Origin of the sequence: Geodermatophilus sabuli (assembly GCF_900215145.1) — a bacterium.
Taxonomy (GTDB): domain Bacteria; phylum Actinomycetota; class Actinomycetes; order Mycobacteriales; family Geodermatophilaceae; genus Geodermatophilus; species Geodermatophilus sabuli.
Genome location: NZ_OBDO01000008.1, coordinates 111,946 through 169,616, shown reverse-complemented (window position 1 = coordinate 169,616; position 57,671 = coordinate 111,946). Strand labels below are relative to the sequence as shown.

The following is a 57,671-nucleotide window of genomic DNA, read 5'->3' as shown; positions in this document are numbered from 1 at the left end:
GCACCGGCTCGATGGCGCTGTCCCTGGTCGCGACGGTGACCGGCCGCTGGTTCGTCGCCCGCCGCGGGCTGGTGTCCGGGATCCTCACCGCCGGCGGCGCGACCGGTCAGCTGGTGTTCCTGCCGCTGGTGGCCTGGGCGGACCAGAACTGGGGCTGGCGCTCGGCGTCCCTGGGGACCACGGCCGCCGCGCTCGCCGTCGTCCCCCTGGTGGTGTGGCTGCTGCGCGACCGGCCGAGCGACCTCGGCGTCGCGCCCTACGGCGGGACGCCGGCCGACGAGGTGCCGCCGGTGCGGACCGGCGCGGCGCGCACGGCGGTGCGCGGCCTGACCGAGGCGGTGCGCTCGCGGCCGTTCTGGCTGCTCGCCGGCGGGTTCTTCATCTGCGGGCTGTCGACCAACGGGCTGGTGCAGCCGCACTTCATCCCCGCCGCCCACGACCACGGCATGCCGGTGACGACCGCGGCCGGGCTGCTGGCCGTCGTCGGCGTCTTCGACATCGCCGGGACGGTGTTCTCCGGCTGGCTCACCGACCGCGTCGACCCGCGGGTGCTGCTGCTGGCCTACTACGGGCTGCGTGGCTTCTCGCTGTTCCTGCTGCCGCCCCTCTTCGGGCCGGACCTGCACGTCAGCATGATCGCCTTCATCGTGTTCTACGGCCTGGACTGGGTGGCGACCGTGCCGCCGACGCTGGCGCTGTGCCGCGAGCACTTCGGAGCACGTGCGCCGGTGGTGTTCGGCTGGGTGTTCGCCTCCCACCAGGTCGGGTCGGCGTTCGCCGCGTATGGCGGTGGCGTGATCCGGGACGTGACCGGCTCCTACGACCTGGCCTGGTTCGCTGCCGGGGCGCTGTGCCTGCTGGCCGCGGTCCTGTCGATCTCGATCCGCCGCGCCCGCCCGGCGCCGGACGGTGAGGACGTCGGGCTGCCGCCGTCGCCGACGCAGGCCGCGGCCGGTCAGGCGCACGGCTGAGGCCACCCTTCCGGCCGCGCGATGATCAAGTCTCCTGACCCCGGCGGGCGCCGTCAGGGGGTTCGTTCGAGGGTGAGGCGCACGGTCTGCACCCGGATCGAGTTCCCGCTGAAGACGAAGGTGTCCACACCCTCGGCGCGGGCCTTCTCGGCGACCGCCGTCCACTCGACGAACAGGACGTCACCCTCGTAGACCTGGGTGGGCGCCGTCCACTGCGCGTCGGGCAGGTCGCCGAGCAGGGAGGTGAAGACCTGACGGATGCCGTCCCGGCCACGGGTCACGCCGTCCGGGGTGATGAGCACGGCGTCCTCGGCGTAGTCGGCGACGACCGCGTCGACGTCGCCGGCACCGATCGCGGTCACGTGGCTCTGGAAGATCTCCTGTGGGGTGCGGGCCATGGTTCCTCCTCGTCGCGGTTCCCCGTCGGGGGCGCCGAGCATCCTCCGCGGGCCTGGCGGCGCACAGCCCTTCCACTGCCCGGCTCTCGAGCCGGAGGTCAGGTGGCGCCGGCCGGCCTCGGGTCGCCGGTCAGCCGCGCCCACGACGTCGACGAGTTCACTCACCGGTGGCGACCGTGGACCAGTCCCATGACCCGCGCCAGGGTGTCCGCGGCGGCGGCCGGCCGCCGGAAGCTCATCAGGTCCACCGGCAACGGCAGGCGCTGGCGGGTGATCGCCTTGGCCCGGGTGAACTCCTTGAGCCCGTCCGCGCCGTGGATGCGGCCGAAGCCGCTCTCGCCCACGCCGCCGAAGGGCAGCGCCGGCACCGAGGCGAAGGTGAGCACCGAGTTCACCGACGTCATCCCGGTGCGCATCCGGCGGGCGAGGTCCATGGCGCGCGCCCTCGACCGGGAGAACACCGCGCCGGCCAGGCCGTGGGCGTTGGCGTTGGTGCGCTCCAGCGCCTCCTCGGCGTCGCGCACGCGGGTGATGGTGATCGTGGGTCCGAAGGTCTCCTCGCACACCGCGGCGGAGGTCTCGGGGACGTCGAGCAGGACGGTCGGTGTGACGTACCGGCCGTCCACGGTCCCGCCGGTGAGCACCCGTCCGCCCGCGGCGACGGCGTCGGCCACGTGCCGCCGCACCACGTCGGCCTGGGTGGGCATGGTCATCGGCCCGTAGGCGGCGGCGTCGTCCGAGCCCGGGCGCAGGTCCCGCACCTGCGCCTCCACCTGGGCGACGAACGCGTCGTACACGCGCTCGGTGGCGTAGACCCGCTCGATGCCGATGCAGGTCTGCCCGGCGTTGCTCATCGCGCCCCACACGGCGGCGTCCGCGGCGGCGGCCACGTCGGCGTCGTCGTCGACGATCATCGCGTCCTTGCCGCCGAGCTCCATGAGCACCGGGGTGAGGGTCTCGGCGCAGGCGGCCATGACCCTGCGGCCGGTGGGCGCGGAGCCGGTGAAGGCGAGCTTGCCGACCCCGGCCCGGCACAGCGCGGCCCCGGTCTCGCCGAACCCCGTGACCACCTGCACGACGTCGGCGACGTCCGGGACGGCCGCCCGCCACGCGGCGGCCAGCCAGGACCCGACGGCGGGGGTGTGCTCCGACGGCTTGAAGACGACCGCGTTGCCGGCGGCCAGCGCGTAGGCGATCGAGCCCATCGGGGTGAACACCGGGTAGTTCCACGGGCCGATGACCCCGACCACCCCGACCGGCTGGTACTCCACCGAGGCGGCGTGGTTGGCCGCCAGCAGACCGGGGCTGACCCGGCGCGGCCCGAGCACCTTCCGCGCGTGCGCGCCGGCCCAGGCCAGGTGGTCGACGGCGAGGGTGATCTCGAGGAGGGCGTCGGCGCGCGGCTTGCCGTTCTCCCGGTGCACCAGGTCGGCCAGCTCGTGCATCCTCCGGGCCAGGTGGCCGCGGTAGGCGGCCAGCCGTCGCCGGCGGCCGTCGAAGCCGAGGGCGGCCCACCGCGCGGCGGCCGTGCGGGCCCGCTCTACCGCGGCGCCCACCGCGGCGACGTCGTGGACGGGGAAGACGTCGACGACCGCACCCGTGGCGGGGTCGGTCGACTCGAACGTCGGGGCGGGCGGCGCGGGGTCGGCGTCCAGTGGCTGCGCGAGCGACATGGGAACGCAGGCTACCCACGGGTAACGCGGTCAGTCCTCGTTCAGCCCGCGTCCCCGGAGCGGCCGGCATCCGGTCATGACAGCCTGAGATGCAACCGACCTGTCGCCGTGAGGAGTTGCGTGTCCCTGGAGCGCTCGGCTGTGGAACTGGACCGGACCGTCCTCGAGTCGATCGAGTCGGCACTGCGGACCTGGGACCCGACTGAAAGCGGTCGTCTCGGGGAGACCGAGCAGCTCCGTGAGGACTTCACTCGTCGGTTCCACCTCGAGGCGTGGCCCACGCTCCCGATCGAGTCCTACGCCCTTGGACAGCAGACGCCGGGCGGAACCGTGTGCTGGTGGATGGAGTTCCACACCCGCTCGATCGCCAGCATGAGCGGTGGATCGTCCTACAAGCACCTGATCTTCCTGCGTTCCAGTGACCGACAGTGGCGGTTCCCTCGTGAGTACGACTCCGTGGGTGAGGCTTGGGAGGCGGTGCGCTCCGGCTTCGTGGAGGCCTTCCGACTGGCGTCCGCGGACCGCTTCGACGAGATCGATGACATCAGGGCACTGCGTGGAGCGCCGGCGCTGCTCTCGAAGTTGCTGTTCGTCTACTTCCCGGCGGAGCTGCTCCCCGTCTGCTCCAAGACCCACGTCGACCACTTCCTGAGGAGACTGGGCCAGCCGGCCTCCAATTGGTCGGCCATCCAGGCCAACCGGCAGCTCCTCGGCGTCCTCCGGGCAGTGCCTCAACTGCGTGGGCGGAGCACTCAGGAACTGGGTTTCTTCCTATACCACTGGGCCGATCCTCGGGCGGCCGTTGACGTCGTGAAGATCGCGCCGGGGGAGCGGGGCACGTACTGGCAGGAGTGCCTCGACGGCGGCTACATCTGCGTGGGCTGGGACGATGTCGGCGATCTGGCGCAGTACGAGTCCAAGGAAGCCTTCCGCGCCGCCTTCCGGGAGCACTACTCGTACGGCGGGAACGAGGCACAGGTGTCTCGCAAGTCGAACGAGCTGTGGACCCTGGTGCAGCTCCAGCCCGGCGACAAGGTCGTCGCCAACCGCGGCGTGTCCGAGGTCCTGGCCATCGGCACGGTGACCGAAGAGGGCTACTCGTGGCGGAAGGAGCGGCCGGAGTACCGGCACACGGTCGCCGTGGACTGGGACACGTCCTTTGCGCGGACCATCGAGCCAGTTCGCGGCTGGGCCACGACGACAGTGTCCAAGGTGTCCGCCGATCTGTTGCGACGGATCACCGCGGCGTCGCCCATCGCCGGCCCGAAGGCGGTGGCGGTCGACCCCCTGTACGTCGAGCTCGAGCAGGCGCTGCGCCGGCGGGGCCAGGTGGTCCTCTACGGGCCTCCGGGAACCGGTAAGACCTACACGGCCCGGCGAGCAGCGGTCTGGCTCCTGGAGGGAGGAACGGGTAGCGCAGCAGCGGAGGCAGTCCTCGTCGACGAGGCCCGCATGGCCGCTCGCGAGCGAGAGCTCGCGTCTGGCTCGCGTCCGGACCGGCAGGTCTGGGTCATGGTGGCCAACCCGGCACACGAGTGGTCCTGGAGCCGTCTGTTCGACGACGGAGTCGTGGAGTTCAGTGTGGGGCGGTTGAAGCGCAACTTCCCGCGAGTGCGAGCCGGAGACCTCGTCGTCGGCTACGAATCCACGCCGACCAAGGCGGTCGTGGCACTCGCCCGGGTGACCACCGAGTACGACCCGGACGCGCCGTGTGAGGCCGCCATCGCGCTGGAACCGGTCACCAGGATCGCCAGCGGACTCACCTACGAGGAGCTGCAGTCCGATCCGGTTCTCTCGGCGAGTGAGCCGGCGCGCTTCCGCTGCCAGGGCACGTTGTTCGAACTCACGCCCGTCGAGGCCGAGCGACTCCTCGGCCTGCTGGGGGAGCGTGACCCAGCGGTGGCGGTGCATGCCGGAGGAGGGGCGCGGCGACTGACCCGGGTGACCTTCCACCCCTCGTACGCGTACGAGGACTTCGTTGAGGGGTTCCGCCCTCGGGAATCGTCCGTGGCCGGCGCCCTGGACCTGACGCTGACCGACGGGATCTTCAAGGAGGTGTGCAGTACGGCGGCGGCGGACCCGTCCCGGCCCCACGTCCTCCTGATCGATGAGATCAACCGCGGCAACATCCCCAAGGTGTTCGGTGAGCTCATCACGCTCATCGAGAAGGACAAGCGGGGGCTGCCCGTCCGCCTGCCTCAGAGCGGTCAGGACTTCGCCGTCCCATCGAACCTCCACATCATCGGAACCATGAACACTGCCGACCGGAGCATTCATCTCCTCGACACGGCGCTGCGCCGGCGCTTCGCGTTCATCGAGCTGCTCCCCGACGCACAACTCCTCTCGGGTTCCACGGCGGGTGCGCTGGCGCTCGACCTGTTCCTCGAGAACCTGAACGAGCGTGTGAGGTCACGCCTCGGGCGCGAGAAGCAGGTCGGCCACGCACTGTTCTTCGACGGCCCCTCGGTGGTCGACAGCGCCGAGCAGTTCGCCGCGATCTTCAGGCACGAACTCCTGCCGCTCCTGCAGGAGTACCTCTACGAGGACTACGACGAGCTCGGGACAGTCCTGGGCTCGGTGATCGACGTGGCGGCACAGACGCCGTCGGCCGTCGTCGACGACCCCGAGGAGCTATGTGCTGCTCTGGCAGCGCACTTCAGCGCCCACGCCTCCGCATGACCGCGGCTGTGGTGCTCGAGTTGAGCGAGTACCAACGGGTCCTCGTCGGTCAGCAACCACGTCCCACCGACGCCGACCTGCGCCTGGCTGAACGCCTGACGCGCGGGGGAGAGCAGTCGGCTCGCCTCGACGTGCGCTGGCTGGCCAACGGCTCCGTCGAGGTCACGGCAAGCTCGTGGGTCGGCGTCGTTCGGTTCTCGTGTCTTGAGGTCGTCGTGGCACCCAAGCTCGCCGGGGGCACCCTCCGTGTCCTACGGATGTTCGAGTACGCACTGGGCATCCGGATGCTCAAGCGTCTGCCGACCGAGCGGACTCTCGCCCTCGACGGTTTGGACCTGTTGGACCTGCTCTGTCTGCTCCTGACCGAGGAGGCCGGTGCTCTGGTCAGGGACGGCTTGCTGCGGGACTACCAGGTGACGGATGGGGACCTGCCGGTCCTCCGGGGGCGGCTTCGCTACCGGGACCAGTACCTACGCCGCGCCGGCCGGGTGGACCGGCTGGAGTGCCACTTCGACGACTACCACGGTGACACCCCCGACAACCAACTGGTCGCTGCTGGGTTGTCCCTCGCGCGGCGACGAGCGAAGGACGCGGACATCCGCGCTGCCGCCTCCCGGCTCGGCAGCATCTACGCCGAGGTGTGCGAGCCCACGACGGTCGACGCTGGGTGGTTCGAACAGCGGATCCGTTACGACCGTCGGAATGCCCGGTACCGCCCGGCGCACGAACTCGCCAAGCTCGTCCTCCGCGGGCTGGCCTTCGACGACGCGACTACGCGGTCCAGCGTCAGCGTCGGGGCCTTCCTCGTCGACATGAACCGGGTCTTCGAGCGTTTCGTGATGCGGCTGGTCGATGAGGCATTGGCGAAGAGCAGCGCGTTGGCGGTCCTCCCGCGGCGGCGCTTTCCTGCGCTGATCCGCGACGAGGGAACCGGACGGACCTACACCGCGATCGAGCCGGACCTGATCGTGGAGGACCGGGCCAGCGGTCAGCGGGTTCCGGTCGACGTGAAGTACAAGCTGTACGAGGCGCGGAGGATCGCGGTCAGCGACATCTACCAGACCTTCTTGTACGCCTTTACGGTCGGATCGGCGGCCGAGGGGCGACGCGCCGGGATCGTCTTCCCCGCAGAGAGCTCGGTCCTGGGCCCGGCGCTCTCCATCGGGCCGACGAGCGGGCCGAGGGCAGCGACGATCGCCACGGCCGGCCTAGATGTGCCGGCGGCTCTGGACGCGCTGACTGGCGCTGGGCGTGAGGCCCTCATGGCGCAGGTGCGGGCTCTCGTCGAGCAGCTGACCGGCTTCCCGACATCGGTGGACGCGACCGTCGGCTGAGCCAGGGCTTGCGCCGTCACGTGCCGTCGCCCCAGAGCTGGGTCAGTCCTCGCCGCGCGCCACTCGCCCGGCCCAGCGCAGGTCGGCCTTGCCGGCGGGGGAGCGGTGCACCTCGTCGACGAAGACCACCTCCCGCGGCCGCTTGTAGTCGGCCAGCTCCGCCCCCACGGCGGCGCGCAGCTCCTCGACCGACAGCTCCCCGCCCGGCTCGAGCGCCACCACGGCGGTGATCCGCTGGCCGAAGCGCTCGTCGGGGACGCCCACGACGATCGCGTCCCGGACGGCGGGGTGGCGCAGGATGACCTGCTCCACCTCCTCCGGCTGCACCTTCTCGCCGCCGGTGTTCACCACCCGGCTGCCGCGGCCCTGGAAGACCAGCGAGCCGTCGCCCTCCAGGGTCGCCAGGTCGCCGGGCACGGAGTACCGGACGCCGTCGACGACGCGGAAGGTGCCGGTGCTGGCCGCGGTGTCGCCGGAGTAGTGGACCTCGGGCGGTGCCGGTGCGGCCAGCACCCCCACCTGACCGGAGCCGGGGACCACGTCGCGGCCGGAGTCGTCGAGCAGCCGGGCTCCGGGCGCGAAGACGAACCGCGACGTCGGGGTCACCTCGCCGCGGCGGGTCAGCGACATGGCGTAGGGACCGCCCTCGGAGGCCACGACGACGTCGGTGATGTCGACGTCGGCGTGCCGCAGCAGGGCCGCCTTGTTCTCGGCGCTGAACACCGCACCGACCGAGACCACGCGGCGCAGGCTGGACAGGTCGTACGGGCGCCCGGCGTCGGCGGCCGCGTCGAGGGCGGTGACCAGGGGCCTGGCGAAGACGTCGCCGACGAGGACGACGTCGGTGACCCGGTGCCGCGCGACGGCCGCCGCCAGCTCGTCCGGGTCGAAGGACCGCGACGCGGGGAAGATGATGCGGCCGCCGGCCACCAGCGTGCCCAGGGTCGTGTAGATCCCGGTGCCGTGCATCAGCGGCGTCGGCGTGTACGTGACCAGCCGGTCGGGCTCGGCGCGCGACTCGCGGGCGCGCCGGGCCAGCTCCTCGAGCGTCGTGGGCGCCGGGATGCCGAACTTCGCGAACCCGTTCGGCACGCAGCTGACGGAGAAGACGGTGGACTGCCGGGTCAGCACGCCCTTGGGCAGGCCGGTCGTCCCGCCGGTGTAGAGCAGCCAGTCGCCATCGGGCAGGACGGTGCGCGGCAGCGGGGCGGCGCCGGCGAGCAGCCGCTCGAGCTCCTCGCCCACCGGCTCGGCGCCCTCGGCGGCCGGGCCGATCCGGACCAGCGCGCCGACGCCGGTCGCCGCCTCGGCGACCACGGCCGCCATCGACCCGTCGAAGACCAGGGCGGCCGCGCCGGCGTCGGTGAGCACGTGCGCCAGCTCCGCGGCGCGGTAGCGGTAGTTGACGTTGAACGGGACGGCGCCGAGCTTGCAGGCGGCGAGGACCGCCTCGACGTACTCCGGGCTGCTCCACAGGGCGACGCCGACCCGGTCGCCGGCGGTCACGCCGCGGGCGACCAGCGCGGCGGCGAGCCGGGCGGCGCGGTCGTCGAGTTCGGCCCACGTCCGGACCCGGTCGCCCTGCACGACGGCGGCCGCATCCCCCAGCTCGTCGGCCACGGTCTCGAGGACAGCCGCCAGATTCTCCTCCACGAGAGGCAGACTACTGGCGATCGTCACGATCCTGCGTATGTTGTTTTTCCACCGTCGTGGAGGTGGGAGGTGGCCTGCCACCCTGCGGAAAGCGGGGTTGCCGCAGGCGTCGCCGCTCCTTCCGCGTCGATCGTCCCGCAACGGCAGGAGTGCACGATGAGGAGCGCGTCCGCACCGGCGCCGTGGAGCCCGGCGTCGTGCCGTCCGCACCCGGGGGGTCCGGCGTCGTGACCACCGTCGCGCACACCCCGTCCGGCGACGGCGGCCTGTCGCCCGATGACCTGGCACCGGACGAGCTCGCCCCCGACGCCGGCGAGGGCCTGCCGGCGGTGGGGGGCGGCGACCCGCTGGCCCCCGCCCCCGTGCGCCCGCAGACGCACGTCCTCATGTTCTGCGGCGTCCACCTCGAGAAGCCCGGGCTCGCCGTCCCGACCCCCGGCCTCATCGACGCCCTCGCCCGCGTGGGTGTCGGTGAGCACGCGGCACGGTCGACGGTCAGCCGCATGCTGCGCCGCGGCACGCTCGAGCGACACCGGCGAGGCAAGCGGATCTTCCTGTCGCCGACGCCGCGGGCCCGCGCCGAGCTGGCCGAGGGCGGCGAGCGGGCGTGGCGGTCGCCGGTCAACCGGACGTGGGACGGGCAGTGGACGCTGCTCGGGTTCTCCCTCCCGGAGAGTCGCCGCGCCGACCGCCACCTGCTGCGCTCCCGCCTGCAGTGGGCCGGGTTCGGCATGCTGCAGAACGGTCTGTGGGTCGCGCCGCGCGAGGTCGACGTGGAGGCGCTGGTGCGCAAGCTCGACGTCCTGGACCACCTCAAGGTGTTCCGCGCGTCGGTCGCCGCGCCGAGTCAGGTGCCCGACCTCATCGACGACGCCTGGGACGTCGCGACCATCGCCCGCGGCTACGAGCAGTTCCTCGCCCGGTGGGACCGGCCCGACCCCCTGCCCGACGCGCCCGACGACCTCGCCCGCCAGCTGTGGCTGCTGAGCGAGTGGACGCTGCTGGGCCGACACGACCCGGGGTTGCCGGTGGAGTACCTGCCGGCGGACTGGCCGGCGGTCCGTGCCGAGCACGTGGCATTGCGGCTGCGCACCCGCTACGACAGGGGCGCGGCGGCCATCGCCGTCGGGCTGGTGGAGCACCTCGGCGGCACCGAGGCCGACCGCGGCTGAGCGCCGCCGAGGGGGCGCCGGCGCCCCCCGGGCCACCCCGGGACGCCTTCCATCTCCTGCGACTGCGCGTTGACGTCCGCCACGAAAGTGAATAACTTGCCGGAGGCGGCAGGTACCGGGTGCGTGCCGCTCCGTACCCCGTGCGCCACCGTGCCACGCTCTCGAGAGGACTCCCATGCAGCTGAACGGCAAGGTCGCCGTTGTCACCGGGGCCGGTCGCGGCCTCGGCCAGGCCTACGCCAAGGCGCTCGCCGCGGCCGGCGCCGCCGTCGTGGTCAACGACCTCGACGTCGAGCTCGCCGAGGAGACGGTCCGGGCCATCCAGGACGCCGGCGGCTCCGCCGTCGCCGAGGGCTCGGCCATCGGCTCCACCGAGGCGGCCGACGCGCTCGTGGCCAAGGCGGTCGAGGAGTTCGGCCGGCTGGACGTCATGGTCACCAACGCCGGCGTCCTGCGGGACCGCACGCTGCTGAAGATGGCCGACGAGGACTTCGACCTCGTCGTCGAGACCCACCTGCGCGGCACCTTCACCTGTGGCCGGGCCGCCGGCAAGCAGTTCAAGGAGCAGGGCGGCAACGGCCGGCTCATCCTGATCGGCTCGCCGGCCGGCCAGCGCGCCAGCTTCGGCCAGACCGGCTACACCGCCTCCAAGGCCGGCATCGTCGGCCTGGTCCGCACCTGGGCCGCCGAGCTGGAGCGCAGCGGCACCACGGTCAACGCCGTCATCCCCGTCGCCCTGACCCGCATGGTCGCCACCATCCCCGGCATGGCCGAGCTGGTGGAGATGGCCGACCGCGGCGAGCAGCTGCCCGCCGACGTCCGGGCCAGCGGCCTGGGCACCCCCGACGACGTCGCCGGGCTCGTGGTCTTCCTCGCCTCCGACGAGGCCGCCGGGGTCACCGGGCAGGCCATCAGCGCCGGCGGCGACCGGATCGCGATCTGGTCGCACCCGACCGAGGTCGCCGTCGAGGTCCGCGAGGGCGGCTGGAGCGCCGACGCACTCGCCGAGGCGTTCCCGACCACCTTCGCGCCGCGCCTGCAGCCGTTCAAGCCGGACACCGTCCCCGGCCAGCCCGAGGGGAAGTGACCGGCATGGGGATCGACCTCGACGCGATCGTCGCCATCGACGTGCACACCCACGTGCACAAGTCGGTGAAGGGCACCGCGTACACCGCGGACGCCGAGGACATGGGCGAGTACTTCGGCATCGGCAAGATGCCGCAGTACTCGGTGCCGGAGGTGGCCGAGTACTACCGCGAGCGCAGGATGGCCGCGGTCGTCTTCGGCGTGGACAGCGTCTCGCAGACCGGCGAGGACCCGGTGCCCACCAACGAGGAGGTCGCCGAGCTCGCCGCCGAGCACAGCGACGTCCTCATCCCGTTCGGCAGCATCGACCCCGCCCGCGGCGCGGCCGGCGTCCGCGCGGCCCGGAAGCTGGTCACCGAGTACGGGGTGAAGGGCTTCAAGTTCCACCCGAACACCCAGGCGTTCTTCCCGAACGACCGGTCGGCGTACCCGCTCTACGAGGTCATCGCCGAGCACAACCTGGTGGCGCTGTTCCACACCGGCCAGACCGGGGTGGGCGCCGGCCAGCGCGCCGGCGGCGGCATCCGGTTGAAGTACTCCAACCCGATGCACGTCGACGACGTCGCCGTCGACTTCCCGGACATGAAGATCATCCTGGCGCACCCGTCCTTCCCGTGGCAGGACGAGGCGCTGTCGGTGGCGACCCACAAGCCGCAGGTCTACATCGACCTGTCGGGCTGGTCGCCGAAGTACTTCCCGCCGCAGCTGGTGCAGTACGCCAACTCGCTGCTGAAGAACAAGGTGCTCTTCGGCTCCGACTTCCCCGTCATCACGCCCGAGCGGTGGATGAAGGACTTCGACTCGATCTCCATCAAGGACGAGGTCCGGCCGAAGATCATGAAGGAGAACGCGGCTCGGTTGTTCGGACTCACCGGGAACGGGGCGTGAACGAGAGCTTCGCGACCGTCCTGGAGACGGTGGGAGACCTCCGGCGCGACCGGCTGGCGGTCAGCCACGGTGACCGGAGCCGCACCTGGGCCGAGCTGGACGAGCGCGCCGCCCGGCTCGCCGGGCACCTCGCCGCGCAGGGCATCGGCCCGGAGTCGCGGGTGGCGGTGGCGCTCTACAACGGCATCGAGTACCTGGAGAGCGTCTACGCGATCCTGAAGCTGCGCGCGGTGCCGCTGAACGTCAACTACCGGTACCGCCGCGACGAGATCGTCTCGCTGCTCGAAGACGCGCAGGCCGAGGCCGTCGTCTTCGACGCCTCCCTGGCCGAGCGCTTCGGCGAGGCCCTCCCGGCGCTGCCGCGGCTGCGCACCCTGGTGCAGGTCGGCGGCCCGGACGACGTCCCCGCGTGGGCCGCCGACTACGAGCAGGCGCTGGCTAGCACCGAGCCGGCGCCGCGCATCGAGCGCGGCAACGACCACTGGCTGATGTACACCGGCGGCACCACCGGCAGGCCCAAGGGCGTGCTGTCCCGGCACTCCGGGCTGTTCGCCACGTGCAGCGCCAACGGGCTGCTGCTGCTCGGGCAGTCGCTCCCGCAGACGCTCGAGGAGCTGCGGGCCACGCTGGAGCGGCTCGGTCTCGACCGGGACGCGATGGTGTGCCTGCCGGCGCCGCCGCTGATGCACGCGACCGGCATGTACACGACCTTCGGCGCCCTGCTGGCCGGCGGTCGGGTGGTCTATCTCCCGTCGAAGTCCTACGACCCCGACGAGCTCGCGGCCACGGTGCAGCGGGAGCAGGTGGACACCGTGTCGATCGTCGGCGACGTCTTCGCCCGGCCGCTGGCCGACGCGCTCGACGCCGCGGAGGCGGCCGGCCGTCCGTACGACCTGTCGAGCCTGCGCCTGATGATCAGCGTCGGCGTCACCTGGAGCGCCGACGTCAAGCAGCGGCTCCTCCGGCACGCCGACATGGTGTGCCGGGACCTCGTCGCCTCCTCGGAGGGCGGCCCGTACGCCGTCCAGGAGACCCGCCGGGGCGACCCGGCCGAGACCGCGCGCTTCCAGCTCTTCCCGGGCGCGCAGGTGGTCGACGACACCGGCCGGCCGATCCCGCCCGGCTCCGGTGAGATCGGGATGCTGGCCGCCCCGGTCGACGAGCACATCGCCTACCAGGGCGACGCCGAGGCGACCGCGGCGACCTTCCGCGAGTTCGGCGGGAAGCGGTGGGTCGTCCCCGGCGACATGGCCAGCATCGAGGCCGACGGCACCGTGGTCTTCCACGGCCGCGGCAGCCGGGTGATCAACACCGGCGGCGAGAAGGTCTACGCCGAGGAGGTCGAGCAGGTCCTGCTCACCCACCCGGCCGTCCGGGACGCCATGGTCGTCGGCGCCCCCGACCAGCGATGGGGGTCCCGGATCGTCGCCGTCGTCGCGCTGCGACCCGGCGCGCAGCTCACCGACCAGGAGGCGCGGTCCTACGTCGGCGAGCGGCTGGCCGACCACAAGCGCCCCCGCGAACTGGTCGTCGTCGACGAGCTCAAGCGCAGCCCGTCCGGCAAGGCCGACCTGTCCTGGGCTCGGCGCCTGGCCGAGTCCACCCAGTAGCAGTCCCCACCCAGCGAGGAGATCCCCATGACCACCCCCATCACCGCTGACGGCGTCGAGGGCGTCAAGAGCCTGGTCGGCCAGGAGGTCGGCCCCACCGACTGGGTCGAGGTCACCCAGGAGATGGTCAACCTCTTCGCCGACGCCACCGGTGACCACCAGTGGATCCACGTCGACGTCGAGCGCGCCAAGAAGGAGAGCCCCTTCGGCGGTCCGATCGCCCACGGCTTCCTCACCCTGTCGCTGATCCCGCGCTTCCTGCCGCAGCTGTACAGCTTCACCGGCTTCACCATGGGCGTGAACTACGGCCTGGAGAAGGTGCGCTTCCCCTCCCCGGTGCCGGTGGGCGCCAAGCTGCGCGCCAAGGCCGTCATCGACGAGGTCACCGACATCAAGGGCGGCATCCAGGTGCTGACCACGGTGACCTTCGAGGTCGAGGGCTCGCCGAAGCCCGCCTGCGTGGCGGCCAGCGTCGTGCGGCAGCTGGTCTGATGAGCGGCTCGCCGGCCGGGCCGGCCTCGCTGCTGGCCCGGCTGGCGGCCCTCGACACCTGCGCGCTGTCCGACGCCCTCGACGGCTACGGGCGCGCGGGGGTCCTCTCCGGGGTGCGGCCGCTGTGGCCGGTGCCCCGGGTGGTCGTCGGCCGGGTCCGCACGCTGCGGGTCGGCCCCAGGGAGCCCGGCTCCGGGCCCACGGTGCACCTGGGCACCCGGCTGATCGAGACCGCCGAGCCCGGGGATGTCGTCCTCGTCGACGCCGGCGGCCGCACCGACGTCTCCTCCTGGGGCGGCATCCTCAGCACCGCCGCCACCCAGGCGGGGATCACCGGCATCGTCATCGACGGCGCCTGCCGCGACATCGGGGAGAGCGAGCAGCTCGGCCTGCCCGTGTTCGGCCGGGCGGTCGTCCCCACCAGTGCCCGCGGTCGCATCGTGCAGCTCGGCATGGACGAGGAGATCACCGTCTGCGGCGTCCCGGCGCGCACCGGCGACCTGCTCGTCGCCGACGTCTGCGGGGCCGTGGTGGTCCCGGCCGACCTCGCCGAGCAGGTGGTCGAGCTCGCCGAGCGGATCGCCGCCCGCGAGCGGGACATGGTCGCCGCGGTGCGCTCCGGGCGCTCCGTCGTCGACGTCATGCACGACTCGCAGTTCCCCAGCCCCCACTGACCCGCCCCAGGAGCGCCCCACCCCATGAGCGAGCTGCTGCCCGCCTCCGAGTTCGCCGGGCTGCCCACCGCGGCGCTGTCCGACGCGATGGACCGCCTGGCCCTACCCGCCGCCTGCCAGGGCGTGAAGCCCCTCGCGGCCGGGCAGCGGCTGCTCGGCCGCGCGTTCACCGTCCGGTACGTGGCCACCGGTCGACCGCCGGGCACGGTCGGCGACTTCATCGACGACGTCCCGCCCGGCGACGTCGTGGTGATCGACAACGGCGGCCGCGAGGACTGCACCGTGTGGGGCGACATCCTCACCGCCGTCGCCTCCTCCCGCGGCGTGGCTGGCACGGTGATCGACGGCGTCTGCCGCGACGTGCACCGTGCCCGCGACATCGGTTACCCGGTCTACAGCCGCGGCTGGTTCATGCGCACCGGCAAGGACCGCGTGACCGTCTCCGACGTCGGGACGCCGGTCAGCGTGGCCGGCATCCGCGTGCGCGCCGGGGACCTGCTGGTCGGCGACGACGACGGCGTCGTGGTCGTCCCGGTCGAGTACGAGCAGGAGGTGCTCGCCATCGCCCGGGAGATCGAGGAGCGGGAGGGCGCCATCCTCGCCGCCGCGCTGTCCGGCAGCAGCCTGCGCGACGCTCGGGCGGCGCAGGGCTACCACGAGCTGCAGCGCGCGGGCGAGGGCCGGTGAGCGGCTGGAGCGCGGAGCTGGTCACCCGCGCCGCGCACCTGGGCGCGTCCACCGTGCACGAGGCCGCTGGCCGCATCGGCGCGCTGCCCTCGTCGATCAGCGCCCTGTACCGCGAGCAGCCCCCGATCGCCGGCCCGGCCGTGACGGTCCTGTGCCCCGACGGGGACAACCTCTGGCTGCACCGCGCCATCTACACCGCGGCCCCCGGCGACGTGCTGGTCGTCGAGGTCGGCACGGGGGAGGACTTCGGCTACTGGGGCGAGGTCATGGCGACCGCCGCCCAGGCGCGTGGCATCGCCGGCCTGGTGATCAGTGGCTGCGTCCGGGACGCGGTGCAGATGCAGGGGCTCGGCTTCCCGGTGTGGAGCACCGGCACCTGCATCCGCGGCACGGTGAAGGACCCGCTGCGCCCCGGCGCGATCGGCGGCCGGCTGCGGCTGGGCGACGTCCTGGTCGCACCCGGTGACCTCGTCGTCGCCGACGCCGACGGCGTGGTCGTCGTCCCCGCGGACGCCGCCGAGGCGGCCGTCGCGGCCGGCGAGGCGCGCGAGCGCAAGGAGGCCGGCGTGATGGAGCAGCTGCGCGCCGGCGCGACGACGCTGGAGCTGTTCGGCCTGCCCTCGGGAGTGGACCGGTGAGCGGACGACGGTCGATCGAGGTCGAGGGCCTGCACCACGGCGGCGTCCCGATCCCCATGGCGAGCCGGGTGGGGCCGCTGCTGGTCTCCAGCAGCATCCTCGGCCAGGACCCGGACACCGGGGAGCTGCCCGACGACGTCGCCGCCCAGGTGGCGCTGGTCTTCGCCAACGTGCGCCGCGTGCTGGAGGCCGGCGGTGCGCGGACCGACCACGTCGCCAAGCTGACCTTCCACGTGCGCGACCGCTCGGCGCGCGCCGCCATCGACGAGCACTGGCTCGCCATGTTCCCCGACCCGGCCGACCGACCGGCGCGGCACACCGTCCCCGGCGACCTGCCGCCGGCCTTCCACGTGCAGTGCGAGGTCATCGCCTACGTGACCGAGGAGATCCCGTGATCATCGACGCCCACGCCCACGTCGTCGCGCCCGAGGTGTTCTACGCCTACCGGGCCCAGCTGCTCGGCAGCGGCGGCTACCACCAGGACCCGCCGAAGACCACCGACGAGGCCCTCGCCGCGTCGGCGGCCGGCAACGTGGCGATCATGGACGGCGTCGGCACCGACGTGCAGTTCATCTCGCCGCGGCCCTTCCAGCAGATGCACTCGGCCAAGCCGGCCGAGATCGTGCACCGCTGGATCCGCGCCAACAACGACGTCATCGCCCGCTCGGTGGCGCTGCACCCCGACCGGCTGGCCGGGGTGGCCGGCCTGCCGCTGTGCGCCGGGGCGCCGGTGGAGTCCGTCTTCGACGAGCTGACCCGTGCCGTGGAGGACCTCGGCTTCATCGGGGTGAGCCTCAACCCGGACCCGTACGAGGGGACCGGCGGGCACACCCCGACCCTCGGCGACGAGTTCTGGTACCCGCTGTGGGAGAAGCTGGTCGAGCTCGACGTCCCGGCGCTGATCCACTCCGCGGGCTGCTACAACGGCCGCGAGGTCTACAGCGACCACTTCATCACCGAGGAGTCGATCGCCGTCCTCTCCCTGATGCGCTCCCGCACGCTCCTCGACTTCCCCGACCTGAAGATCATCGTCGGGCACGGCGGCGGGTCCATCCCGTACCAGATCGGCCGCTGGCAGTCCGCGCGTCTGGCGCCGGGGCTCGGCAAGGACGTCCTCGAGGAGCGGTTCGAGGTCTCCCTGCGGCGGCTGTGGTTCGACACCGTGCTCTACAACAAGGCGTCGCTGGCCTACCTGTTCGCCACCGTCGGCCCCGACCGCTGCCTGTTCGGCACCGAGCGGCCGGGCAGCGGCTCGGTGACCGACCCGGCCACCGGGCGGCCCTTCGACGACCTGAAGCCGGTCATCGAGGAGATCGACACGCTGACCGACGAGGACCGCACGGCCGTCTTCGAGCAGAACGCGCGGACGGTGTTCAGCCGCTGGAAGGGACCGCAGGGGGCATGACGGCGCTGGCCGTCGAGGAGCTCGCCGACCTGCGGGCCACGGTCGCCGGCGCGCTGCAGGCGGCCTGGGACGCCCCGCAGGTCGCGGGGCGCCCGGACGCCGGGGACGCCGCGCTGCGGGCCGCCTGGGAGGTCGCCGTCCGGCAGGGCTGGACCGAGCTGGGCGGCGAGGGGGCGCTCGACGCGCTGCTCGCGGTCACCGGTGAGCTCGGCCGGCTGGCCTGCCCGCTGCCCCTGGGCGACGTCTACGTCGCCACCCGGCTGCTGGACGGCCGGCTCGCGGCCGACGTCGCCGAGGGCCGGGTCCGCCCGGTGGTCGCGGCGGCCGAGTCGGCGGCGGGGACCGTCCGGTTCGTCGAGGCGGCCGCGGCCGCCACGCACGTCCTGCTCCTCCCCGCGGGGGACGGCGAGGCCCGGCTGGTGCCGATCGCCGCGGTCCGCCCCACCGGGGGGACGCCGGCGCCGGCCTGGTCCGACGTCGACCTGGCCGCCGGGGGCGGGGTGGTCGTGCCGGTCACCGCCGCGCACGCCGAGGAGGCCCGCGCGGTGCTGCGGCTCGCGCTGGCCACCCGCGCGTACGGCGCGGCCGGGCGGGCGGCGGAGCTGGCTCTGGCGCACGCGAGCCTGCGGCAGCAGTTCGGCAAGCCGATCGGCTCCTTCCAGGCGGTGTCGCACCGGTGTGTCGACGGCGCGATCGACGTCGCCGCCTTCGTCGCGCTGGCCGAGGAGGCGGCGCGGCTGGGTGTGGCGGGCGACCCCTCGTGGCTGCTGGCCGCCGAGCTCGCCGTCGCGCACGCCGCGGCCACCGCGGCCCGCGTGCAGTTCGGTGCCCACCACACCCTCGCCGCGATCGGCTACTTCGAGGAGCACGAGGCGCCCTGGCTGTTCCGCCGGGTCCACGCCGACGTCACCCGGCTCGCCGTCCTCCCGCCTCCCGCCGGGGAGCCGGCGGACGTCCTGCTGGAGACCGGGGCCGGGCTGCCGGCCCTGGACCTGGGTGAGCAGGCCGAGGCCGCCCGCGCCGAGGTGCGGGCCTTCCTCGCCGAGCGGGTGCCCGACGGGCTGACGGGGGAGGACCCGGCGCTGCTGGACCTGCTGGCCGACGCCGGCTACCTGGCCCCCGGCCTGCCCCGGGAGTTCGGCGGCCGCGCGGCCGGCCCGGCCGAGCAGGTGGCGATCGGCGAGGAGCTCACCCACGCCGGCCTGGCGCGGGGCGCGCGCGTGGCCGCGGCGATGCTCGGCCCGTCCATCGCCGCGCACGGGACGCCGGAGCAGAAGCAGCAGTTCCTGCCGCTGATCAGCCGCGGCCGGATGCCGTTCTACCTCGGCTACTCCGAGCCCGAGATCGGCTCCGACCTCGCCCACCTGCGCACCACCGCGCGCCGGGACGGCGACGACTGGGTCGTCAACGGTCAGAAGATGTGGGGGACCGGCGCCCACCGGGCCGAGTGGATCTGGCTGGCCGCGCGCACCGACCCCGAGGCGCGGGCCCACGCCGGGATCACCGTGTTCTGCTTCCCGGTCGGGCTGCCCGGCTGGAGCATCCAGGAGCACCGCTCGCTGGGCGGGGAGATCTCCTGCTCGTCGTTCTTCGACGACGTGCGGGTGCCGGACTCGGCCCGGGTCGGCGAGCCGGGCGGGGGCTGGCGGGTGCTCACCGAGGCGCTGGCGCACGAGCGGATCCACATCGCCTCGGGGACGGCCCGGCTGCTGCGGCTGTTCGACGACCTGCTCGGCGCCCTCCGGGCCGACCCCGCCGCGGCGGGGTCGCGGGGGTCGGCGGCCCGGGCCACCCTGACCGGGCTGGCCGTGCGGCTGCAGGCGGCGCGGGCGCTGGTGGCGTCCAGCACCCGCCGGGCGCTGCAGGCCGGCAGCGACCCCGCGGCCGCCGCCATGGCCAAGATCATCGGCAGCGAGCTCGAGGAGGACCTCGGCGAGGCCGTGCTCCGGCTGCTGGGCCCGGCCGCCGCGCTGGCCGACGGCCCGAACGCCGGGGCGCCGCAGACGTTCGAGGAGTCGCTGCGGCTGTCGATCATGATGGTCGTCTCCGGCGGGACCAACGACATCCAGCGGAACCTGGTGGCCCGCGCCCTCGGCCTGCCCCGCTGACCGGCCCCGGAGCGGCAGAAATGGCCATTTCTGCCCCTCCGGGTGCCGCGTCCCTCGCGGGGCGTCAGGCGGCGGAGTGCCCCGTGACGGTGGCGAGGAGCGCGTCGGCGTCGTCGCAGCGGTCCCCGGCCCAGGCGACGTACTGGTCGGGGCGGACCAGCACCAGGTCGGCGCCGTAGGCGGCACGGACGGCGTCGTCGACGTCCACGACCCGCAGCGGGACCGAGGCACGGGCCGCGGCCGCCACCAGCTCCTCGCCCGCCGTCCCGGAGCGGAGCAGGACGAACCCGCCGCCGGTCAGCTCGTCGAACAGGTCGACGCCGGTGCCCTCCGGCTGGGCCGCCAGGTGGTGCCCGGCCCGGGCCCGCGCCTCGTGCCGGCCGGAGGCGCTCGGGGTCCCCGACCCGCCGCCGGCGACCACGGGGGAGCCCTCGTAGTGCGGCTCGTACGCGTCGACCTCCGCGGGCGCGCCCGTCGCCCGCGCCGTCCAGGCGGCCTCGAAGCCGGGCCGGTCGGTGCCGGGGTCGTGGGAGGCGAGGAACTCCCGGTCGACCTCGATGGACCGGGCGATGAAGTCGTCGCGGGTCGAGGCGAAGACCGGCCGGCGCTCGGCGTCGTAGGAGTCCAGCAGGCCGTCGCCCGCCCACCCCTCGACGACGGCGCCCAGCTTCCAGGCGAGGTTCGCGGCGTCCTCGAACCCGGTGTTGATGCCGTAGCCGCCGTAGGGCGGGTGGCTGTGCGCGGCGTCGCCGGCGACGAACACGCGACCCGCCCGGTACCGGTCGGCGAGCGCGAACCGCATGTCCCAGAAGCCGACGTGCTGCACCTCGACGTCGAACTCCGTGCCGACCGTGCGCCACACCAGCGGCCGGAAGTCGGTGGAGGGCACGGCGGTGTCGTGGTCGACCGGCGCGTGGAAGAACCAGGTGTCCCGGGCGTCGACGCGCCCGAGGAACTGCCAGTAGCCCTCCAGCTCGGGGTTCAGCACGTTGAAGTACGACGTGCCGGGGAACCGCTCGAGCAGGTCGTGCAGCTGCGCCGACCGGAAGACCAGCAGCACCATCAGCTGCTCGTGGTCGGTGCGGGTCTGGGGGATGCCGGCGGCCTCGCGGACCCCCGACCGGCTGCCGTCGCAGCCGACGACGTACCGGGCGTCGACCTCGAGCACCTCGCCGGACGCGTCACGGGCGCTGACCCGGGCGCCCCGGTCGTCCTGGGTCACCTCCTCGGCTCGGGCGCCGTAGTGGACCGACACCGTCGGCAGCTCCGCGACGCGGGCCCGCAGCGCCCGCTCGGTGGCGTACTGCGGGAGACGCTCGTTGTCGGCGGCGTAGAACCGGCGCACGGCGGCGCGGCGGTGCCACTCGTAGGAGTACTCCCCGAGCAGCGAGCCGTAGGCGGTGATGCCCCCGATGGCCTGGCCCGCGGGGATCAGGCGGCCGGCGCGGACGCGCTCCTCGACGCCCCAGGCCCGCATGTGCTCCATCGTCCGCTGGGTGAGGTTCTGCCCCTTGGGCACCGGCTGCGGCTCGGGGCGGCGCTCGAGGACGACGCACCGGACGCCCCGCTGCCCCAGCGCGATCGCCAGCCCCGTCCCGACCGGCCCGCCGCCGACGACGGCGACCTGTGTCTCGATCCGACGTGTGCTCGTCACCGGTCAGCCGACCACGATCTCGTCGAGGTCGACCGGTTCCTCGACCAAGGCGTAGTCGACCATCAGGTCCTGGATCAGCTCCAGCGACTCCCGGTCGGTGCCGCCCTGCCACAGGTTGATCCGCACGTCCGCGGCCAGCTCGGGATCGAGGTCACCGAGTTCGGGGAGTGCGGCGCGGAAGGCCTCCGGGTCGGCCGCGATGTCGTCCGCGGTGGCCTGCACCCCCTCCAGGAACGCCTCGGCCACCTCCGGCCGCTCCTGCACCGCCTGCGCGCTCATCACGTAGGTGCCGATCTGCAGCCCCGGCTTGAGGTCGCTGTACGGGCGCCCGATGATCTTCAAGCCCTGCTGCTCGGCGGCGGTGACGAACGGCTCGATGATCATCGCGCCCGCCACGTCCCCGTTGGCGACGGCCGCGGCCATGTCGGGGAACGGCAGCTCGACGAACTCGACGCTGTCGTAGGCCAGCCCGGCCTCCTCCAGCATCGAGCCGAGCACGATGTCGTTGATGTTGCGCAGGGTGTTGACCGCGACCCGCTGACCCTGCAGGTCGGCGATGCCGGTCGCCGGGCTGTCGGCGGGGACCATGAGCGCCGAGAAGTCCTGGTCCGGGTCCTCCGAGGTGCTGGTGCCTCCGGCCACCATCCGCAACGGCAGGCCCTGCGCGGCGCCGATGAGGACCGAGACCACGTTCGAGCCGGCGACGTCGAGGTCGCCGCCCACCAGCTGCGGGATGACCGTGGCGCCACCGGTCGAGGCGGAGATGTCCAGGTCGAGGCCGGCGTCCTCGAAGTGGCCCTGTTCCTGGCCGTAGGTCAGGAAGTACAGCGGGGCGCCGGCGGTGTCGGCGACCGTGATCGGGGTCAGACCGCCCTCCTCGGTGCCTGCGGGGGCGGCGTCGTCGCCGCCCCCGCAGGAGGCGACGAGCAGGGCGACGCCGGTGAGGGCGGCGGTGGTGCGGAACGGGTGGGGCATCGGACGCGGGTCTCCTCTCGGCGGCCGTGGCGGACGACGGTGGAACCGTCACCACGAGCCGACCCCGACGGTAGCGAACGTCCCGCCCGCTGACTCGCTCAAGGGCGACGATTCCGCCATGCCGAACGCCGGTGCCCACCGCGTGACGACGGAGGGCCACGGCGGGAGCGGACTCCCACCGTGGCCCTCGGGGCGGTACGGCTCAGTGCAGGTAGCCGCCGCCGTCGCAGACGATGGTCTGGCCGGTGACCATGCGGGCATCGGGCCCGCAGAGGAACGACACCAGCCCGGCGAGGTCCTCCGGCTGGACCCGCCGCCGGATGGCTTGCTGGGCCATCGTGCGGTCGAAGTCCTCCTCGGAGTTGTACTGCTCGGTCCCCGGGGTGGCGACCTGCCCGGGCATGACGGCGTTGACGGTGACGCCGTGCGGTCCGAGCTCCTGGGCCAGCACCCGGGTCATGCCGAGGACGGCGCCCTTGCTCGCCACGTAGGCCAGCTGGCCGGGGCTGCCGGTGAAGAAGGTCCGCGAGGCGACGTTGACCACGCAGCCGCGGTCGCCGGCCACCAGGTACGGGTGCGCCGCCTGGGTGGCCAGCGCGTACCCGACGGCGTTGACCGTCAGGTACCGCAGCAGCTCCTCCTTGCCCGACTCCAGGTACGGGCGGCGGGGCGAGATCAGCCCGGCGTTGTTCACCAGGACGTCGATGCCGTCGCCGGCGTCGGCCACCTCGGTCATCGCGGCCTGCAGCTGGTCGGGCTCGGTCACGTCGCAGCGGATCCAGTCCGTCGTCGCGGCGTCGTCCGGCTCCACGACGTCGAGCACGGTGACCCGGTGCCCGTCGGCCCGCAGCCGCTCGGCCAGGGCCCGGCCGATGCCACGTGCGCCGCCGGTGACGACCGCGGTCGTGGCCCTCACCACGTCAGGCGCAGCGGCAGGGCCTGCGGCCCGCGGTTGACGAAGCTCGGCAGGTAGTCGATGGCGTCCGCGCCGACGGCCAGCTCGAAGCGGGAGATGCTGCCGAGCAGCGTCTCCAGGGCCACCTTGCTCTCCAGGCGGGCCAGGATGTTGCCCAGGCAGGAGTGCACGCCCTTGCCGAAGGCCAGGTGTGCCGACGGGGCGCGGCGGGCGAGGTCCAGCTCGTCGGGCCGCTCGACCAGCGCGGCGTCCCGGTTGCCCGAGCCGTACATGACCTGCACCCGCGAGCCGGCCGGGATCGGCACCCCGCCGACCTCGGTGTCGCGGGTGGTGATGCGGAACAGGCCCTGGATCGGCGACTCCAGGCGCAGCGACTCCTCGATGAAGTACGACAGCCGGCTGGGGTCGGCGCGCAGCCGGTCGGCCAGCTCCGGGTCACGGGCCAGCAGCACCATGCTGTTGCCGATGTGGTCGGTGGTGGTCACGTTGCCGGCGATCAGCAACTCCATGACGAACCGCGTGGAGTCGTGGCGGGGGAGCCCGGCGGTGCGCTCGGCGGCGGCGATGGTGTGCAGGATCGTGTCCTCCTGCTCGGCGGCCGCGGCGGCCTCCAGCGAGGGGGCCAGCAGCGCGGCGAACTCCTCGGCGATGCGCACGATGTCGGCCGGGTCGGCGGCGTGGTTGCCGACGGTGGCGGCCAGCTCCTCCGACAGCCGGCGGAACGAGGCGGTCTCCTCGCCCGGGACGCCGAGCACGGTGGTGATCACCGCGATGGGCAGCGGGACGGCGAACTCCTCCATGAACTCGACCTCGGTGCGCCCGCGCATCGCCTCCACCAGCTCGGTGCACAGCTCCCGGATGCGCGGCTCGAACCGCGCCAACCGGCTCGGGGTGAACGCGCGCTGCACGAGCTTGCGGCGCTCGGAGTGGTCCGGCTCGTCGGACAGCAGCAGGAACGGCACCCGCTTGGCCATCTCGCTGTCCGGCGGGATGGGCGGGGCGCCGATGGCGTTGAGCGAGGAGAACGTGCCGTGGTCCCGGAGCACGGCCTCGATGTCCTCGGCGCGGGTCACCAGGTAGGCGTTCGCCGCCTTGACGAAGGTGACCCCCGTGTCGCGCAACTCGGCGTAGGCGGGGAACGGGCACCGCAGCGCCTCCGGCTCCAGCTTCGCGGCGGCGTCGATGAGCATGCGCGTTCCCCTTCCTCGGCCGGGCCCCGGTGCCCAGCGGCCTGGTTCGGGCCCGGGTTCGAGCCCGGTGCCGGCCCGCGGGTGCGCCGACGGCGCACAGCCCAGCGGGCGGACCGGATGGAGGCTGGCACCGCGGTCGCCTCTCGTCAAGGAAGCGCATCAGATCGCCGTCGTCACCCGATCGGGTGGCACGCTCCGGTGTCTCGACTCGCTGACCTGGGCAAACGGCCCAAGAGGTGCTCGCACCGGATGGTCACGGTGCGGTCTCGGTCTTGCGCCTGACGGAAACGTTTGTCGAATCGTTGACGGTGACCAGCGTCACGCATACGTTGCCGCTTGCCCCTGCCGTGTCCGGCGGGTGCGGCAGAGGACGACGCGGAGGAGCGAGATGACTGACCAGGTGGCCGCCCTCGAGGCGCGGATCGCGGAACTGGAGAACCGGGTCACCCGGGCCGAGGACATCGAGGCGATCCGGCGGCTGCAGTACACGTACGGCTACTACCTCGACAAGACCTACTACGAGGAGGTCGTCGAGCTCTTCGCCGACGAGGGCGCCGAGGTGCGCTTCCTGCACGGCGTGTTCCGCGGCAAGGAGGGGGTCGCGCGCCTCTACACCGGCCGCTTCATGACGAAGTTCGCCGAGGGGCACAACGGCCCGCGCTACGGCCGGCTGCTCGACCACCCGCAGATGCAGGGGATCATCACGCTCTCCGAGGACGGCCAGTCGGCCGGGGCCCGGTTCCGCTCGGTCATGCAGGCCGGCACCCACGAGACCGTCCCCGGCTTCCGCCAGTGGTTCGAGGGCGGCATCTACGAGAACGAGTACGTCAAGCAGGACGGCCAGTGGCGGATCAAGCTGCTCAACATGCGGTCGTTCTGGCAGGGCGACTTCGACAAGGGCTGGGCGCGCTGCCCCGTCGAGTACGAGGGCTACCTCAGCGAGACCTATCCCGCCGACCCGCACGGCCCCGACGAGATCGTCCGCGACTGGAAGATGTTCCCGTACACCGAGACGATGCCGTTCCACTACGAGCACCCGGTGACCGGCAAGCAGGTCGAGTACTGATCTCCGCCCGGCCGGCCGCCTCCCGAGGCGGCCGGCCGGCGCGTGCCCGGAACCACTCCACCCGGCGCCGCCGGGTCCCTCGGACAACCAAGGAGCACTGATGGCCACCATCGTCGGGGCGATCGGCACCTCGCACAGCCCGATGCTGCTCACCAACCCGCGCCTGTGGCGGGAGCGGGCGGCGCAGGACCGCACCAACAAGGAGCTCCACGACAACGCCGGCCGGCACGTCACCTTCGACGAGCTGTCGGCCGCGGTGGGGGAGCGGTACGTCGCCGAGCTCACCGACGACGTGTGGGAGCAGCGCTACACCGCCTGCCTGCAGGGCATGGACCGGCTGGCCGCCGACCTCGCGGAGCTGCGGCCCGACGTGCTCGTGGTCGTCGGCGACGACCAGGAGGAGGTCTTCGACGCGACCAACCAGCCGTCCATGGCGATCTTCTGGGGAGACACCTGGGAGACCGGCACGATGGAGGGCGCGCCTCCCGGGGAGTTCTTCGAGGCGGTCAAGACCGGCTACGCGATGGACGCCGTCCACAAGTTCGACGGACACCCGCAGCTGGCCCTCGACGCCATCCGCGGCCTGGTGGCCCGCGAGTTCGACGTCGCCAGCATCGCCGCCACCCCGCCCGGCCACGGCTTCGGCCACGCCTACGGGTTCATCATCCAGCGGCTGCTGGGTGAGCGGACCGACGTCCCGGTCGTGCCGGTCATGCTGAACACCTACTACCCGCCGAACCAACCCTCGACGAAGCGCTGTTTCGACTTCGGCAGGGCGCTCGGTGCCGCCATCGAGGCGTCGCCGGTCGAGGCGCGGGTGGTGCTCGTGGCCTCCGGCGGGCTGTCGCACTTCGTCGTCGACGAGGAGCTGGACCGGCGCGTCCTCGACGGCATCGCCAACCGCGACGCCGAGTCGCTGCGCACCATCCCCGACGACCTGCTCAACGCCGGCTCCTCGGAGATCCGCAACTGGGTCGCCGTCGCCGGCGCCATGCACGACCGCGAGGTCGCGTGGTCGGAGTACGCCCCGTGCTACCGCACGGCGGCGGGCACCGGCTGCGGCATGGGCTTCCTCCGGTGGCAGTGACGCGATGACCGGTGCGACCACCGCCGCGGCGGCGCAGCGGCACGGCGAGGACGACGTGCCGCTGCTGCGGGTCGAGGACGTCAGCGTCCGCTTCGGCGGCGTGGTCGCCCTCGACGGCCTCTCCTTCGACGTCCCCCGCGGCGCCGTCTGCGGGCTGATCGGCCCCAACGGCGCCGGCAAGACGACGATGTTCAACGTCGTCAGCCGCGTCTACGAGGCCAGCAGCGGGCGGGTGCTGCTCGACGGCACCGACCTGCTGCGGCTGCCGGCCCACCGCATCGCGGAGGTGGGCGTGGCGCGCACGTTCCAGAACATCGCGCTGTTCCCGACCATGACGGTGCTCGACAACATCGTCGTCGGCGCGCACTCGCGGGGCCGGGGCGGCTGGATCCGGTCCGCCCTGCGGCTCGGCGCCCGGCGCGACGACTCCGCGGCGCGCGCGGAGGCGATGGGGCTGCTCGAGCGGCTCGACCTCGCCTCCCTCGCGCTGCGGCCGGTGGCCGGGCTGCCCTTCGGCACGATGAAGCGGATCGAGCTGGCCCGGGCCATGGCGGCCCGCCCCAAGCTGCTGCTGCTCGACGAGCCGGCCAACGGCCTCACCCACTCCGAGGTCGACGAGCTCGGTGCGGTGATCCGCGGCCTGCGTGACGACTTCGGGCTGTCGGTGCTGCTGGTCGAGCACCACATGAAGATGGTGATGAGCATCAGCGACCGGGTCACCGTCCTGGACTTCGGACGGCGGATCGCCGACGGCACCCCCGCCGAGGTGCAGCGGGACCCCGCGGTCATCGAGGCCTACCTGGGCAGCGACACCTCCACCGGGGAGGGGCACCGTGACTGAGCCGCTGCTGCAGTTGTCCGGCGTGCACGCCTCCTACGGCCAGGTGGAGGTCCTCCGGGGCGTCGACCTGAGCGTCGGCGAGGGCGAGGTCGTCGTCCTGCTCGGCGCCAACGGCGCGGGCAAGACCACCACGCTGCGTTCCATCTGCGGGATGGTCGGCACCCGCGGCTCGGTCCGCCTCGGCGGCACCGAGCTCACCGGGAAGCCGACCGAGTGGATCGTCCGGCAGGGTATCTCGCACGTGCCCCAGGGCCGCGGCGTCTTCGGCGTCCTGTCGGTCGAGGAGAACCTGCGCGTCGGAGCCTGGAACCGCAAGGACACCAAGGGCATCGACGCCGACATCGACCGCTGGTACGACGTCTTCCCCCGGCTCGCCGAGCGGCGCACCCAGCTGGCCGGCGGGATGAGCGGCGGCGAGCAGCAGATGCTCGCCATCGCCCGCGGGCTGATGGCCCGCCCCCGGCTGCTGCTGCTGGACGAGCCGTCCCTGGGCCTGGCCCAGATCATCACGCGCGGGCTGTTCGCCCAGCTCGAGGCCATCAACCGCGAGCAGTCGACGTCGATGCTCATCGTCGAGCAGAACGCCGAGCTCGCGCTCTCCTTCGCCGCCCGCGGCTACGTCCTGGAGTCCGGGTCGATCGTGCTGTCCGGCAGCGCCGACGAGGTCCGCGGCAACGAGGACATGCGCCGCGCCTACCTGGGCTACTGAGGGGATCCCCGACGTGTCACCCAACATCGACAACCCCGCCTACCTGCTCACCCTGCTCACCGGCGGGCTGACCAACGGCGCCCTCTACGCGCTCGTGGCCCTGGCGATCGTGCTGGTCTACAAGACGACCAGCCACATCAACCTGGCCCAGGGCGAGATGGCCACCCTCGGCGCGTTCGCGGTCTTCGCGCTGACCCGGCACGGCGTGAACGTGTGGCTGGCCATCGCCATCGCGCTGGTGCTCTCCTTCGCCGTCGGCGCCGGGCTGGAGCGGGGGCTGATCCGGCCGCTGGAGCGGCGGGGCATCTTCCCCGTCATCCTCGCGACGCTCGCGCTGTTCCTCATCATCAACGCCGGCGTGGCCATCATCTGGGGCACGTCCCCGGTGGCCCCGCCGCGGCCGTTCCCCGGCGGCATCGAGGACAAGGTCGACGTGATCGGCGGGGCCCCGCCGTTCTTCGTCACCCACGTCTCGATCGGCGTCCTCGCCGTGCTGGTCGTGCTCCTGCTGGGCCTGTGGCTGCTGCTGGAGAAGACCAAGCTCGGCCTGGGCTACCGGGCGGTCGCGGCCAACCGCGAGGCCGCCGAGGTCATGGGCATCCCGGTCGGGCGGATGTACATGTTCGGCTGGGGCATCGCCGCGGCCCTGGGCACCCTCGCGGCCGCCCTGGTCGCCGAGACCGCGGGCGCGCTCGACTTCAACTCGATGGGCGCCATCCTCATCTTCGGCCTGGCCGCGGCCACCCTCGGCGGGTTCGACAGCGTCCCGGGTGCCGCCGTCGGCGGGCTCGTGCTGGGCCTGGTGATGGCGTTCGTGCCGGGCCTGTTCACCGTCATCGAGGGCGACCTGAGCCTGGTCATCGCCCTGCTGGTGGTCCTCGTCGTCCTCCTGGTCCGGCCGCAGGGCCTGTTCGGGACCAAGACCCTGGAGCGGGTGTGATGGCCGCGCGTGTCGTCCTGGAGGGCTCGCGGGCTCACCGGCTCTGGCAGGGCAGCGGTCTGCTGCTGGCCGCGCTGGTGGTCCTGGCCCTGCCGCTGTTCGTCAGCGACTTCCGGATCGGCCAGTTCAGCCTGGTCATCGCCTACGCGGTCGCGGTGCTGGGACTGAACCTGGTCACCGGCTTCACCGGCCAGGTCTCGCTGGGCCACGGCGCCTTCTTCGGCATCGGCGCCTACACCACGGCCATCCTGGTGACCGACCACGGCTGGGCCTGGGCGGCGACGGTGCCGGTGGCCGCGCTCCTCGGCCTGGCGCTGGGCTTCATCGTGGGCGTGCCGGCGTTGCGGCTGCACGGGCTCTACCTCGCCGTCATCACCCTGGCCGTCGGCGTCGCCTTCCCGGTGGTGGTCAGCCAGCCGGTCGGCATCGCGCTGGGCACCGGCGGCGTCGCAGGCAAGACGGTGCAGATCGGCTGGGACAAGCCGGCCTGGTTCGGTCTGGACGTCTCCGACCGCGGCTGGATGTTCCTGGTCATGGCCGCCGTCGCCGGGCTGCTGTTCTGGCTGGCCACCGGGCTGGTCCGGAGCCGGGTCGGCCGGGCGATGGTGGCGCTGCGGGACAACGGCACCGCCGCGGCCATCTCCGGGGTCTGGCCGGCCGAGGTCAAGACGGTGGCGTTCGCCATCAGCGCGCTCTACGGCGCGGTCGGCGGCTCGCTGTACCTGCTGACCACGCCGATCGTCAGCCCGACGACGGTCGGGTTCACCATCACGCTGCTGTTCATCACCGCGATGGTGCTCGGCGGTGCGGCGACGGTCTCCGGCGCCTGGCTGGGCGGCCTGGCGATGGTGTTCCTGCCGTACTACACCGCCGAGTGGGCCGGGCAGATCCCGCTGCTGCGCAGCATCACCGACCAGCCAGGGCTGTTCGCCAACGTGATCTACGGCGTGGTCCTCATCGTCTTCATCTACTTCGTCCCGGCCGGGCTGGTGCCGCTGCTGACCCGGCTGCGCACCCGGTACCTGGTCATCGTGCCGCCGGAGGCGGCGGGTGTCGCGGTGCCGCCGGAGGCGGCGGGTGTCGCGGTGCCGCCGGAGGCGGCCGGTGTCGCGGTGCCGGCGGCGGACTGGGCGTCGTCCGGCAGCGACACCACGCCGGGCGCGCCCGACGGAGGACTGGCCGGCCCCACCCCGGCCATCGGCGGGCCCCTGTCGCCCGTCGGCGAGCACCACCCGTCCGACGACCCCGGGCAGCCTGCCCGGGGCCTGCCCTCAGCCCGTGGCGCGAGCCAGGAGGAGAGAACTCGATGACGAGAAGGTCCCGTTCGATGGCGGTGGCCAGTGCCGGCCTGCTGCTGCTCGGCGTCGCCGCCTGTGGTGACAGCCGCAGCGAGGGCAACGCCGGGGGTGGCGGCGGCGGGGAGACCAACGCCGCGGGCCAGTTCGTCGTGGACGCCTCCGCCTGCCCGGCGGAGGCCACGACCGAGCTCGCCGACGGCGAGCCGATCCGCATCGGCACCAGCCAGCCGCTCAGCGGCCCGCTGGCCTCCGGGGGCGCGGCGAACGTCGCCGGCATCACCGCCTACTTCGACAAGGTCAACAAGGCCGGCGGCATCGACGGCCACCAGCTGGAGCTGGTGGCCAAGGACGACGCCTACGACGCCGCCCGCGCGGTGTCCAACGCGCAGGCCTTCGTCGGCGCGGACCAGGTGTTCGCCAACCTGGCCCAGGTCGGCACCCCGCAGATCAGCGCGACCCAGCCGATCTACGAGGGCGCCTGCGTGCCGCAGCTGTGGACCATCACCACGGGCCCGGCGTTCACCAACCCGTCCGAGCACGAGTGGACGATCAACGGCATCCCGCCGGCGCCGGTGGAGGCCAAGGCGATCGTCGACTACATCGCCGAGCAGGTGCCCGGTGGCTCGGTCACCGAGATCAAGGGCTCCGACGCGCTGAGCGAGGACTTCCACGCCGCGCTGCCGGGCCTGGCCGAGGAGGCGGGGCTGACCGTGCAGCCCGACCAGACGATCCCGGCCGGCGCGACGAACATCGACGCGCAGATCTCCGCCGCCGTCGCGGGGCAGCCCGACGCGATCGTGCTGGAGGCCCTGCCGAACTACGCGCCCGGCTTCATCACCGGCCTGGCGCGGGCCGGCTACGAGGGCCTGATCGTGCTCAACTCCTCGGCGAACGGTGCCGCGCAGTGGATCACGCCGTCCGACCCGGCCGGCGAGGGCGTCGTCGCGCCGCTGTTCCGCAAGGACCCGTCGGACACCCGCTGGGACTCCGACCCGGCCATGCAGCAGTACCTGGCCGACATGGAGGCCGCCGGCGAGGCGGACCTCGCCCGGTTCGGCAACGCCCTGGACGGCTACGGCTGGGCCCAGCTGATCGTGCAGAACCTCGAGGACGCCGCGGCGATGGAGGGCGGGCTGACCCGCGCCAACCTGATGTCGGCGGCCTGGAACACCGACCTCGAGCGGCCGCTGATGCTCAACCCGCAGGCCAGCACCAGTGGCCCCGACGACCCGTTCATCGCCGAGTCCGGTGAGATGGCCGCCTACTCGACGGCGACCAAGGGCTGGGAGTCGCAGATGGAGTGGGACTACTCCGGGACCAGCGGGGAGATCGTCGGTCAGCGCTGACCGACCACCCCTGATGGGGCCGTCGCCGGACTCCTCTCCGGCGGCGGCCCCGTCGTCGTCCCGCCCGGCGCTCAGCGCGCCGGCAAGAGGTCCTCGCGCTCCAGGGCCTCCCGGTCGGACTCCAGAACGTCGGCCGCGGCGACGACGATGTTCGGGTCCGGCTGTCCGACGACGGACTCGTCCTTGCCGTCGTAGGGGAGCGAGCAGAGCACGAAGCGCAGCGCCTCCAGCCGGGCGCGCTTCTTGTCGTTGCTCTTGATGACCGTCCACGGCGCGTGCTCGGTGTCGGTGACGGCGAACATGGCCTCCTTGGCCGCGGTGTAGTCGTCCCACCGGTCCAGGGAGGCGAGGTCGGTGGGGGAGAGCTTCCACTGCCGCACGGGGTCGATCCGTCGCACGATGAACCGGGTGCGCTGCTCGCGCCGGGACACCGAGAACCAGAACTTGACCAGGTGGACGCCGCTGTCGACGAGCATCCGCTCGAAGTCCGGCGCCTGGCGCATGAACCGCTGGTACTGCTCGTCGGTGCAGTAGCCCATGACCCGCTCGACGCCGGCGCGGTTGTACCAGGAGCGGTCGAACAGCACGATCTCGCCGGCCGCCGGGAGGTGCTGCACGTAGCGCTGGAAGTACCACTGCGTCTGCTCGCGCTCCGACGGCTTGTCCAGCGCGACGACCGTGGCGCCGCGGGGGTTGAGGTGCTCGGTGAAGCGCTTGATCGTGCCGCCCTTGCCGGCCGCGTCCCGACCCTCGAAGAGGATCACCACCTGCTGCCCGGTGTCCTTCACCCAGCCCTGCAGCCGCAGCAGCTGGATCTGGAGCCGGCGCTTCTCCCGCTCGTACTCCCGCCGCTGCAGGCGCTCGGCGTACGGATAACCCTCGCGCCAGGTCTCGACCCGGTTGCCGTCGGGGCCGAACAGCTCGCCGTCGTCGTCCCAGTCCTCGTCGGTGTCGTCGTCCGGGAGGGCCTGCAGCCGGTACCGGGAGACGTCGATCTCGCTCACGCAGGCTCCTCGCTGGCGCTCGTCGCCGCGTTCGCGGCGCTGCTGTGTCCTCTGGCGAGCTCGCAAGCTCGCTCACCATGCTCCTCGCTGACGTTCGTCGCCGCGTTCGCGGCGCTGCTGTGTCCTCTGGTGAGCTCGCACGCTCGCTCACCATGCTCCTCGCTGGCGCTCGTCGCCGCGTTCGCGGCGCTGCTGTGTCCTCTGGTGAGCTCGCACGCTCGCTCACCATGCTCCTCGCTGGCGCTCGTCGCCGCGTTCGCGGCGCTGCTGTGTCCTCTGGTGAGCTCGCACGCTCGCTCACCGTCCTCCTCCTACCCGGTGCCGGGGCGGTGCCATGCCCCGCTGCCATGCTGACCGGCGTGTCCGACCCCTTCGCCACCGCCGGGCTCCGGCGGCGGGTGCTCGCCGCCTGGACCGACGCCCCGGCCCGCTTCCGTGAGGACGCCAACGCCGAGGAGGACCTCGTCCGCGGCGGCTACCGCGACCGCCTGGTCGTCGAGCTCGCCCAGAACGCCGCCGACGCCGCGCTCCGGGCCGGAGTCCCGGGCCGGTTGCGGCTGGAGCTCGCGGACGACGGCGCGGGCGGCGAGGTGCTGAGGGCGGCGAACACCGGTGCACCCCTGGATGCCGCCGGGGTGGAGGGGCTGGCCTCGCTGCGGGCCTCGGCGAAGCGGGACGACGTCCGGACGGTGGGCCGGTCCGTGGTCGCGGATGGGCCGACGATCCAGACCACCGGTCGTTTCGGGGTGGGCTTCGCCGCCGTGCTCGCGGTGTGCGACGAGCCGGAGGTGCACTCCACCACCGGCGGCGTGGCCTTCAATGCCGCGCGCACCCGGGCCGAGGTCGCCGGGGTGCCGGCACTGGCCGCGGAGGTGGCCCGCCGCGAGGGAGGCGTCCCGGTGCTGCGGCTGCCCTGGCCGGCGGCCGGCGCTCCGCCCGAGGGGTTCGCGACGGAGGTGGTGCTGCCGCTGCGGATGGGCTCCCGGGCCGCCGTCCGTGCCGCCCTGGAGGGGCTCGGACCGGAGCTGCTGCTCGCCCTGCCCGGGCTGGCCACCGTCGAGGTCGTCGTCGACGGGGCGCCCCGCGGCCTCGCAGTGCGAGAGCGCGGCGCGGACCCCTCCCACCTCGAGGCCGACCTCACCGACGGGGAGCGGACGACGACCTGGCGGCTGGTGCGGCGCACCGGCGAGCTCCCCGAGGAGCTGCTCGCCGACCGGCCGGTCGAGGAGCGGAGCCGCCGCGGCTACACGGTCACCTGGGCCGTCCCGCTGGACGACGACGGCTGGCCGTCGCCGCTGCCGCTGCCCCAGCGGGTGCACGCGCCCACTCCGAGCGACGAGCCGCTCACCCTCCCCGCCCGGCTGATCGCCCCCTTCCCGCTGGGCCCCGACCGGCGGCACGTGCTCCCCGGCCCGGTCACCGACGCCCTCGTCGACGTCGCCGCGGACGCCTACGCCGCACTGCTCGCCGGCCTGCCGCCCGAGGCCGGCGGGGACGCGTCGGTGCTCGCCCTGGTGCCGCGGGTCGGGCTGGCCGGCGCGGAGCTGGACGCGGCCCTGGGCACCGCGGTGCTGGACCGGCTGCGGGGAGCGGCGTGGCTGCCCGTGGCGGGGCGGGCGCGCGAGCGGCAGTCGCCCGACCGCGCGGCGGTGCTGGCCGAGGCGACCGACGCCCGGGTGGCCGTGCTCGCCGACGTCGTCCCCGGGCTGCTGCCCGCCGGCTGGTCCCGCCGCAGCGACGCCCCGGCGCTCGCGGCCCTGGGCGTGCGGCGGATCGGCACCGCCGAGGCGGTGGAGGCGGTGCGCGGCGTCACACGACCCGCGTCGTGGTGGGCGCGGCTGTACACCGCCCTGGACGGCGCCGACCGCGAGGAGCTGGCCGCCCTCCCGGTCCCGCTCGCCGACGGCCGCACCGCCCACGGCCCCGCCGGGGTGCTGCTGCCCGACGCCGGCCTCCCGGTGCAGGCGCTGGGGCCACTGGGGCTGCGGGTGGCCGACCCCGCCGCGGTGGAGCCGGCGTCGGCGCGCCGGCTCCTGGAACGGCTCGGCGCGCGGCCGGCGACCGCCGCGGGCGTGCTCGCCGACCCGGCGGTGCGGGCCGCGGTGGAGGCCTCGGTGGACGCCGTCGAGGACGGCTGGGACGCCGGCACCGACCCGGCCGCCCTCGCCACCGCGGTGCTCGCGCTCGTCGCGGCGGCCGGCACCGCGCCGGGGGAGCTGCCGTGGCTGGCCGAGCTCGCGCTGCCCGACGCCGACGGGGGCTGGGCGCCGGCGGGTGAGCTGGTGCTGCCCGCCTCGCCGTTCGCGGCCGTCCTCGCCGACGGGGCGCTGGGCACCCTGGACCCCGCCGTGGCGGCGGAGCCCGAGACGCTCCGGGCGGTCGGGGTGCTGGACGGCTTCGCGCTGGTGTCCGCCGAGGACCCCGACGACCTCGACGTCGACGGCGCACGGGAGTGGGCCGACGCCGCCCTGGACCGGCTGCCGCCAGGAGCGCCGCTGCCGTCGTGGCCGCCGGTGACCGCCGTCCGCGACCTGGAGCTGGTGGTCGACTGGCCGGGGGCGCTGCCGTTGCTGGCCGCGCTCCCGGCGCAGGCCTGGACCGACGTCGTGCTCGGCGGCGTGGCCGTGCCCGGGTACCTGCGCTGGTGGCTGTCCACCTCCCCGGTGTTGGACGGGCGCCGCCCGGACCGGGTGCGGCACCCGGACAGCACGGAGTTGCAGGGTCTGTACGGAGCGGCGCGTGCCGAGGCGGCCGTGCTGGCCCTGCTGCGGCCCCCCGCGACGGTGGACGACGTCCTCGCCGACGTCGACGGCGCGCTGGACCTCCTCGACCGCCTCGGTGATCCGCGCCGGACGGCGTCCCCCGCGGTGCTGCGCACGGTCTACGCCCGCCTCGCGCACGCGCTGGACGGGGTGGACGTCGACCCGCCGGACCGGGTCCGGGTGGCAGCGGACCGGGTGGTGCCGGCCGACGACGCGGTGGTGCTCGACGCGCCGTGGCTGCAGCCGCTGGTCGGTCGACCGCTGGTGCCGGCCGGCGGTGCGCCCGGGCCGGTGGCCGACCTGCTGGACCTGCCGCTGGCCGGTGAGGTGGTGCGCGCGACGGTGGAGAGTCACCCGGTCCGGCGCCTGGCCTGGGCGGACGTGCCGGGGGCCGGGCTGGCGGCCGCCCGCCTCGGCCGGGCTGCACTGGAGGGGTGGGTCGCGGTGCACGAGCCGCTGCGGGCGGGGGGCCGGGCGGTGCCGTGGTGGCCCGGCACGGACGTCGACCACGTGGACGGGACGCCGGCCGCGCTGGGCCGGGCGCTCGCCTGGCGGGCCGGTGCGTGGCCGCTGCGCCAGGCACTGGCGGAGGCGTTCGCCGATCCGGAGCGCACCGAGATGCTCGCCGCCGAGGACGGCATCGCGTCGTGAGGTCCGGGCCCGTACCGAGCACGCCGCCGGTCCGGGATCCGGACCGGCGGCGCGTCCCTCGGTAGCGGGTTCGTGGCCCCGGTCCCGGCCTGGGCGTGCGCCAGGTGGGGAGGACGGGGTCCTTCTACTGCCCCCAGCGCGGGACGGCCATCGCCCCGGGTGCGTGACCGTGCGCGGTGTTCGGCCGTCCCCCACCGCGGGCCGGCGCGCCCGCGGTGGGGGCGTGCCGGGTGCTGCACCAGCAGCGGTAGAGGGAGAGCCACTGGTCGACGGTGAGGGCCGAGACCCGCGCCGTCGGGGGCAGGCCCTCCTGGCGCAGCCAGCGGATGCCGGCCGTGCCGGGGAGCTGGGCGCGCAGGGTGCCGCCGAGCGCGGCCCCCGGGAGGGCGAGGACGGCGGAGGCGAGGCGGTCGAAGGCGGCGGCCTCAGGCTCCGGGAGGGTGGCGCGGGCGGTGGCGGCCGCGCCGTCGAGGGGGCGATGCGGACGTGACAAGGCAGACCTCCGGAGGAGGGCAGGGCGGCGCCGGTCAGGCGGCAGCCGTGTGCAGGGGGAGGAGGCGCCCGCCGACGGCGGGCGGGACGGCGGGGAGCCGGGGCTCGACCCGCGCTGCGTGTCGCTCGAGGGCTGGATCAGGACCGCATGGGGAGGACGCTAGGGGAGGGACGCCGGGCCGTCGAACGGTTTTCCCCTGTTCTCCGCGGGTTTCCCCGGAAACCGGCGGAGACGTGGTCAGCGGCGGGAGCGGCCGGCCTTGCGCTGCTGGTGGGCCTCCCACCGGGCGCGGTCGCGGGCCCGGGCGCCGGCGTTCTTCTCCCGCCGGGCCGCCCGCCGCCGGGCCCGTGCCAGCTCGCGTTCCTCGAAGGAGGAGTGCCGGTCCCAGTCGGCCGACAGCAGCGCGACCACCCAGGCGCACAGGCCGAGGATGGCGACGAACGCGGCGAGGACCGGGTCGAGGAGGAGGAACGCCGCCACCGAGACGGCCGCCCAGACCCCGCCCCAGACCACCAACCGCGTCGACACGACGTCCAGTATCCCCGTCGCCGGGCGGCTCCCGGTCGCGGTGCGGGCCCGGGGCAGCGGGCGTGGTCTTGATTCTGTGCGCCACGGTCCCTACGGTCGGGACAGCGGTTCAACAGTCAGCCGTCGCATCAGTGCCGGACTCCGCGCTGCGCCCCGGCTGATCCACCCGGGGTTCTCCGTACGGGTTCGCTCTCCCCGAGAGGCGTACCGTGACCGCTACCTCCATCTCGACCGGCGAGGACCTCGTCTCCATCGCCGTCTCCGCGTCTGCCGCCTCGCTCCGTCTCGTGGTCGCCGGTGAGGTCGACTCCTCGTCCGCGCCCGCTCTGCGGACCGCCGTCGACGACGCCTTCGCCGCCGGCGTCTCCGAACTGGTCGTCGACCTCGGCGCCGTGACCTTCCTCGACTCCGCGGGCCTGTGCGTCCTGGCCGGGGCGCACCGCCGGGCGGAGGAGGAGTGCGTCCGGTTGCGGGTACTCGCGTGCAACCGGGCCGTCATCCGCCCCCTGCAGATCACCGGGCTGTGGGAACTCCTCGCCGTCGAGCAGGTCGAGCCGGGGGCCGGCAGCGCCGCCTGACGACGGCTCCTCCCGCCGCCCCTGGCGGCGGTCTCTGCCGCCGCCTGACGGCGGCAGCTCCGCCACGGACCGGCGCGTTCCCGCCGTCACGTCCCCCGGACGGGGGACACAGGTCACCCGACGGTCACGACGGGCGCGATGTGCGCGGTTTCCGCCCGCCGTCCCCCTACAGTGACCGCCCATGTGCTCCAGATCACACCGCAACCTGGCGGCCGCCGTCGGTGAGCCCGCGCTCCCGTGCTGACGATCGACTCCCTCCGGGTGACGTACGGCGGCGCCGTCCAGGCGGTCCGCGGCATCTCCATGGAGGTCCCCGACGGCGCCGTCGTCGCGGTCCTGGGCAGCAACGGCGCCGGCAAGAGCACGCTGCTGCGGACCATCTCGGGCACCCTGCGGCTGCACCGGGGCCGGGTGGACGAGGGCGCCGTGCGCTTCGACGACGCCGACGTCACCCACCGGGACGCCGGGCAGATCGTGCGGCAGGGGATCGTCCAGGTCCCCGAGGGACGGCGGATCTTCGGCCGGCTCACCGTCGAGGAGAACCTGCGCGCCGGCGGGATGGGCAACCGGGACCGCGCCGCCAAGGCCGCGGCGCACGCACGGGTGCACGACCTGTTCCCCGTGCTGCGCGAGCGCGCCTCCCAGCGCGCCGGCCTGCTCTCCGGTGGGGAGCAGCAGATGCTCGCCATCGGCCGGGCGCTCATGGCCAGCCCCCGGCTCCTGCTGCTCGACGAGCCCTCGCTGGGCCTCGCCCCCCGCGTCATCGGGCAGATCGGTGAGGTCATCGCCGAGATCAACCGGCAGGGGACGTCGGTGCTGCTCGTCGAGCAGAACGCCACGATGGCGCTCGGCGTGGCCGACCGGGCCTACGTCCTCGACGTCGGACGCGTCTCCCTCTCCGGTGCGGCGGCGGAACTCGCCCGGACCGACGAGGTCCAGCGGCTCTACCTCGGTCACGGCAGCGCCGAGTCCGGGCAGCGGCCCGATCGCGGCCCGCGCCGCACCCTCTCCCGGTGGACCGCGTGACCGCCGCAGACGCCGACGGGACCCGGATCAGGTCCGACGTCCCGCCGGTGGAGGTGTCCCACGTCAGCGTCCGGTTCGGCGCGATCCGGGCGCTCAACGACGTGTCCTTCACGGTCGCCCCGGGTGCGATCCACGCGATCATCGGCCCGAACGGTGCGGGCAAGTCGACGCTGTTCAACGTGCTGTCGGGGGTCTACAAGGCCGCCGAGGGCGAGGTCCGGTTCGGCGACGCGCGACTGGACCGGATGCGGCCGTTCCAGATCGCCGGCGTCGGCGTGGCCCGGGCCTTCCAGAACATCGCCCTCTCCGGGGCGCAGACGGTGGCCGAGAACCTCATGCTGGGCCGGCACCACCTCACGAAGGCCGGGTTCCTGTCCTCGGGGCTGCGCCTGCCGCGAGCGACCGGTGAGGGGCGGCTGCACGGGGCGCGGATCCGGGAGATCGCCGAGTTCCTCGACCTCGGCGCCAAGCTGCACACCCCGGTCGGGGTGCTGTCCTACGGCGACCAGAAGCGGGTCGAGGTGGCGCGGGCGCTGTGCATCGAGCCGCGGCTGCTGCTGCTCGACGAGCCGGTCGCGGGCATGAACGCCGAGGAGACGTCCCGGATGGCCGAGGCGATCCGGGAGATCCGCTCGGCCCTGGGGATCTCGATCATCCTGGTCGAGCACGACATGGGCATGGTCATGTCCCTCGCGGACCGGGTCACCGTGCTCGACTTCGGCCGCCTCATCGCCGACGGCACCCCGGCCGAGGTCCAGCGCGACCCCGAGGTCATCCGCGCGTACCTGGGGTCCGGCGACGAGGACAACCCCGCCGACGCGGTCGCCCACCATCCCACCGAGGCCCCGGGGAGCCCGTCGTGACCCAGTTCCTGTCCCTGCTGCTCAACGGCATCTCGCTGGGCGCGATCTACGCGCTCATCGCGCTCGGCTTCGTGATCATCTTCAAGGCGAGCGAGGTGGTCAGCTTCACCCAGGGGTCGCTGCTGCTCCTCGGCGCCTACACGATCGCGCGGCTGTCCGGGCCGTACGGGTTCCTGGTCGCCGCCCTCGCCGGGATCCTGGTGACCGCGCTGGCCGCGCTCCTCATCGAGCGGCTGGTCATCAACCGGCTCCGCGGCGCCCCGGTGATCAGTCTCGCCATCGTCACGATCGGCGTCGACATCATCCTGCTGACCGAGCTGATCCGCCGGATCGGCCCCGACATCCTGAACGTCCCGCACCCGTGGGGCGGCGACTCGGTCCGCATCGGCGGCGTCGGCATCAGCCAGAACCGGTTGATCGCCATGCTCGTCGCCGGGGTGCTGATCGTCGTGTTCTTCCTGGCCTTCAAGTACTCGAGCTGGGGCGTGGCGATGCGTGCCTCCGCGGAGGACGGCGAGGCCGCGGCACTCATGGGCATCCGGCAGGGCCGGGTGTCGGCGCTGGCCTGGGTGGTCGCCGGTGTCCTCGCCGCGGTGGCCGCGCTCTTCCTGGTCGGCGCGCCCACCCCGGGGGTCAGCGCGGCCGTCTACACCGTGGCGCTGCGCGCCTTCCCGGCCGCGATCCTGGGCGGCCTGGACTCGACCGGTGGCGCCCTCGTCGGCGGGCTGCTGATCGGCATCGCCGAGGCGCTCGCGGCCGGCTACCAGGAGCAACTGTCGTTCCTGGGGCGGGGCTTCGGCGAGGTCGTGCCCTACGTCGTGATGATCATCGTCCTGCTGGTCCGCCCGTCGGGGCTGTTCGGGACCAAGGAGCTGACACGTGTCTGAGCAGACGATCCCGGACGTGCGGGGGCGGGGGAGCCGCGCCCCGGGCGGCCCCTCCTCTGCCGGGCGTCGCCGCTCGCTGCTGCGGCCGTTGCTGGTGGTCGCGCTCCTCGTCGTGCTCCTGGTGCTGCCGCTGTACGTGGAGGAGTTCTGGCTGCGCACCGGCTTCGCGGTCTTCGGGGCGATCGTGGGCGCGATCGGCCTGAACCTGCTGGTCGGGACCAGCGGGCAGCTGTCCCTGGCGCACGCGTTCTTCCTCGCGGTCGGGGCGGTCAGCTACACCTACGTCTCCGGTGAGTCCGGCGGCCTGGGCACGCGCGCCGCCCTGCGCGGGCTGGAACTGCCGCCGGTCGTCGGCCTGGTCGTCGGCGTCCTGCTCGCGGGCCTGGCCGGGCTGCTGTTCAGCCCGGTGGCGGCGCGGCTGCGCGGCATCTACCTGGGTGTGGCCTCGCTCGGGCTGGTCTTCATCGGCGTCCACCTGCTCAACACCTGGGAGCCGGTGACCGGGGGCTTCAACGGCCGGTCGGCGCCGGAGTTCTCCCTGTTCGGGTTCACCTTCGGCAACTCGGACCCGCAGCTGTTCGTCCTCGGCGTCCCCTTCCGCGAGGCCGAGCGGCTCTGGTACCTCGGGCTCGTCCTGGCTCTCGCGGCGTACGTGTTCGCCCGGAACCTGTTGCGCAGCCGACCGGGTCGGGCGCTGCAGACGCTGCGCGACAGCGAGGTGGCCGCGTCGGTCATGGGCGTCAACGTCCAGGCCTACAAGGCGCGGGTCTTCCTCGTCAGCTCGATGTACGCGGGGCTGTCCGGTGTCATGTACGCGCTGTCGATCGGCAGCATCGCGCCGGAGTCCTTCGGCCTGCTGCTGTCCATCCAGTTCCTGGCCATGATCGTCCTCGGCGGGCTCGGCTCGGTCGGCGGCGCAGCCCTGGGTGCGGTCTTCGTGACCTCGCTGCCCCTGGTCTTCCTGCAGTTCGCCGACGTCCTGCCGCTCGTCAGCGCCCCGGGCGAGGGTGGGATCGCGGCCGGCGTGGCCGCCCGCTTCCTCTACGGCCTGGCGATCGTGCTCGTCATCCTCTTCGAGCCCGGCGGCCTGGCCGGGCTCGCCCACCGCTTCCGACGACGGGGTCGCGATCCCGGCGGAGGAGATCGTCCGGGCCCGTCACCGGGCCCGGACGACAGTCCCACCAGCCCCGTCCCATCCGATCGACCGGCACGAGGGAGCAACAGCACATGAGAGCAGGCAAGCAGGTGCGCGGGGTGGCGGTCCTCGCCGCCGCCGTGGTCGTGACGGCCGCCGGCTGCAGCACGAAGGCGCCGGACAGCGGTGGCGGTGGTGGTGGCGGCGGCGAGGCGGGCGACGTCGCGACCGACATCGGCATCGAGGGCACGACCATCAGGCTGGGCGTCCTCACCGACCTGACCGGTGTCTTCGCCGCACTGGGCCAGGACATCACCAACGGCAACACCCTGTACTGGCAGGGCAACCAGGTCTGCGGCACCTATGACGTGGAACTCGACGTCCAGGACACCGGCTACGTGCCCCAGACCGGGGTGCAGCTGTACAGCGGGATGAAGGACAACGTGCTCGCGATGCAGCAGACGATCGGGTCGCCGATCAACACCGCACTCGCCCCCGAGTACGAGGCCGACACGATCGTCAACTTCCCGTCGGCGTGGGCCCGGACGCTCACCGAGATCCCCGGTACCGGGGTCCTCGGCGCGACCTACGACGTGGAGATCGCCAACGGCTACCAGTACCTCTTCGACCAGGGACTGCTGCAGGACGGGGCCACCGTCGGGCACATCTACTTCGAGGGTGAGTACGGGGAGAACGGCCTGGCCGGCAGCGAGGCGGTGGCGGAGGCGCGCAACCTCACGGTGATCCCCGCGCAGATCAAGTCCACCGACCAGGACATGTCCGCGCAGATCACCCAGTTCGCCGCGGCGGGCGTCGACGCCATCGTGCTGACCGTCGCCCCCGCGCAGACCGCCTCGGCGGCGGCAGTGGCCTCGGCCCAGGGGCTCAACGTGCCGATCCTGGGCAGCAACCCGGTCTTCGCGCCCGGCCTCCTGCAGGGCCCCTCGGCCCAGGCGCTGAGGGACAACCTGTACGTCTCCTCGCCGATCACGGCCTGGGACGCGCAGCCGGAGCTGCTGGAGCAGTACCAGCAGGCCTACCCGAACACCACGCCCAGCCTGGGCGCGATCTTCGGGTACGCCATGGGCGACGTGATGAACCAGGTGCTGGACGCCGCCTGCGAGAGCGGCGACCTGACCCGCGAGGGGGTGCTGGCCGCCTTCGGTGAGCTCACCGAGATCGACACCGAGGGGCTGCTCGTGCCGATCCAGGCCTTCGAGACCGGGGTGTCACCGAGCACGCAGAGCTTCATCCTGCGGCCGGCCGACGTCCCCGGCGGGGCCCAGGTCGTGGAGGACGCCTTCGAGGGGGAGATCGCGACCGAACTCGCCGGCTGACCGTGCCCTGACCCCGCACGACTCCGCGGCGGCCGGTCCCTCGCAGCGGCGAGGGGCCGGCCGCCGTCGTCGTGCAGTGCGTAGGCCCCTGCCCGGCGGGAGGCGGAGAGGAGGAGACTCGGGGCGCTGACGTGGCCTGACGACAGCCCCGGGAGCATCGCAGCGATCAACGAGCGAGGAGCTCACCGGGGCGCGGAGCAGGCCTGGTGGACACAGACCGACGAGGAGGACCCCGTGCGTGATGCGGTCATCTGCGAGCCCCTGCGGACCCCGGTGGGCGGCTTCGGCGGCTCACTCCGCGACGTACCCGTGCAGGAGCTGGCTGCCACGGTGATCCGCGCGGTCATGGAGCGCACCGGGCTGCCGCCGGAGTCGGTGGACGACGTCCTGCTGGGCCACTGCTACCCGACGATGGAGGCCCCGGCGCTGGGCCGGGTCGCCGCGCTGGACGCCGGCCTGCCGGTCACCGCCTCGGGCCTGCAGATCGACCGGCGCTGCGGCTCGGGCCTGCAGGCGGTCGTCTACGCCGCGATGCAGGTGCAGTCCGGCGCCGCCGACGTCGTGCTGGCCGGGGGTGCGGAGTCGATGAGCAACGCGCCGTTCTACTCGACCGCGATGCGCTGGGGGGTCAAGGCCGGGCCGGGTGTCCTGCTCAACGACGGCCTGGCCCGCGGCCGGGTGACCGCCGGCGGCCAGAACCACCCGGTGCCCGGCGGGATGCTGGAGACCGCGGAGAACCTGCGGCGCGAGTACGGGATCGGCCGCGCCGAGCAGGACGAGTACGCCGTTCGCAGCCACCAGCGCGCCGCCGCCGCCACCGAGGCCGGCCGGTTCGCCGACGAGATCGTGCCGGTGACGGTCAAGCAGCGGAAGGGCGAGGTGGTCGTCGACCGCGACGAGCACATCCGCCCGGACTCCTCGGTCGAGACGCTGGCCAGGCTGCGCCCGATCATGGGCAGGGACGACCCGGACGCCACCGTCACCGCCGGCAACGCCAGCGGTCAGAACGACGGCGCGGCGATCGCGATCGTCACCACCCCGGAGAAGGCCGCCGAGCTCGGCCTCCGCCCGCTGGCGAAGCTGGTGTCGTGGGGCGTCGGCGGCGTGCCGCCGAAGACGATGGGCATCGGCCCGGTGCCGGCCACGGCCAAGGCGCTGGCGCTGGCCGGCGTCAAGCTCGCCGACGTCGACCTGATCGAGCTCAACGAGGCGTTCGCCAGCCAGGTGCTCGCCGTCGCGCGCGAGTGGGGCTTCACCGACGCCGACTGGGAGCGCACCAACGTCAACGGCTCGGGCATCTCGCTGGGGCACCCGGTCGGCGCCACCGGCGGCCGCATCCTCGCCACCCTGCTGCGCGAGATGCAGCGCCGCGACGCCCGCTACGGCCTGGAGACGATGTGCATCGGCGGCGGGCAGGGCCTCGCCGCGCTCTTCGAGCGGGTGTAGCCGCTCCGGTTCCTCGCGCGCGGGTCGGGGCTCCGGGCAGGATGCGCCGGGAGCCCCGACCAGCCGAGGAGAGCCGACCATGAGCCAGTCCGGTCCCGTCGAGCAGTCCCGCGTCGCGATCGTCACCGGCGCCGCCCGCGGGATCGGCGCCGCCACCGCCCGGCGGCTGGCCGCCGACGGGTTCGCCGTCGCGGTGCTCGACCTGCGGGAGGACGACGCCGCCGAGACCGTGGCCGCGATCGAGGCCGCCGGCGGCCGGGCGCTGGCCGTCGGTGCCGACGTGGGCGATGCCGGGCAGGTGCGGGCCGCCGTCGACCGGGTCGCCACCGAGCTCGGCCCGCCCGTGGTGCTGGTGAACAACGCCGGCGTCACCCGGGACAACCTGCTGTTCAAGATGACCGACGCCGACTGGGATCTGGTCGTGCACGTGCACCTGCGCGGCTCGTTCCTCATGACCCGCGCGGTGCAGGAGCACATGGTCGACGCCGGGTGGGGCCGGATCGTGAACCTGTCCAGCACCTCGGCGCTGGGCAACCGGGGGCAGGCCAACTACTCGGCGGCCAAGGCCGGGCTGCAGGGCTTTACCAAGACCCTCGCCGTCGAGCTGGGGCGGTTCGGCGTCACGGCCAACGCCGTCGCGCCCGGGTTCATCGTCACCGAGATGACCCGCGCGACGGCCGCCCGCCTCGGCCGGGACTGGGACGAGTACGTCGCCGAGCGCGCCGCGGCGATCCCGGTCAACCGCGCCGGGGTGCCCGAGGACATCGCGCACACCGTCTCGTTCCTCGTCAGCGAGGGCGCCGGCTTCGTCTCCGGCCAGGTCGTCTACGTCGCCGGCGGCCCCCGGAACTGACGAGGCACCCCCCGTGTCGGTTTCCGCGGAAACCGACACGGAGGGGGCCTCAGGACGACGGGTCGCGGTCGGGGTAGCGGGCGCGGGCCAGCGCGTAGACGCCGAACGCGGCGAACCCGGCAGCCACACCGGTCAGCAGCCACGGCCCGGCGCCGACCCCGGCGATCGCGGTCATGGCGCCGTCCAGGCCGGTGGCGGTGGAGACGTCGGCGGAGGTCGCCGCCCGCCACAGCAGCACGCCGACCAGGCCGAAGGCGATCCCCTTCGCGGCGTAGCCGATCCGGCCGACGACCTCGATGACCGGCTCCCAGCGGTCGGGGGCGGCCGGCAGGTCGATGTCCTTCATGAAGCCGCCGGTGACGCCGCGGGCGACGCTGTAGAGCCCCACGGCGACCACGCCCGCCGCGACGCCGGCGACGAGCACGGGACCGGCGGGTACCTCCAGGGTCTCGCCGGTCAGCTCGCGCAGGCGTTCGTCGGCCTGGTAGTCCGCGCCCACCGCGAACAGCAGGGCGGTGACCCCGAGGACGGCGTAGACCGCGGCCTTGGTCAGGCAGCGTGCGCAGACCAGCGCCGTCCGGCGGCGGTGTGTGGCGTCGAGCAGGCCGTGCCACCACAGCAGCACCTCGCCGGCCTGCCACAGCGCCAGGGCTCCCAGCCCCAGCCCGATCAACCAGAGCAGGGCCAGCCCGCCGGGGGAGCCGGCGACCGTCTGCAGCGCACCGGTCTGGTCGGCGTCGGCACCGCCGGCGCCCCGGGCCAGCTGCAGCGCCAGCCAGCCGATGAGCAGGTGCACCACGCCGTAGGCGACGAGCCCGATCCGGGCCACCGCCTCCAGCACCGGGTGGTCGGTGACCTCCCGGGCGTGCGTGATGACCCGGTGGACGCGGTCGAGCAGTGAGCGGGCCGTCGGCACCGGTCGATCGTGCCCGAGGGCCCCGTCCAGGGCATCGCCGCGAGCTTGCGAGCGGTCGAACGGCCCCGTCCAGGGCACCGCCGCGAGCCTGCGAGCGGTCGAACGGCCCCGTCCAGGGCACCGCCGCGAGCCTGCGAGCGGTGGGGAGGACGGGGTCCTTCTGGGGGTCCTTCTGGGTCCTTCTCTGGGTCCTCCCTCAGGTCCGCTCGGGGAAGCGCGCACGGACGAAGCAGAAGGCCCCGAACGCGGCGATGCCGAGCGCGACGAGGGTCAGCAGCACCTGGCCGAACGGGGCGTCGAGGACGGTGCGCAGCGCGCCGTCCAGACCGGAGGCCTTGGCGGGGTCGTAGGTGACCGCCGCCCAGACCAGCAGCCCGCCGACCAGGCCGAGCGCCACCCCCTTGGCGGGGAAGCCGATCAGGCCCAGCTTCTCGACGAGCCGGCGGGTCCCGGCCGACGCCTGCGCGAGGTCGAGCTGCTTGAGGAAGCGCCTCGAGACGCCCTTGTAGACGTGGTAGACGCCGACGCCGATCACGACCAACCCCACCAGGCCGACCAGCCACCGGCCGGCGGGCCAGCTGAAGACGCCGGCGGTCTGCTGTTGCTGGGACTGTGCGCTGGACTGCCCGCTGCCCGAGGCGAAGCGGATGGCGAGCACGGCCAGCGCGGCGTAGACGATCGCCCTGGCCACCGACTTGACGATCTTGGTGACCGCCTTCTTGCGGGCGTCCCCGGACGCCGACAGCCGGCCGCGCCAGCGCAGCACCTCGGCGGCCTGCCAGACGGCGAGCGCGATCAACCCGATGGCGAGCACCCACAGCAGTGGCTTGCCCAGCGGCTGCTCGGCCAGCGTGGCCAACGCCCCGGACTGGTCGGCCGACTGGCCGCCGCCGCCCCAGGCCAGCTGCAGCGCCAGCCAGGCGAGCAGCAGGTGGACCACGCCGTAGGCGATGAGGCCCACCCGGGCCAGGTTCTCGAGGGCGTCGCTGTTGCCCGCCCGGTCGGCCGCGCCCGCGGCCGACCCCATCGTCCCGCGCCCGCTCATGGCCGGCTCCTTCCACCACCCGTGGGGGAGTCAGCGTGGCACAGGACGTGCTCCGCCGCTGGTCGGAGCGGTGTAGCGGTCAGGACCGGCACCGTGGCCGGTTCCCCGGGGGCGGACGGCCGGGCGTGGGGGACACTGGCACCCGTGGTGAACGGCGGATCGGTGTTGACAGCGGAGCGGACGACCCCCGAGGCGGCCCGCCGGACGTGGCCGCAGTGGCTGGCCGGAGGGCTCGCGCTGGTCGTCGTCGCGATGGTCTCGGTGTTCTGGGACGGTGGGGGTGCGCGCCTGCTGCTCGGCGTGACCGGGGTGCTGACCGCTGCCCGCGGCCTGCTGCTGGCCCGTGCCGCGGGGCGCAGCCGCGGCCTGGGTGCGGCGCTCGCCGTCGGAGGGCTGGCGGCCGTGGCCGTCGCCGTGCTGTCCGCGGGCGCGGCCGGCTGGGTGCTGCTGGGCGCGGTGCCGCTCGGGCTGCTGACGGGGGCGCTGGTGCTGCTGGCCCGCGGGGGCGCCGTCCGCCGCAACGCGCAGGCCGCGCTGGTGTGGGCCGCGCTGGTCACCGGCCTGCTGGTCGTCACCGGCGTCGCCACGACGTGGAGCCGCGCCGCCGACGGGGCCACGGTGGTGGCCGCGCTCGCCGTCGGCCTGCTCGGCGTGTTCCTGGTGGTCGGCGCGTTCCAGCTGCGGACCCTGGCCGCGCAGCCGCCGGCGCCGGTCCGGCCGGCCGGCTGCGCCAACTGTGCCTGTGGCGCGGGGGGATGCGGCACCGCCTGACCGGCCCGACCTGACCGGCCCGTCGGGACGTCCGGTCCCGTTCCGGTTACCGGGCGGGGGAGCGGGCAAGCCCCGATGCGTGAGTGGACACGTCTTCGTCGTCGGAGCGGACCTCCGCCGGCTGGTGTGTGACGACGTCCTGGTGCCGACCGACCGCTCGCTGCGGGTGAGCACGGGCTGGCGGGAGCTGCTGCCGGCCGACCTGGTGGTCAACGAGGACGACGCCGGCCTCTGCCTGGATCTGGGCTGGGACAGCGACGAGCGGGTGCGGGCGGTGCCCGGGGACGAGCCGCGCCGGCTGTGGCTGGTCGACACGGTGGACGACGGCGAGCGCGACTCCGACGACGCGCTGCCGTGGTTGCTGGACGGTGCCCGGGAGGCGCTGGCTGCGGTCGCCCGGCGGGAGGTGACCACGCCGGTGCACGGCCGGGCCCGCCGCCTGGTCGCCCTGCCCGCGCTCGGCACCGGCTGGGGGGCGGCCGCCGGCCGGCGCGGCACGCTGCTGCAGCAGCTACTGCCCGTGCTCCGCGTGGCCGCCGCGGAGCACGGGTTCGACGTGGCGCTGGTCCTGCACGGGCCCAGCGACCTCGCCGCCGCCCAGCGGGTGCGCCGCGGCGGGGAGGACACCTGGGACCTGCCGCAGCACCTGCGGGACCTCGCCGACGACCTCGGCGAGCGGGCCCGCCGCGGGCAGCTGGCCGCGTTCGTCGGCGCCGGGGTGAGCGCGGCGGCCGGCCTGCCCACCTGGGAGCAGCTGCTCACCGAGCTGGCCGAGCAGTCGGGCCTGGACGGCGGCCTGCGGAAGGGCCTGGCCCGCCTGCCCGCCCAGGACGCCGCGGCGCTGCTCGCCCGCGAGCTGGGGCGCGAGCAGCTGGAGTCCTACGTCGAGGAGCGGTTCGGCCCCACCCGGTACGCGCTGGCGCACGCGCTGATCGCCGACCTGCCGGTGCAGGAGTTCGTCACCACCAACTACGACCCGCTGGTGGAGCTCGCCGCCGCCGACATCGGCCGGGACCTCTCGGTGCTGCCCTTCGACGACGCCGAGCCCGGCCGCCCCTGGCTGCTCAAGTTGCACGGGGACGCGGCGCACCCGGAGAGCATCGTGCTGACCCGCGAGGAGTACCTGCAGTTCGGCGACTCGCGGGCCGCGCTGGCCGGGGTGCTGCACTCGCTGCTGCTCACCCGGCACGTGCTCTTCGTCGGCACCTCGATGCAGGACGACGACCTGATCCGCATCGCCCACCAGGTGCGCACCGCCATCCAGGCACCCGGAGCCGCGCCCCGCCGGCGCAGCGGCACGGTGCTCGCGCTGCGGGAGGACCCGGCGCGGGCCCGGCTGTGGGAGCAGGACGTCGAGACCGTCGCCATGTCGCCCGCGGACACCCCCGCGGCGGAGGCGGCCCGCCTGCTCGAGGTGCTGCTGGACCTGATCGGCTGCCTGTCGACCCCGCCGACCGGCTACCTGCTCGACCCCGCCTACCGCGGGCTGCTCAACGAGGAGGAGCGGGCGCTGGCCGAGGCGCTGGGTGCGGTGGAACAGGCGATGCCGGCGGAGACGGGCACGTCGGCGACGGGGGAGGTGGCCGCGCTGCTGCGCCGGCTCGGCTCACCGGCGTGCGGGGGCGGTCGCGAGCCGGCACCGGCGGACGGCGCGACCGACGTCGAGGACGACCGGCTCCAGCGGCAGCGCCCGGGGTGAGGGTTGAGGCGGGGCCCCGGCTGGGCACGGTCCCCGCCATGCGCCGTCCCCGCCTCGACAACAGCGTCCGGTTGTTCACCCAGGGCTACGCCTGGCTGCCCGACAAGCGGCGGGCGCTGGGGCGGCGCACCGTGCCCACCCGGCTGGGCGGCCTGCCGGTGTTCGGCATCGAGGGTCCGGAGGCGGCCCGGTTCCTCTACGACGAGGACCACGTCCGCCGGGCGCACGCCATCCCCGAACCGGTGCAGGGGACCCTGTTCGGCAAGGGGGCGGTGCACACCCTCGACGGGCACGAGCACCGGGTGCGCAAGGCGATGTTCGTGGCCCTGCTCATGGACGACGACCGCATCGCGCCGCTGGTCGAGGGGGTCACCGCCGCGTGGGACGCCGCGGTGCCCGGCTGGGTCCGGCGGGAACAGGTCGTGCTGTTCGAGGAGGCTCGGGTCGTGCTGACCCGGGCGGTCTGTGACTGGGCCGGCGTCCCGCTCCCCGAGGACGAGGCGCCCGCGGTGGCGCGTGACCTGACCGCGCTGGTCGACGGCTTCGCCACGGGCGGGCCGCGGCACTGGCGCGCCCGGCGGGCCCGCGGCCGGCGCGAGGCGTGGCTGGCCCGGCTGGTCGACGACGTGCGCAGCGGCGCGGCGACCACGCCCCAGGGTTCGGTGGTGGACGTCGTCGCGCGGCACCGGGACGCCGACGGCGAGCACCTCGACCCGCACGTGGCGGCGGTGGAGCTGCTCAACGTCATCCGCCCGACGGTCGCGATCAGCTGGTTCGTGGCGTTCTCCGGGCACGCGCTGGTCCGGTGGCCGCGGTACCGCAAGCAGCTGGCCGGGGGCGACCCGGCGTTCGCCGAGGCCTGGGCCCACGAGGTGCGGCGGTTCTACCCGTTCGCGCCGTTCATCGGCGGCCGGGCACCGCAGGCGGTCGAGTGGGACGGCGAGCGGATCCCGGCGGGCGCGATGGTGCTGCTCGACCTCTACGGGCAGGACCACGACGCCGACCTGTGGGGCGATCCCTACACCTTCCGGCCCGAGCGGTTCCTCGACCGGGAGCGGGAGATCGGCGCCTTCGAGCTGGTGCCCCAGGGCGCCGGTGACCCGCGCACCAACCACCGCTGCCCGGGTGAGCAGGTCACCGTGGCGGTGCTGTCGGCGCTGGCGGTCCGGCTGGCCCGTCTCGACGTGGAGGTGCCCGAGCAGGACCTCCGGATCTCACTGCGGCGGATCCCCGCCCTACCGGCCAGCGGCATGGTGCTCCGGGTGCACGGCACCTCCGGGTGACCGCCACCGGACGGTCACGCTGCGTGGTGGGCACGCCGCGGCCGGATCCGGGCCGGGTCGGTCCGTGGTCTGATCGGGCCGGTCGCGCTGGGGGAGAGCGCACCGCTGGGGGAGGTACGGCATGGGCAGGTGGCTGGCACCGCTGGTCGGCGTCGTCGGGTTGCTGATGCTCGTGGTCGGTCTGGTCTGGGCCGAGATCGACGTCGCCACCACCGGCGGCATGGGGCTGGTCGGTCTCGGCGTGCTCGTGCTGCTCGGCGCCGTCCTCATCGCCGGCGCGCACGAGGGCCTCACCCAGCTGGCCCGGCGCCGCCATCGCGCCGCCGGGCACCCGGCCCGCCGGTACTGACCCGCCCGCTCAGGCCAGGCGGGCCAGCTCCGCGGGCAGCGGGCCGGGGGAGAGCACCCCGAGCCGCTGCGTGGAGCGGGTGAGCGCGACGTAGAGGTCGTTGTGCCCGCGCACCCCCTCGTCGAGGACCGCCTGCGGGTCGACGACGAGCACCGCGTCGAACTCCAGCCCCTTGGCCTCGGTCGGGGTGATCACCACCGGACCTCGTGAGGAGTCGGCCTCGGGACCGGAGGAGACGCCGTCCACCCGCTGGGCGACCGCGGCGGCCACCTCCGCGACCCGGCTCGCCGGCACGACGACCGCGGTGGTGCCCTCGTGCGCCGTCCACCCCGCCACCACGTCGGCGACCCGGCCGGCCAGCGCGTCGGCGCCGATCACCTCGGCCCACGGCGTCTCGGTGCCGGGCCGGACCGACCGCGGGGCGGTCGCGCCGGTGCCGCCGGCGGCGAGGACGTCGCCGGCGACGGCCATGATCTCGGCCGGCGTGCGGTAGTTGACGGTCAGCTCCTCCAGCCGCCACGCGCTGCCGACGTGCGGTTCCAGCGTCTCCGCCCACGCCGACGCCCCGGCCAGCGTGCCGGTCTGTGCCAGGTCGCCGACGGCGGTCATCGAGCGGGTCGGGCAGCGGCGGACCAGCAGCCGCCAGGCCATGGGGGAGAGCTCCTGCGCCTCGTCGACGACGACGTGGCCGAAGGTCCAGGTGCGGTCGGCGGCGGCCCGCTCGGCGGTGGTGCGGGTGTCGACCGTCTGGTGCCGCTCGGCCAGCTCCTCGGCGCCGATGAGGTCGCCGGCGCTGAGCACCTCGGCCTCCAGGTGCTCGTCCTCGAGGTCGACCGACCGCGAGCCGTGCAGCACGTCGAGGGTCTCCTGGGCCTCGGCCAGCCGGCGGCGGCGGTCCCGCTCGGCGCGGGCGCGCTGGGCGCTGTCGTCGAAGCCGAGCAGCTCCTCGGCCTCCTCCAGCAGTGGGACGTCGGCCGGCGTCCACGGCGCGGACCGCGCCCGGTGCAGCAGCACCCGCGTGGCGGCGTCCCACCCCGGGGTGGCGCGCTCGATCCGGGCCGGGTCGGCGTAGAGGTCGCGCAGCAGCCGCTCGGGGGTGAGCACCGGCCACAGCTCCTCGACCAGCGCCCGGACGGCGTGGTCGTCGGCGACCTCCTTGCGCAGCGCGGCGACGTCCTCCCCGTCGAGCAGGTTGACCCCGCCGCGGACGTCGGCGCCGATCCGCTCCGCGTAGCGCTTGGCCAGGGTGTCGACGATGCGGCGGGCGAACTCGGGGCGGGCGAGGTTGTGCAGCCGGTCGGCCTTGCGGGCGGCGTTCTGGGCCCGCCGGACGTCGATCGGCCGCAGCCGCAGCGCGAAGCCGTCGATGGTGATCTCGCGGGGCCCGTCGGGCACGACCTGCCGGTCGGTGACGGCGGCCCGCAGCACGTCCACCATCTCCAGCCGGCCCTTGACCGCGGCCACCTCCGGTGCCTCGACCCCGCGGGCGTCCAGGCCGGGGCGCAGCTGGCCCAGCCCGGACAGCAGCACGCCGGTCTCGCCGAGGGAGGGCAGCACGTCGGCGATGTAGCGCAGGAACGTCGGCGTCGGGCCGACGACGAGCAGGCCGCGGCGGGCCAGCCGCTCGCGGTGGGTGTAGAGCAGGTAGGCCGCCCGGTGCAGGGCGACCGCGGTCTTGCCGGTGCCCGGCCCGCCCTGGACGACGAGGACGCCGCGGTCGTCGGCGCGGATGATGCGGTCCTGCTCGGCCTGGATGGTGCGGACGATGTCGGTCATCCGGCCGGTGCGGGCGGTGTCCAGCGCGGCCATGAGCGCGGCCTCGCCGGTGAGGCCGGAGGTCGCGACCCCGCCGGTGAGCACCTCGTCGTCGAGCCGGACGACGGTGCGCCCTCGGGTGCGGATGTGCCGCCGCCGGTCCACGCCCAGCGGGTGCACCGGGGTGGCGGTGTAGAAGGGGCGGGCCGCGGGTGCCCGCCAGTCGACCAGGGCGGGGTCGCCGCCGGCGTCGTCGGCGGCCAGGCCGATCCGGCCGATGTAGAGCGGGCCGTCCTCGCGGCGGTCGATCCGGCCCACGCACAGGCCGGCCTCCGCCGCGTCGAGGGCGGTGACCCGCTCGGTCTGGAACCGCACGGTGGCGTCGCGCTCCTGCAGGGCCTGCGGGTCGACCGCGGGCCAGGAGATGGCCTGCTTCAGCCGGTGCGCCGCCAGGTCACGGGCGGCGTCGAGTCGGCCGTAGAGCTCCTTCACGTACTGCTGTTCGGCGTCGATGTCCGGATGGGGAACGACCTCGGGCTGCGTCGTCGGCACTGCGCTCTCTCTGTCGGCGTCGTCCTGATCGGAGAACAGGCACGGGACAAGGCAAACGCCCATGGTGCCCCCGCATTCCCGTCCGTGGCGGCAGGCGCTCCCGCGCGACCTCGCGGAGCCAGGTCACAGCTCGTCCAGGTACGCCACCAGACGGCCGGCGAGCTCGGCCGGCCGGCTCAGCGCGACCAGGTGCCCGCCGGGGACCTCGTCGACCGGCAGCCCCAGCCGCTCGGCGGCCACCCGCCGCTGGAAGGCCACCGGGAAGAAGCGGTCGTCGCGGCCGGCCAGCACGCGGGTGGGGACGTCCGGCCACCGGTCCAGCGGCCAGGGGTCGGCGAACGGCGTCCCGGACTGGTCGGCCGGCGCCGGGCCGCCGGCCAGGACCTCGGCCGGGACGTCGTGGGTGAAGGCGGCGTCGAGGTCGTCGGGGTCGTACGGCCGGCCGTCGTCCCGGGCCGCCTGCGCCCGGGCCTCCGCCTGCCCGGTGGCCGCCCACCACTCCCCGCCGCTCTCACCCGGCCGCGGCACCATCGCGTTGAGCAGGACCAGCAGGTCGACCGGCACACGGGTGCAGACCAGGGGCGCGGTGAGCCCGCCCATCGACTGGGCGACGACGACCAGCGGCCGGGTGGGGGTGTCGCCGAGCGCGTCGAGGACCACCTGCGTGTACCGGGGGAGTCCGGCGGCGTCGTCCGCGGCGGGCAGCTCGACCGGTACGGCGGCACAGCCGCGCCGCTCCAGCTCGGGCACCAGCCGGTGCCAGTACCAGGCCTGCCCGCCGGCGCCGGGCACGAGGACGAAGGTGGCGCGCACGTCGTGGGGACTCCCCGCGCGGCCGGGACTCATCGCCGCCCGCCGGCCGCATCCGAGGTCACAGACGCCGATCAGGACGGCAACCGGGAGGTCACCTCCGTGACACGTCGGTTGCCTACCGTTCGATCGCGTACCCCGAGGAGGCAGCCATGACGACGCAGACCCTGTCCCGCCGAGACCTGCCCGCGCCCGGGACGCGCACCCGCCCGCGTCCGGACCGCAGCGCCTGGACCTGCCCGAACTGCCAGCGGGTCACCGACCCGCCGCGCAAGCGCTGCACCGACTGCGGCACGTCGCGCTACTGACCGACCGCCCCGCCCACGGGCCTCCCCGGTGCCGCACGCGCGGCACCGGGGATCCGGTGTCCGGCATCCGGCGCGGCGTAGGGGCAGGGGACGGGGAGGGGCCGGTCCGGCTACCGTCAGCCGGTGAGCGTGGTCATGCGGAACCGGGTCCGTGTCAGCGGTCTGCCCACAGGTCGCCCCATGCTCTTCGCCCACGGGTTCGGCTGCGACCAGTCGATGTGGCGCTTCGTCGCCCCGGAGTTCGAGGCCGACCACCGCGTCGTCCTCTTCGACCACGTGGGGTTCGGTCAGTCGGACCTGGCGGCCTACGACCCGCAGCGGTACGGCTCGCTGCGCGGGTACGCCGCCGACGTCGTGGAGCTGTGCCGGGAGCTGGAGCTGACCGACGTCGTCTTCGTCGGCCACTCGGTGAGCGCGATGATCGGCGTGCTGGCCGTGCAGCAGGCCCCCGAGCTGTTCGGGGCGCTGGTGATGGTCGGCCCCAGCCCCCGCTACGTCGACGACGGCGACTACACCGGCGGCTTCTCCCGTGCCGACATCGCCGGGCTGATCGAGAACCTGGACAGCAACCACCTCGGCTGGTCCGAGGCGATGGCGCCGGTGATCATGGGCAACCCCGGCCGCCCGGAGCTCGCCGCCGAGCTGACCAACAGCTTCTGCCGGACCGACCCCGACATCGCCCGCCGGTTCGCCCGGATCACCTTCCTCTCCGACAACCGCGCCGACCTGGCGGACGTGCACGTGCCCACGCTGGTGCTGCAGTGCAGCGACGACGTGATCGCGCCGGAGACGGTGGGCCGCTACGTGCACGAGCACGTGCCCGGCAGCGTGTTCACCCAGCTGTCAGCGACGGGGCACTGCCCGAACCTGTCCGCACCGGAGGAGACCACCGCGGCGATCCGGGCCTTCCTCGGCCGCTGAGCCCCGCCATGGACCACCGCGGCGACCCGCCCCCGACCGAGCTGTCCCGGCTGCTCGACGACGACCCGGCCGAGCTCTACGAGAGCGCGCCGTGCGGGTACGTCTCCACCCTCCCCGACGGTCGGGTGGTCAAGGTCAACCGCACCTTCTGCGAGTGGACCGGACGGGACGCCGGGGACCTCTTCGGCACGCGGTTCCAGGACCTGCTCAGCACGGGTGGCCGGGTGTTCTACGAGACCCACCTGGCGCCGCTGCTGCGGATGCAGGGCGCGGTGCGGGAGGTGGCGCTCGACGTCGTCCGGGGCGACGGGTCGCTGCTGCCGTGCCTGGTGAACGCGGTGGAGGTCCGCGACGACACCGGTGCGCCGGTGCTGCTGCGGACGACGGTGTTCGAGGCGACGTCGCGCCGCCGGTACGAGCGGGCGCTGCTGGCGGCCCAGCGTGCGGCCGCGGAGTCCGAGGCGCGGTCGCGCACGGTGCAGCAGGTCGTCTCCGAGCTGGCCGCGGCCACCAGCGCCCGCGAGGTGGCGGGCGTGGCCGTCTCCCGGGCCCGGGAGGCCGTCGGCGCCAGTGGGGCGGGGCTGTGGCTGGCCGCCGAGCGGCGGGCCACGACCCGGCCGGGGCCGTCGGTGCCGCCGATCGAGCTGGTGGCCAGCGACGGCATCCCGGCCGACCTGCTGGAGGCGATGGCGGCGGCCGCCGCGGGCGGCGCGGAGCTGGTGCGCGGTGGCGGGGCGCACACGGTGCCGCTCGGGGCGGGCATGCGGGCCGTGTGGCCGGAGCTCGCCCGGGCCCTGGCCGACGCCGGCCAGGAGGCGCTCGTCGTCGTCGCCGTGAACGCCGACAGCCGGCACCTGGGCGCGCTGGTGCTGCTGCTGGGCGCGGTGGGGGACAGCGAGCTGATCGACCTCACCGAGCCGGGGCACCGCGGGTCGCTGTCGCGGGCCGACACGGAGCTGCTCGAGACGGTGGGCCGGCAGGCCGGCCAGGCGCTGGAGCGCGTGCGGCTGTACGAGGAGACGGCGCAGCAGGCGGCGCGCTCGGCGTTCCTGCTCGACGCCGCCCGGCTGATGGCCTCGGCCGTCGGGGTGGCGGAGACCGCGGAGCTGCTGGCGGAGCTGGCCGTGCCCCGGCTGGCCGACCTCTGCGTCATCGACCTGGCCGGCGAGCAGGGGCTCACCCGGCCCGCGGCGCGGCACGGCGACCCGGCGCGGCAGGCGGTGGTCGCCGAGCTGCAGGAACGGCACCTGCCCAACCGGGGGACCCCGCACCCGAGCGTGCGCGCCATGGTGGAGGGGCGGACGGTGTGGGTCCGGCAGGTCACCGACCGGTTCCTCGCCGAGGTCACCAGCGACGAGCGGCACCTGGAGCTGGCCCGGTCGCTGCAGCTGGCCAGCCTGGTGTGCGTCCCCCTGGTGGCCGAGGGGCGCCCGCTCGGCGTCCTGACGCTGGCCGCCGACCGGTGGCGCCGGCCGTTCACCGCGGCCGACGTCGAGGTCGCCGAACAGCTGGCGCTGCAGGTCTCGCAGGTGGTCGACAAGGCGCAGCGGTTCGAGCGCGAGGAGCACACCTCCCACACGCTGCAGCGCAACCTGCTGCCCCCGGTGCCGCCGGAGGTGCCCGGGCTCGCGGTCGCGGTCCGGTACGTGGCGGCCAGCCTCGGCGCCGACGTCGGCGGGGACTTCTACGACGTCGTCCCGCTGCCCGGCGCGCAGGTGGCGCTGGCGGTCGGGGACGTGGTCGGGCACGACATCACCGCGGCCGCCGTCATGGGGCAGCTGCGCAGCGTGTACCGCTCGCTGCTGGTCGACCGGCCGCCGCCGAGCGCGGTCATCGACCGGCTGCAGGCCGGGTGGTCGCTGCTGGGCCTGCAGCGGATGGCCACCGCACTGTTCGTCTCCCTGGACCCGGCCACCGGGCAGCTGCGCATCGCCTCGGCCGGGCACCTGCCGCCGCTGCTGGTGTCGCGCGGGCACGCCGAGCTGCTCGACGTGCGGCCGAGCCGGATGCTGGGAGCGCCGCCGGCGCCGGCTCCCGCGGCGGAGTGGGCCGGGGTGCTGCCGCCGGGGGCCACGCTGGTGCTCTACACCGACGGCCTGGTCGAGAGCCGCGACGCCGACCTCGACGTCGGCCTCGAGGCCCTGCTGGCGGCCGCCGCCGGAGCCGGGACGGCCGACCCGGACGAGCTGTGCGACCGGCTGCTGGCCGA

51 protein-coding genes (2 of these 51 only partly in view) are annotated in these 57,671 nt (G+C 74.2%); 37 read left to right on the top strand and 14 right to left on the bottom strand.

Annotated elements, in window-relative coordinates; translation table 11 throughout:
• Positions 1–971, top strand: partial view of an MFS transporter gene (locus CRP39_RS17930; protein ID WP_245853949.1) — the 3' portion only. The gene continues 364 nt to the left of window position 1, outside the view; 971 of the gene's 1,335 nt are visible here — the last part of the coding sequence; its start codon lies off the left edge, out of view; it ends in the stop codon at positions 969–971.
• Positions 972–1,024: 53 nt separating this feature from the next.
• Here the strand turns inward: CRP39_RS17930 and CRP39_RS17925 are convergent, their stop codons facing one another.
• Together CRP39_RS17925 and CRP39_RS17920 are read right to left on the bottom strand one after the other, a co-directional pair.
• Positions 1,025–1,369: a nuclear transport factor 2 family protein gene (locus CRP39_RS17925; protein ID WP_097207738.1), complete on the bottom strand. Its 345-nt coding sequence runs from the start codon at positions 1,367–1,369 to the stop codon at positions 1,025–1,027.
• A gap of 161 nt (positions 1,370–1,530) precedes the next feature.
• The gene (locus tag CRP39_RS17920) at positions 1,531–3,042 is read right to left on the bottom strand and encodes an aldehyde dehydrogenase family protein (protein WP_097207737.1); all 1,512 of its coding nucleotides are present in this window, start codon (positions 3,040–3,042) and stop codon (positions 1,531–1,533) included.
• Between the two features lie 120 nt (positions 3,043–3,162).
• Between CRP39_RS17920 and CRP39_RS17915 the strand changes: the two genes are divergently transcribed.
• Together CRP39_RS17915 and CRP39_RS17910 are read left to right on the top strand one after the other, a co-directional pair.
• On the top strand, positions 3,163–5,721 hold the full coding sequence (locus CRP39_RS17915) for an AAA family ATPase (protein ID WP_216359796.1): 2,559 nt from the start codon (positions 3,163–3,165) through the stop codon (positions 5,719–5,721).
• Entirely contained in the window at positions 5,718–7,055 is a 1,338-nt protein-coding gene (locus tag CRP39_RS17910) for an McrC family protein (protein ID WP_172442505.1), read from the top strand. The genes CRP39_RS17915 and CRP39_RS17910 overlap by 4 nt, the downstream gene beginning before the upstream one ends.
• Positions 7,056–7,097: 42 nt before the next feature.
• Here the strand turns inward: CRP39_RS17910 and CRP39_RS17905 are convergent, their stop codons facing one another.
• Entirely contained in the window at positions 7,098–8,708 is a 1,611-nt protein-coding gene (locus CRP39_RS17905) for an AMP-binding protein (protein WP_097207735.1), read from the bottom strand.
• 227 nt (positions 8,709–8,935) lie between these two features.
• Here CRP39_RS17905 and CRP39_RS17900 point away from each other — a divergent pair, with 227 nt between their 5' ends.
• From CRP39_RS17900 to CRP39_RS17850, 11 genes are all read left to right on the top strand, one after another.
• On the top strand, positions 8,936–9,880 hold the full coding sequence (locus tag CRP39_RS17900) for a PaaX family transcriptional regulator (protein ID WP_216359795.1): 945 nt from the start codon (positions 8,936–8,938) through the stop codon (positions 9,878–9,880).
• A 175-nt stretch (positions 9,881–10,055) separates the two neighbouring features.
• The gene (locus tag CRP39_RS17895; protein ID WP_097207734.1) at positions 10,056–10,967 is read left to right on the top strand and encodes an SDR family NAD(P)-dependent oxidoreductase; all 912 of its coding nucleotides are present in this window, start codon (positions 10,056–10,058) and stop codon (positions 10,965–10,967) included.
• A gap of 5 nt (positions 10,968–10,972) precedes the next feature.
• A complete protein-coding gene (locus CRP39_RS17890; protein WP_097207859.1) occupies positions 10,973–11,854 on the top strand; it encodes an amidohydrolase family protein in 882 nt (293 codons plus the stop codon).
• Positions 11,851–13,464: an AMP-binding protein gene (locus CRP39_RS17885; RefSeq protein WP_097207733.1), complete on the top strand. Its 1,614-nt coding sequence runs from the start codon at positions 11,851–11,853 to the stop codon at positions 13,462–13,464. Before CRP39_RS17890 ends, CRP39_RS17885 begins: the two co-directional genes overlap by 4 nt.
• Positions 13,465–13,491: 27 nt before the next feature.
• Positions 13,492–13,956 (top strand): MaoC family dehydratase, encoded by a 465-nt coding sequence (locus CRP39_RS17880; protein WP_097207732.1) that lies wholly within the window; start codon positions 13,492–13,494, stop codon positions 13,954–13,956.
• Positions 13,956–14,630 (top strand): RraA family protein, encoded by a 675-nt coding sequence (locus tag CRP39_RS17875; protein WP_097207731.1) that lies wholly within the window; start codon positions 13,956–13,958, stop codon positions 14,628–14,630. Before CRP39_RS17880 ends, CRP39_RS17875 begins: the two co-directional genes overlap by 1 nt.
• 24 nt (positions 14,631–14,654) lie before the next feature.
• The gene (locus CRP39_RS17870) at positions 14,655–15,317 is read left to right on the top strand and encodes an RraA family protein (protein ID WP_097207730.1); all 663 of its coding nucleotides are present in this window, start codon (positions 14,655–14,657) and stop codon (positions 15,315–15,317) included.
• Positions 15,314–15,955: an RraA family protein gene (locus tag CRP39_RS17865; RefSeq protein WP_097207729.1), complete on the top strand. Its 642-nt coding sequence runs from the start codon at positions 15,314–15,316 to the stop codon at positions 15,953–15,955. The genes CRP39_RS17870 and CRP39_RS17865 overlap by 4 nt, the downstream gene beginning before the upstream one ends.
• Positions 15,952–16,350, top strand: coding sequence for a RidA family protein (locus CRP39_RS17860; protein WP_216359794.1), 399 nt, complete (start codon positions 15,952–15,954; stop codon positions 16,348–16,350). The genes CRP39_RS17865 and CRP39_RS17860 overlap by 4 nt, the downstream gene beginning before the upstream one ends.
• The gene (locus tag CRP39_RS17855; RefSeq protein ID WP_097207728.1) at positions 16,347–17,360 is read left to right on the top strand and encodes an amidohydrolase family protein; all 1,014 of its coding nucleotides are present in this window, start codon (positions 16,347–16,349) and stop codon (positions 17,358–17,360) included. Before CRP39_RS17860 ends, CRP39_RS17855 begins: the two co-directional genes overlap by 4 nt.
• Positions 17,357–19,468 carry an acyl-CoA dehydrogenase family protein gene (locus CRP39_RS17850; protein WP_097207727.1) on the top strand — a complete coding sequence of 704 codons (2,112 nt, stop codon included), beginning with the start codon at positions 17,357–17,359 and terminating at the stop codon, positions 19,466–19,468. Before CRP39_RS17855 ends, CRP39_RS17850 begins: the two co-directional genes overlap by 4 nt.
• Positions 19,469–19,532: 64 nt before the next feature.
• Here the strand turns inward: CRP39_RS17850 and CRP39_RS17845 are convergent, their stop codons facing one another.
• The 4 genes from CRP39_RS17845 to CRP39_RS17830 form a co-directional block, all read right to left on the bottom strand.
• A complete protein-coding gene (locus CRP39_RS17845; protein WP_097207726.1) occupies positions 19,533–21,122 on the bottom strand; it encodes an FAD-dependent monooxygenase in 1,590 nt (529 codons plus the stop codon).
• A gap of 3 nt (positions 21,123–21,125) precedes the next feature.
• Entirely contained in the window at positions 21,126–22,097 is a 972-nt protein-coding gene (locus tag CRP39_RS17840; RefSeq protein ID WP_097207725.1) for an ABC transporter substrate-binding protein, read from the bottom strand.
• 202 nt (positions 22,098–22,299) lie between these two features.
• On the bottom strand, positions 22,300–23,013 hold the full coding sequence (locus tag CRP39_RS17835; protein WP_216359793.1) for an SDR family NAD(P)-dependent oxidoreductase: 714 nt from the start codon (positions 23,011–23,013) through the stop codon (positions 22,300–22,302).
• Positions 23,010–24,203 (bottom strand): cytochrome P450, encoded by a 1,194-nt coding sequence (locus tag CRP39_RS17830; protein WP_097207723.1) that lies wholly within the window; start codon positions 24,201–24,203, stop codon positions 23,010–23,012. The genes CRP39_RS17835 and CRP39_RS17830 overlap by 4 nt, the downstream gene beginning before the upstream one ends.
• A 388-nt stretch (positions 24,204–24,591) precedes the next feature.
• Here CRP39_RS17830 and CRP39_RS17825 point away from each other — a divergent pair, with 388 nt between their 5' ends.
• The 7 genes from CRP39_RS17825 to CRP39_RS17795 all read left to right on the top strand — a co-directional run bounded on the left by CRP39_RS17825 (position 24,592) and on the right by CRP39_RS17795 (position 31,490).
• Positions 24,592–25,269, top strand: coding sequence for a nuclear transport factor 2 family protein (locus tag CRP39_RS17825; RefSeq protein ID WP_097207722.1), 678 nt, complete (start codon positions 24,592–24,594; stop codon positions 25,267–25,269).
• A gap of 100 nt (positions 25,270–25,369) precedes the next feature.
• Entirely contained in the window at positions 25,370–26,356 is a 987-nt protein-coding gene (locus tag CRP39_RS17820; RefSeq protein WP_097207721.1) for a DODA-type extradiol aromatic ring-opening family dioxygenase, read from the top strand.
• Positions 26,357–26,360: 4 nt separating this feature from the next.
• Complete coding sequence (locus tag CRP39_RS17815) at positions 26,361–27,197, top strand: ABC transporter ATP-binding protein (protein ID WP_097207720.1); 837 nt, start codon at positions 26,361–26,363, stop codon at positions 27,195–27,197.
• Positions 27,190–27,906 carry an ABC transporter ATP-binding protein gene (locus tag CRP39_RS17810; RefSeq protein ID WP_097207719.1) on the top strand — a complete coding sequence of 239 codons (717 nt, stop codon included), beginning with the start codon at positions 27,190–27,192 and terminating at the stop codon, positions 27,904–27,906. Before CRP39_RS17815 ends, CRP39_RS17810 begins: the two co-directional genes overlap by 8 nt.
• Positions 27,907–27,919: 13 nt before the next feature.
• Positions 27,920–28,846 carry a branched-chain amino acid ABC transporter permease gene (locus CRP39_RS17805; protein ID WP_172442504.1) on the top strand — a complete coding sequence of 309 codons (927 nt, stop codon included), beginning with the start codon at positions 27,920–27,922 and terminating at the stop codon, positions 28,844–28,846.
• Positions 28,846–30,156 carry a branched-chain amino acid ABC transporter permease gene (locus CRP39_RS17800; RefSeq protein ID WP_143426692.1) on the top strand — a complete coding sequence of 437 codons (1,311 nt, stop codon included), beginning with the start codon at positions 28,846–28,848 and terminating at the stop codon, positions 30,154–30,156. The genes CRP39_RS17805 and CRP39_RS17800 overlap by 1 nt, the downstream gene beginning before the upstream one ends.
• Positions 30,153–31,490, top strand: a complete 1,338-nt coding sequence (locus CRP39_RS17795) for an ABC transporter substrate-binding protein (RefSeq protein WP_097207716.1) — start codon at positions 30,153–30,155, stop codon at positions 31,488–31,490. The genes CRP39_RS17800 and CRP39_RS17795 overlap by 4 nt, the downstream gene beginning before the upstream one ends.
• Before the next feature lie 71 nt (positions 31,491–31,561).
• Here the strand turns inward: CRP39_RS17795 and ppk2 are convergent, their stop codons facing one another.
• A complete protein-coding gene (ppk2, locus tag CRP39_RS17790) occupies positions 31,562–32,494 on the bottom strand; it encodes a polyphosphate kinase 2 (protein ID WP_097207715.1) in 933 nt (310 codons plus the stop codon).
• A 359-nt stretch (positions 32,495–32,853) separates the two neighbouring features.
• Between ppk2 and CRP39_RS17785 the strand changes: the two genes are divergently transcribed.
• Positions 32,854–35,907, top strand: a complete 3,054-nt coding sequence (locus CRP39_RS17785) for a hypothetical protein (protein WP_245853948.1) — start codon at positions 32,854–32,856, stop codon at positions 35,905–35,907.
• A gap of 124 nt (positions 35,908–36,031) precedes the next feature.
• On the opposite strand, the gene CRP39_RS17780 is transcribed toward CRP39_RS17785, so the two are convergent.
• Together CRP39_RS17780 and CRP39_RS17775 are read right to left on the bottom strand one after the other, a co-directional pair.
• Entirely contained in the window at positions 36,032–36,400 is a 369-nt protein-coding gene (locus CRP39_RS17780; RefSeq protein ID WP_097207713.1) for a hypothetical protein, read from the bottom strand.
• Positions 36,401–36,637: 237 nt separating this feature from the next.
• A complete protein-coding gene (locus CRP39_RS17775; protein WP_097207712.1) occupies positions 36,638–36,928 on the bottom strand; it encodes a hypothetical protein in 291 nt (96 codons plus the stop codon).
• Positions 36,929–37,137: 209 nt separating this feature from the next.
• Between CRP39_RS17775 and CRP39_RS17770 the strand changes: the two genes are divergently transcribed.
• The 8 genes from CRP39_RS17770 (at position 37,138) to fabG (ending at position 45,053) form a co-directional block, all read left to right on the top strand.
• Positions 37,138–37,506: an STAS domain-containing protein gene (locus tag CRP39_RS17770; protein WP_097207711.1), complete on the top strand. Its 369-nt coding sequence runs from the start codon at positions 37,138–37,140 to the stop codon at positions 37,504–37,506.
• Between the two features lie 237 nt (positions 37,507–37,743).
• On the top strand, positions 37,744–38,532 hold the full coding sequence (locus CRP39_RS17765) for an ABC transporter ATP-binding protein (RefSeq protein ID WP_097207710.1): 789 nt from the start codon (positions 37,744–37,746) through the stop codon (positions 38,530–38,532).
• The gene (locus CRP39_RS17760; RefSeq protein WP_245853947.1) at positions 38,529–39,395 is read left to right on the top strand and encodes an ABC transporter ATP-binding protein; all 867 of its coding nucleotides are present in this window, start codon (positions 38,529–38,531) and stop codon (positions 39,393–39,395) included. Before CRP39_RS17765 ends, CRP39_RS17760 begins: the two co-directional genes overlap by 4 nt.
• Positions 39,392–40,282, top strand: a complete 891-nt coding sequence (locus tag CRP39_RS17755; RefSeq protein ID WP_097207708.1) for a branched-chain amino acid ABC transporter permease — start codon at positions 39,392–39,394, stop codon at positions 40,280–40,282. Before CRP39_RS17760 ends, CRP39_RS17755 begins: the two co-directional genes overlap by 4 nt.
• A complete protein-coding gene (locus CRP39_RS17750) occupies positions 40,275–41,513 on the top strand; it encodes a branched-chain amino acid ABC transporter permease (protein ID WP_097207707.1) in 1,239 nt (412 codons plus the stop codon). Before CRP39_RS17755 ends, CRP39_RS17750 begins: the two co-directional genes overlap by 8 nt.
• Positions 41,510–42,754 (top strand): ABC transporter substrate-binding protein, encoded by a 1,245-nt coding sequence (locus CRP39_RS17745; protein WP_097207706.1) that lies wholly within the window; start codon positions 41,510–41,512, stop codon positions 42,752–42,754. Before CRP39_RS17750 ends, CRP39_RS17745 begins: the two co-directional genes overlap by 4 nt.
• Before the next feature lie 234 nt (positions 42,755–42,988).
• The gene (locus CRP39_RS17740; protein ID WP_097207705.1) at positions 42,989–44,200 is read left to right on the top strand and encodes an acetyl-CoA C-acetyltransferase; all 1,212 of its coding nucleotides are present in this window, start codon (positions 42,989–42,991) and stop codon (positions 44,198–44,200) included.
• A gap of 79 nt (positions 44,201–44,279) precedes the next feature.
• Complete coding sequence (fabG, locus tag CRP39_RS17735; RefSeq protein WP_097207704.1) at positions 44,280–45,053, top strand: 3-oxoacyl-ACP reductase FabG; 774 nt, start codon at positions 44,280–44,282, stop codon at positions 45,051–45,053.
• A gap of 49 nt (positions 45,054–45,102) precedes the next feature.
• Here fabG and CRP39_RS17730 read toward each other — a convergent pair whose 3' ends face one another.
• Complete coding sequence (locus CRP39_RS17730) at positions 45,103–45,969, bottom strand: DUF1206 domain-containing protein (protein ID WP_097207703.1); 867 nt, start codon at positions 45,967–45,969, stop codon at positions 45,103–45,105.
• A gap of 196 nt (positions 45,970–46,165) precedes the next feature.
• The gene (locus CRP39_RS17725; protein ID WP_097207702.1) at positions 46,166–47,014 is read right to left on the bottom strand and encodes a DUF1206 domain-containing protein; all 849 of its coding nucleotides are present in this window, start codon (positions 47,012–47,014) and stop codon (positions 46,166–46,168) included.
• A 93-nt stretch (positions 47,015–47,107) separates the two neighbouring features.
• On the opposite strand from CRP39_RS17725, the gene CRP39_RS17720 reads away from it, so the two are divergent.
• The 4 genes from CRP39_RS17720 to CRP39_RS17705 all read left to right on the top strand — a co-directional run bounded on the left by CRP39_RS17720 (position 47,108) and on the right by CRP39_RS17705 (position 51,116).
• The gene (locus CRP39_RS17720) at positions 47,108–47,785 is read left to right on the top strand and encodes a hypothetical protein (protein ID WP_097207701.1); all 678 of its coding nucleotides are present in this window, start codon (positions 47,108–47,110) and stop codon (positions 47,783–47,785) included.
• A 79-nt stretch (positions 47,786–47,864) separates the two neighbouring features.
• Positions 47,865–49,484, top strand: a complete 1,620-nt coding sequence (locus tag CRP39_RS17715; protein ID WP_097207700.1) for an SIR2 family NAD-dependent protein deacylase — start codon at positions 47,865–47,867, stop codon at positions 49,482–49,484.
• A gap of 38 nt (positions 49,485–49,522) precedes the next feature.
• The gene (locus CRP39_RS17710; protein WP_097207857.1) at positions 49,523–50,767 is read left to right on the top strand and encodes a cytochrome P450; all 1,245 of its coding nucleotides are present in this window, start codon (positions 49,523–49,525) and stop codon (positions 50,765–50,767) included.
• A 121-nt stretch (positions 50,768–50,888) separates the two neighbouring features.
• Complete coding sequence (locus CRP39_RS17705) at positions 50,889–51,116, top strand: hypothetical protein (protein ID WP_097207699.1); 228 nt, start codon at positions 50,889–50,891, stop codon at positions 51,114–51,116.
• Between the two features lie 9 nt (positions 51,117–51,125).
• On the opposite strand, the gene CRP39_RS17700 is transcribed toward CRP39_RS17705, so the two are convergent.
• Positions 51,126–53,423 (bottom strand): HelD family protein, encoded by a 2,298-nt coding sequence (locus tag CRP39_RS17700; protein ID WP_216359792.1) that lies wholly within the window; start codon positions 53,421–53,423, stop codon positions 51,126–51,128.
• Between the two features lie 123 nt (positions 53,424–53,546).
• Positions 53,547–54,236, bottom strand: coding sequence for an alpha/beta fold hydrolase (locus CRP39_RS17695; RefSeq protein ID WP_216359791.1), 690 nt, complete (start codon positions 54,234–54,236; stop codon positions 53,547–53,549).
• A 149-nt stretch (positions 54,237–54,385) separates the two neighbouring features.
• On the opposite strand from CRP39_RS17695, the gene CRP39_RS26955 reads away from it, so the two are divergent.
• From CRP39_RS26955 to CRP39_RS28105, 3 genes are all read left to right on the top strand, one after another.
• A complete protein-coding gene (locus CRP39_RS26955) occupies positions 54,386–54,541 on the top strand; it encodes a hypothetical protein (protein WP_172442503.1) in 156 nt (51 codons plus the stop codon).
• A gap of 180 nt (positions 54,542–54,721) precedes the next feature.
• On the top strand, positions 54,722–55,462 hold the full coding sequence (locus CRP39_RS17690) for an alpha/beta fold hydrolase (RefSeq protein ID WP_172442502.1): 741 nt from the start codon (positions 54,722–54,724) through the stop codon (positions 55,460–55,462).
• Positions 55,463–55,470: 8 nt separating this feature from the next.
• A protein-coding gene (locus CRP39_RS28105) for a SpoIIE family protein phosphatase (RefSeq protein WP_097207696.1) crosses the window boundary here: on the top strand, positions 55,471–57,671 show its 5' portion. Its footprint extends 61 nt past the window's final position; 2,201 of the gene's 2,262 nt are visible here — the first part of the coding sequence; its start codon is at positions 55,471–55,473; its stop codon lies off the right edge, out of view.

Excerpts from the sequence above, each read along its gene's own strand:
- CRP39_RS17925 (WP_097207738.1), bottom strand. The coding sequence starts at position 1,369 with ATGGCCCGCACCCCACAGGAGATCTTCCAGAGCCACGTGACCGCGATC.
- CRP39_RS17920 (WP_097207737.1), bottom strand. The coding sequence starts at position 3,042 with ATGTCGCTCGCGCAGCCACTGGACGCCGACCCCGCGCCGCCCGCCCCG.
- CRP39_RS17910 (WP_172442505.1), top strand. The coding sequence starts at position 5,718 with ATGACCGCGGCTGTGGTGCTCGAGTTGAGCGAGTACCAACGGGTCCTC.
- CRP39_RS17895 (WP_097207734.1), top strand. The coding sequence starts at position 10,056 with ATGCAGCTGAACGGCAAGGTCGCCGTTGTCACCGGGGCCGGTCGCGGC.
- CRP39_RS17890 (WP_097207859.1), top strand. The coding sequence starts at position 10,973 with ATGGGGATCGACCTCGACGCGATCGTCGCCATCGACGTGCACACCCAC.
- CRP39_RS17880 (WP_097207732.1), top strand. The coding sequence starts at position 13,492 with ATGACCACCCCCATCACCGCTGACGGCGTCGAGGGCGTCAAGAGCCTG.
- CRP39_RS17875 (WP_097207731.1), top strand. The coding sequence starts at position 13,956 with ATGAGCGGCTCGCCGGCCGGGCCGGCCTCGCTGCTGGCCCGGCTGGCG.
- CRP39_RS17870 (WP_097207730.1), top strand. The coding sequence starts at position 14,655 with ATGAGCGAGCTGCTGCCCGCCTCCGAGTTCGCCGGGCTGCCCACCGCG.
- CRP39_RS17850 (WP_097207727.1), top strand. The coding sequence starts at position 17,357 with ATGACGGCGCTGGCCGTCGAGGAGCTCGCCGACCTGCGGGCCACGGTC.
- CRP39_RS17840 (WP_097207725.1), bottom strand. The coding sequence starts at position 22,097 with ATGCCCCACCCGTTCCGCACCACCGCCGCCCTCACCGGCGTCGCCCTG.
- CRP39_RS17830 (WP_097207723.1), bottom strand. The coding sequence starts at position 24,203 with ATGCTCATCGACGCCGCCGCGAAGCTGGAGCCGGAGGCGCTGCGGTGC.
- CRP39_RS17825 (WP_097207722.1), top strand. The coding sequence starts at position 24,592 with ATGACTGACCAGGTGGCCGCCCTCGAGGCGCGGATCGCGGAACTGGAG.
- CRP39_RS17820 (WP_097207721.1), top strand. The coding sequence starts at position 25,370 with ATGGCCACCATCGTCGGGGCGATCGGCACCTCGCACAGCCCGATGCTG.
- CRP39_RS17815 (WP_097207720.1), top strand. The coding sequence starts at position 26,361 with ATGACCGGTGCGACCACCGCCGCGGCGGCGCAGCGGCACGGCGAGGAC.
- CRP39_RS17800 (WP_143426692.1), top strand. The coding sequence starts at position 28,846 with ATGGCCGCGCGTGTCGTCCTGGAGGGCTCGCGGGCTCACCGGCTCTGG.
- CRP39_RS17795 (WP_097207716.1), top strand. The coding sequence starts at position 30,153 with ATGACGAGAAGGTCCCGTTCGATGGCGGTGGCCAGTGCCGGCCTGCTG.
- CRP39_RS17745 (WP_097207706.1), top strand. The coding sequence starts at position 41,510 with ATGAGAGCAGGCAAGCAGGTGCGCGGGGTGGCGGTCCTCGCCGCCGCC.
- fabG (WP_097207704.1), top strand. The coding sequence starts at position 44,280 with ATGAGCCAGTCCGGTCCCGTCGAGCAGTCCCGCGTCGCGATCGTCACC.
- CRP39_RS17725 (WP_097207702.1), bottom strand. The coding sequence starts at position 47,014 with ATGAGCGGGCGCGGGACGATGGGGTCGGCCGCGGGCGCGGCCGACCGG.
- CRP39_RS17710 (WP_097207857.1), top strand. The coding sequence starts at position 49,523 with ATGCGCCGTCCCCGCCTCGACAACAGCGTCCGGTTGTTCACCCAGGGC.
- CRP39_RS17705 (WP_097207699.1), top strand. The coding sequence starts at position 50,889 with ATGGGCAGGTGGCTGGCACCGCTGGTCGGCGTCGTCGGGTTGCTGATG.
- CRP39_RS26955 (WP_172442503.1), top strand. The coding sequence starts at position 54,386 with ATGACGACGCAGACCCTGTCCCGCCGAGACCTGCCCGCGCCCGGGACG.
- CRP39_RS17690 (WP_172442502.1), top strand. The coding sequence starts at position 54,722 with ATGCTCTTCGCCCACGGGTTCGGCTGCGACCAGTCGATGTGGCGCTTC.